Raw genomic sequence first — 45,663 nt, forward strand, 5'->3', positions numbered from 1 at the left:
TACTAGAATCCTATAAACTGATCACAAGAAGCATGAGCCGTAAAGGAAATTGTTGGGACAATGCAGTGGCTGAGAGCTTTTTTAAGACTTTGAAAACGGAACAGATTTATGGCAATAAGCTTATATCTAAAGAGCAAATGGGACTCGATTTATTTGAATTTATTGAAATCTGGTACAACAGAAAAAGAAGGCATTCCGCTTTAGAATATAAAACAATCGAAGAATTCTGGAAACAGCAAAATATTTTTAAAAATGTTGCTTAACTAATAGTGCGGTTTTTATTTGCATATCCACTATTTGCTTTTTCTTTCTTTTCTAACTTATTTTGAGCATAAGATATAGTAGAGATTAATGATAATATCAAAATTTTTACAATCGATTTCATGATTTTTAAAGTTTAAATTAATAATTTATTTTCACGATTCTAATTAATTGTCTAGGCCTATCAATTTCTTCCCCTAATAGTTAGTGTTGATGTTTTTGTTGACTATTTTTTCAAATAGAAACTTTAAAAGGTGTTCAGTTTTTTTTGGATTTAATGTAGGTGGCCAAAAAAGATACTTAAGAAATGAGGGGTAATTTACTTGCGATATTGTTTGTAAACAGTGGAATTAACAATAAGTTATTGACACAAAGGTGGTTGAAAAGGTTGTATTTGGAAAATAAATTGTATTAAGACGCACTATCAATGTAGTAAAATGAAGACACTCTGTATCTAAATGTTTGTATTAGTATGCTGAAATAATATAAGAACTAATTTTTGAGATAAGAACAAAAAATGGTTTAGTTGTTATGTTGAATCAAATGTTAAGATAATATATCTACTTTTTTAATGAAATTTTTATAATTATTACTTAAACATACTTTGTAGTTTCCCTTAAGGACAACAAGATTATCAGCTAGAACAACTTCTTCTATTTTATCTTTATTAACAATGTAATTTCTATGTGTTCTAATAAATTTTCTTGAGTCGAGTAATGCAAGTATTTTATTTAAAGAAATCAGGATTATAAATTTTTCTTTTTCAGTGATGATATTGCAATAACGATCCTCAAAGACTACGTATATTATATCTTCAAGAGAAACTTTTTTTAATGTTTTTTTCTTTTTTATAAATAGATAATCATTGCTAACTACGGTATCTTGATGTTCACTCAAGAAAACATTTGGTTGTTCGTAAAATTTTTCGACTGCCATTTCTAATGCATATAGAATTTCTAATTCATTATAAGGTTTGATCAAGAAACAAAAAGGTTTGGTTAGTTTTGCTCTTTCGAAAATATGACGTTCTTGAGAATTAGTCAAAAAAACAAATGGTTTTGAGGCTTTTGGAATAGAGTTAATTGTCTCGGCAAATGTAATTCCATCTGGTTTTTTATCCAGAAAAACATCTATAATAATGATGTCAACTGGATTGTTGAAAAATAAAGTTAGTGCGTCCTTATAGTTTCTTGCTACACCAACAATGTTGTATTTATGAACAAGTAAAACTTTGCTTAAAGCTTCGCTTTGCTCAGGGATATCTTCTATAATCAGTATATTTATTGTGTTCATTTTATACTACTTTTGGTATTGAAATGATTATTTTAGTTCCTGTGTTTAATTTACTTTTTATATCTAGCGTACCATTGTTTTTCTTAATCATTTGCTTGCATAATTGTATACCTAACCCAGTTCCTTTAATTTCAGAGTTCCTTGTTTTCGATACTAATTTGCTTTCTTTGAGTAACTCATCTATAGTGTTTTGATCTATTCCAATTCCAGTATCTTCTATAATGAGTTTGCAAAAATCAGAATTTGTTTCTTGTGTATAGATGCTAATTTTGCTATTCTTGTCTGAGAATTTTATTGCATTATCAAACAAATTACGCAGCACAATTTTTAATGAATCAATGTCTACTAGTACAAAACAATTTTTAGACACGGAGTTCTTATAAATTATTTGCTTTTCAGTTAATAATGGTATGTAGTTGTATTCAATTTGTTGAACGATAGAGTAGAGATGAACTGAATCTTTATGGAAATACAATTCCTTAGTTTGTAGTAACACCCAATGCAGTATATTATCAAGTAAGTTATAAGCACCATTTGCAATGATGCTATTTTGGTGTAGCAGTTGATCCAGCTTGTTGTAATTTTTGGTTTCTAATGAATCGATTAATTTGGTATTACTTGTTTTCAAAGCATTTACAGAAGCGCGTAAATCGTGACTTACAATAGTTAACAATTGATCTTTTGTAGTATTGATTTCATCGAGTTTGTTTTTTTGATGTAAAATGAGATTAGTACTTTTTAAATGTTTGTAATACGCAAAAGCACCTCCTATTAGGATAAAAAATAAAGCTGCTGTAATGTATGAATATTCATATTCTGATTTATTTATTAATTTATTTTCTGCTTTATGTAAGTTGATTTGGTTTTGTTTGAAATCAATTTTATTTTTATTTTCAAAATCAGCTATAGACCATGCTATTTTTTGTTTGTTTGACGAGTCTTTCCATTGCTCTGATTCTTTTATATAGGCTATAGCTTGTATGTAATTGCCTCTTTTTTCTTCTTCTTTAGCTATTGTTTGAGACGCCTCCATTTTGGTGTCAAAACCACTTATTTTTTTCGAAAAACCGTGTGCTTTTTCGAAATAAAGTAGGGTGTCAGCATATTTGAATTGTTGTTTATATAATGAAGTAAAATCTTTGTATAAGTTTAAAAGTGTTAAAGTGTCTTTTTCTTTTTCTAGTAATTTTAGACTTTTAAAATAATATACCTGGGTTTTGTTATAATGTTTTAAATTCAAATAACAATTTCCAATTTTATTATAAAGTATACTTGTTTTGAAGTATTTTTTGCCTGAAATAGAGAGAGATTCAGCTTTTTTGTATAATTGAATTGCTTTTTTAAATTGTTTTAATTCGAATGCAATGTCCCCTAGTTTTAAAATGACCACGGGATATAATTTAAAGTTTTTAGAAATTTTATTAAATTCAGTTTTGCTATTTTGAAACGATTTTTTTTCATTTAAACTGTATCCATTAAAAAAATGACAATAGTCTGTTATTTCTTTTTTATTGCTGGAACGTAATTGAATGTTGGAATACACTAATGCAGAATCCCATTTTTTATTAATTAAATGAGAATATGCTTTGTTGAAATTAATCTCAGTTTTGTATGCGATAGATTTAAGAGTCTTATCGGCTTTTAATTCGTCAAAAAAAGTGTTTTGAGGATAAATTAAAAACGGAAAGATTAATGCTATAAAAAGTAGAAAGATTTTATTCTTTACTATTTGCATGTTTTTTATATTAAGTATTAGGTAATATTTGAATTACCATCCACAGGAATAAAAAAACATTTATAGTATAAACAATTTAACTTTATGTTTTAATTATTGCTGTTTCCGTAACTCAATTGTTTTTGAATTTGATTTTAACATTTAATTTTTATTTTGGTTAAATGAACAATTGTCCTTAATTTAAAATCAGAGTTTTGATTTTATCTTGTTGGAAATGTGAAGATTGGGATTGTGTAAATTTAATGTAATTTTAATTAATAACGAAAAATCCCGTCTCAAAAAATTGAAACGGGATTTTCTATAAATTAACCTTTAGTAATCCAAGATTTGAATACTCTAATTAAGACTCACGTGGAGGTCTTTGCAAAAGTGCTTTTCTTGATACTTTTTCTTTTCTTGTTTTAGGATCCATTCCCAAGTATTTTACTTGAAATACATCACCCATATTTACAACATCAGAAACATTTTCTGTACGTTCCTTATATTAAAAGTAAAACGTTCAGAAAATAATATTTTTAATATATTATTGTATCGAAACTTTAAAATGATGAAGGGTTGATATTTCTTTCAATACATTTTTCCATTTATGTTTTATTTTTTTTCCATTCCCAAATTCATCGAAAATTCCTATAAAAATTTCTATTACGCCCAAAATGTTTAATATTGCGAAAGTCCTTTGAAAAGTATCAATTTTTTTTAATTCATCTTTTTTCGATAAATCATAAAGATGGAAATAATCTAAGTCAAATAGAAAAAGTATTTCTATAAAATCTTCATAAATAATCAATTTGAATTCGTCCAAATTTAATTGATATTTTAATTGAGGAATTAAGTTGAAGTTTTTCTGGATGAGTCGACCTGTATAATTAGGCTTTTTACTTTCAAACGTAATAATTAATCCTTCGTTACTCTCAATTTCAATCTTTGCATTTAATTTTATAGCCAAATCTTTTGCAAGTTGTTCTAAATTTGAAAGCTTCAATTTATGAGCGCCAACAATAAAAGGGTGTTTAAATTTATCCATTACGAAATAGGTTTCCAATCCAATTCTTTTTCAATGTAGCGCCTGTAATAGGTGTCAATTTGTGTTGGAGTTCTTCGAATATATTCCTCTGCTAAGGCTCTTTTGTGATTTTTTAGCTTTTTTAAATAGTCAACTCTTTCATTAGGAACAATTGTATCAATGACTTCGCCATCTTCATTTTTAATTTTCCAGTTTTCGCCAAGATTTGTCCAAATTACAGCATCAATATCGGTGTTGCTAATCCAATCTAAAATATTTTTTTCAAAGAATACTTTTTTTGAAAAGGTATTCTCGGGCTTATCATAACTTCCAATTTGCTCACTGCAAGAACCTTCTCTAACTGCTAAATTTAAAACGGCTTCTTCCAGAGTTTTATAATTTGAAATTGCAAAATAGGTTTTGACTTCTTTGACTTCTTTTGCATCTTTGGTAATCACAAGGGTTAATCTTCCGTCTTTTGAAATTCTTGCAAATTCAATGGGTAGTATAGGACCATTTTCTGACCAACCAATTTCTTTATCAAATTGTAAATCTTTGGGTTGCCATAATAGTGAACCCCAACCTAGTATTGCTATTTTCATTGTTATTAGTTGAATAAATAAATGGAGAAACCAATTAGTGAAATTACAAATCCAATAAATACTGAATATCTCTGTCGATTGTAATAAGACCATGTCTTTTCTCCTGCAGATTTGGTTGCTTCTTTAATTTCATCGTTACTTTTACCATCGTTGATAAGTTGTGCAGTATTTCTAAAATCTTTCAATCTATTATCTGTAAAAATTGTGTAGAAAAATAATGATATTAGAATGGCGATTAGAGAAAAAGATAAAATAATATTTTCGGGACAATTTAGTTTGCCTTTGTTTGTAATTAAGAAGTTTAATTCAAAGCCAAAAATTGCAGAACTAAACACGAAATATAAATTGGCACTAATTCCTAGTTGATTACGTTGGATGTCTCTCCAATATTTATAATTGTAAAACTCATCTTTCTTTTTACTTTTTTCGGGAATTTTTTTATCTGTTTCGATAATGATAAATTTACTTTTTACTTTTTTTGCCATAGAGATTCTAATTTATACGTTTAGAGGAATCTTACCATTTTTAATATCTTCCAGTAACTTAATCACAAGTTCATCATCAATATATTGTTTTAATTCATTCCATATTGGACTAGGAGTGTCATAATATGAACAAACTAATTTGTCCGAATGTTTGTGAAGTAATTTAACTGACCAGTTTATACCTTTATTATAAAATAAGTTTATCCAATTCCACCTTTCGGCATATTTGTCGATAAAACTTTCTGACCAAGGAAGATGTTCGTTTGATGATAAATCATAACAGTAATCATCATAGAACGATCTTTCAGTGTTTTCAATCCATGTCCATCGTTCCTCATAAGTACTAATTATTACTTCGGTAAATGGTAAATTATTATTTCCACTTAAATTATTCCAGTCCCATCTTTCAATGTGTTTTTCAAAAAAATCTACTGACCACGGTAAGTTTTTGTTTTCACTTAGTTTACTCCAATTCCATCGATTAATGTATTTTTCAATCAATTTCTCTGATAAACGGACATTTTTATTACTGCTTAATCCACAAATAGAATCCCCATAAAGTTCAGCTTTATATATTTCATCTTCATTAAGGATAGAGTCAAATAAAAGTTTATCATCAAATCGTTCAATGAGTTCTTCTGTCCATTCAATGCCTTCATTATTAGAAATATTATTCCAGTTCCATAGTTCTTCATATTTCTCTAATAGTTCTAAACTCCAAGGCAATTTTTTATTTTTACTCAAATATGACCAATTCCATTTATCTTCATATTGCTCAATTAATTCTAAAGTCCAAATTAGACTTTCATTTTCGCTTAAGTATTCCCATGAAAAGTAGTCTTTAAATAAAAACACTTCATTCCAAGTTATGAATTTATTACAACAACTTATCATACTCCAATGATGTTCGTTCCAAGTTTTTTGATATTTTTCTAATAAATTTATACTTAACGGAATATTTGAGCAAGTATAAGTACTTTCGAAATCTAATTTATCTTCATGTTTTTCAACCAATTCAAAACTCCAAGGAAAATTATAATTAGTATTAAATGAATACCAACGCCATCTATCTGTAAATTTATCAATAAGTTCCTCGTTAAAAGGAATGTTTTCATTATAACTTAATAAATTCCAATTCCATTTTTCAATATAAATATTTATTATTTGTGTTGACCATTCAATGTTTTTGTTGCCACTTAAATACTCCCAATTCAAACTTTCAATACTGTTAAAATCTACAATATTGGAATTTTTTAATAAATTTGTTATGTCATTATATATTGAGATTTTTTGCCAATTTAAATATTTTTCATAGGAGAGTATTTCTAAAGTTAGCGGATAAAAGTTTGAAATTAAACCAATAAAAAACTTTGGATTCCGCTCAAAAATTTCAACGACCAATTTTTTGTTGTTTTCGGCTATCAATTTGTTTGTAATTCCAATGCTAGAATTTACTTTTAATAGGAGGTTTTTTTGTGACAGAGCGACTACCTTATTTTCGTTTTCCATAATTACGATTGAATTTCTAAAGTTAAATTATTTAATTCTTCTTTTAGTTGTTCTTTGGTTATTGTAAAATAGTTGTCCCAATTGCTAATGTTATTGATGACTTCAAAAGTTTCATTGTTTTTCAATTCAATAATTTCTTGTTCAATACGTTTTAAGTTGGCTTTCAATTGCTCTAAAATTGTTTTAAGTTTTTCTTTTTCAGAAATAGTATCTGCATTAGATTGAAATAATTTGCCAGATTCCAAATCTTTTAAAATTTGATTTACGGTGTCAATATCATGTTCGTCGTATGCTTTTTTTAGATTAATAAAGATTCGTTCGGCTTCTTCTTTTTGCTCGTCATTTACTTTATCCGGATGACAAAAAGTAGTCGCTTTTCTGAATTTTTTCTTTAAATCTAGTTTTTCTTGATTCGTAAGTTCAAATTGTTTTTTCTGTTTTTCAATTTCAAATTGTTCTTGATAATTATTGAAATCTTCTTCCGATTCTTTTTCTTTTGGTTGATTTATAAACTTGATTTTTCGTAATTGGAGTATTTCTAAAATTAATTTCCCCAATTCTAGCGTATGTCTGTGTTGAAAATCGGACAGCACTTTCTCTAATTCAATCTTTTCGTTATCAAAAGCATTTATTTGACTTTCTAGTATTTTTATTTCCAATTTAATTCCTGCTACTTCGGGGTCATTCCATTTAGAAAGTTGCTGATAATTGGAGATGAAAAGTTGAATTGCGGTTACTGCTTTTCCATATTCTTTACCTTCAATACTAGTTATAATAGTATTGATGTCTATATTGAATTTGTAAATAAGTAGCTTCTTTGCGAATAGTTCTAAATCATCAATATCTTCCAAAATAATAAGGTTTTTTAAAACTTCTAAACGCTTAATTATCTTGTCTAACGGAAAGTCAAAATCTTCAATTGTTTGATTAGGAAATTGTTTTTCTACAATGCAATGAAACTCTTTAATAAATTGTTCTGCTAATGCAGTGTTATTTGAATTGATAACTATATTCTCGTGGTTGCTTTCAGCTTTATAACTCCAATTATAGGAACCAGTAATTACGGTTGTGTGGTCAATTACGCAAAATTTATTATGCATAAGATTGGTATCGCCATCTCCAATTTTATACACTTTTCCGCTAAATTTTTCTAAAAGTTCAAAATCTATTTGTGAATTTTCATTGATTTTGTCGTTTGAAATTATGATGTAAACTTTGCAACCATTCTTTACTTTGATTACTAATTTGTCAAAAATTAATTTATTTGTAAACCAAGCAACTGCAATATAAACGGATTGTTCTGCGGATTCTATTTCGTTTAGTATTCTATTTGCAATGTTGCTAAAAATGGCTTCGATATACATTGTTTATGTTTTAATCAAAAATAGTTAAAATATAATCTTGATTTTAAATTTCATAAAATATTTCTTATTATTCAATGTTAGGATTATACAAAACAAAAATCCCGTCTCAAAAAATTGAAACGGGATTTTATATAATTAAACCTTTAGTAAACTAAGATGTGATTACTCTAATTAAGACTCACGTGGAGGCCTTTGTAAAAGTGCTTTTCTTGATACTTTTTCTTTTCTTGTTTTAGGATCCATTCCTAAGTATTTTACTTGAAATACATCACCCATATTTACAACATCAGAAACATTTTCTGTACGTTCCCAAGCTAATTCAGATACGTGTAATAAAACTTCATTTCCTGGAGCTGCTGTGTATTCTACAACTGCACCAAAATCTAACATTTTGATTACTTTTACTTCATAAGACTCATTCATTTGAGGCTTGAAGGTAATTGATTTGATTTTAGCCAATACTGCTTCTATTCCAGCAGGATCTGTTCCTAAAATTTCAATTACTCCTTCTTCAGTAATTGGGTCTTCATTGATAACAATTGTAGTTCCTGTAGCTTTTTGTAATTCTTGAATCACTTTTCCACCAGGTCCGATCAATGCTCCAATAAAGGCATTAGGAATTCTTCTTGTAATGATTTTTGGAGCGTAAGCTTTAACATCCACTTTTGGAGACGCTAAAGTTTCGATTAATTTTCCAAGGATATGCAAACGACCTTCACGTGCTTGAGCAAGTGCTGCTTCCATAATTTCGTATTTCAATCCATCAATTTTGATGTCCATTTGACAAGCTGTAATTCCTTCAGAAGTCCCCGTTACTTTAAAGTCCATATCTCCTAAGTGATCTTCGTCACCTAAAATATCAGACAATACAGCAAAACGATCTCCGTCAGTAATCAATCCCATTGCAATTCCAGAAACGGGACGAATCATTTGGATACCTGCATCCATTAATGATAATGTACCAGCACAAACTGTTGCCATAGAAGAAGAACCATTCGATTCTAACACTTCAGATACCACACGAATTGTGTAAGGACAATCAGCAGGAATCATGTTTTTCAACGCTCTTTGAGCTAAGTTTCCGTGTCCTACTTCTCTTCTTGAAGTTCCTCTTAAAGGACGTGCTTCACCAGTTGAGAAAGGAGGGAAGTTATAATGCAAGTAGAATTTTTCTTCTCCTTGTTCAGATGGGGAATCAATTTGATTGGCTTCTCTAGAAGTTCCTAAAGTAGCTGTAGCCAAAGCTTGAGTTTCTCCACGTGTAAACAAAGCCGATCCGTGAACTGATGGTAAGTAGTCTACTTCACACCAGATTGGTCTGATTTCTGTGGTTTTTCTTCCGTCTAAACGTGTTCCTAAATCTAGGGTTACGTTACGAACTGCTTCTTTATTGGTTTTTTTGAAATATTTAGAAACTAAATCTCCATCAGCAGCCAATTCTTCTTCAGTAAACAACCCTTTTACTTCTTCTTTCACTTCGTCAAATGCAGCTGTACGTTCTTGTTTAGAAGAACCTTTGCTTGCAATAGCATATATTTTATCGTAAGATGCTGCTTTTACTTTAGCGTAAATAGCTTCGTCTTCTCTTTCTCCTTCGTAAGTACGAACTTCTTTTTTTCCAAAAGCGGCTTGTAAACGAAGTTGAGCAGAAATTTGATTTTTGATATGTTCGTGAGCAAATTTAATAGCCTCAAGCATTTCTGCTTCTGAAATTTCTTTCATCTCACCTTCTACCATTGCGATAGAATCCATAGAAGCACCAATCATCATATCAATATCTGATAAAGCTAATTGTGCACGACTTGGATTGATGATGAATTTACCATCAATACGACCAACTCTAGCTTCAGAAATTAATGTTTCAAAAGGAATGTCAGACAATGCTAAAGCTGCTGATGCTGCTAAACCTGCTAATGCATCTGGCATAACATCTTCGTCATAAGACATTAATTGAATCATTACCTGAACTTCTGCGTGATAATCGTCTGGGAAAAGTGGACGCAATACACGGTCTACTAAACGCATTGTTAACACTTCGTTGTCACTTGGACGAGCTTCTCTTTTGAAGAAACCTCCTGGGAAACGACCTGCTGCTGCAAATTTTTCACGATAATCTACCGTAAGGGGTAAAAAGTCGATACCTGGACTTGCCTTTCTTGAGGATACTACTGTTCCTAAAATAACAGTTTTTCCAATTCTTACTACTACAGCACCATCAGCTTGTTTTGCTAATCGTCCTGTCTCGATTGTGATGTTTCTTCCATCACCTAAATCGATGCTTTCTACAAATAATTGTGGAATCATAATTTTTTTTTGTTGTTTATTAAACAATGGATTTTAGTTGTGTTGTAGTGTTGTAGTTGTTGCGTAGTTAATGCCTAAATTCCAATGAAAAACCAAACTTTTTTTTAATGTACGTATAAATATCAAAAGTCACTATTTACACCTGATTTTTTAAAAATTTAAATTCTTACATCTAAACTCTTAAATAAAAAAAGAGGCACTTTCGCACCTCTTTTTAATATTGATTATTTTCTAATATTCAATTCTTTGATAATCTCACGATATCTGTTGATTTCTTTCTTTTTCAAGTAATCCAACAATGATCTTCTTTTACCTACTAATAGTACTAATGAACGCTCTGTGTTGTAATCGTGACGATTTTTTTTCAAGTGCTCTGTAAGGTGAGTGATTCTGAAAGTAAACAAAGCAATTTGTGCTTCTGATTTCCCTGTGTTCGTAACTTCTCCGTGTTTAGCGAAGATTTCTTCTTTAACTTCTTTAGTTAAGTACATGCTAATATTTATTTAAATGATTTTTATGTATATCTCACAGCTATTGCAAGACGGCTGCAAAAATATGAAATAATTATGACACGAACAAAATAAAGATTTCTTTATTTTGTGAACTGACGATGCAACAATTAATTATCTTATCTTGCTGATTGAATTGAAATAGGTAGTGAATAGGTGCATCTTACTTTTTGTCCTCTTTGTACTCCAGGAATAAAGTCGGTATAAGCTGTTACAACTCGAATTGCTTCTTCTCCTGTGCCATAACCAAGGTCCCTTAGAATTTTTGGTTCCACAATTTTACCTTCTTTATCAACAACAAATGTAATGTAAACTTTTCCTTTGAGTCCTTGTTTTTCAGGAGTTCTGTAATTTTTGCCTATAAATTTATAAAAATCCATAATGCCATTTTTGGGATTTGGAGCTATTTCTACTTCAGTATAAGTATAAGTTTCGCCGTTTTTATCCGTGCTGATTCCTGAAATTATTTTCCCGTCTTGATAGGTTTCTTGGTAACTGGAGTTAGATTTTTTGAATGTACCTTCCCATAACCCATCTTTAAATCCGTTTTTTATTGCTCCTTTTGTCGTTTCATTTTCTCCTTGGTCTGCAAAAATACCGTTACCGTCACTAACTTTCTGTACTCCATTTACATCCCAAAACTGATTGATTTTATGTTGTGCTGTCCGTTTGTTTTCGTCTTGAATGTATTCTCCTTCTAGTTTTTTAGCCCCATTGTCATACCATTCGATATCTTTTCCGCTTACGCGCCCTGTGATATAGTTAGTTATCGATTTTTTCTTGCCATTTTCATAATAATAGGTGAGTTCGCCTTCTTTACTAAATCCTTCTTTGTTTTTTGAAGTTCCCTCCATTTGCAAAACACCCGATTTATAGTATTCTAAAATTGTATAATTATCTTTATTTAAATTGTAATCTTTTATAATTCTATAAAACGTATACTCATTTGATGTTGTCACCATATGAGTGGAGTCCAGAAGAATCAATTTATCATTCTCTGAAATCTGTGAAATAGCGAATTTTGGTAGAAAAAGTAATAATAAAGAAAAGTAGATAGACTTCATAAGTAGATTTATTTTATTCGAATGTAATAATTTTAACACAAACTTGCAATCACCACTTTCACATATTCAAAAAAACTTTTGTTGGCTTTGATAAAAGGATTGAAAAATTTTGGAATTTTACTTTTCGACTAACGAGAAAGCTTTTTTGAGTAAAAACGGAGTGCAAAGTGTGGTAAAAACGCCCATGATCACTAACATAGAGAAGATTTCAATAGAGATGATTCCTGCTTTATAGGCAATATTTGCGATTACTAGTTCCATAATTCCTCTTGCATTAAGTCCTATTCCTATAGCTAATGCAGTTTTGTGATTTAGTTTTGCAATTCTACTTCCTAAGTAACCACCGATGATTTTTGACGAAAAGGAAACTAAAATAATAATTAGCAATAATCCAAAATTTTCAATAGCTGAAAATTGAAACTCCAATCCGATTCCAGCAAAAAAGATGGGGGCCAAAAATCCAATGGTCATTCCATTTGTTGTATTGTGAATTGTTTTTAAATGTTTTTCGCCTACTAATTCTTTAGAAATTAGCATCGAAGCAAAAAAAGCACCTATTATAAAATGCAATCCAATACTTTCTGTTATTGTGGCAAAGATTAAGATGAAAACAAAAAAGATAGCAAAAAGGGATTCTTTGCCTTTTAATAAACTTAAAATTACATTCAATTTATCTTGTATGTAATTTTCTTTTTGTGAAAAACGATTGATTAATTTATAAGTATATATGATCAATAAGACAAATAAACTTAATTTTAAAATAGTGAATACAATGGTTTTGCTAATATTGATAAATGTAGGTTCAGTGTTGCTTAAATCCAATATGATTCCTAAAATGGTTAAGGCTAAAATATCATCAAAAATGGCAATTGAGATAATTTTTTGTCCCAATGATGTGTTGAGTTTTCCAAAATCCATTAATATTCGAATGCTTACAGGTAATGCTGTAATGGCAATGCATAGCCCTATGAAAATAGTTGCCATTTCGTCTAAATGATAAAAATGTCCAACAAGAATACCGGATAGAAAAGGAATGAAGAAAGCTAATAAAGAGATTACTATATTTCTTCCTTTCATGGATTTAAGAATGCCTTCAATGTTTATTTCTAATCCTGCAATAATGATTAATAAAAACACACCTAATTCTGAAATCACTTTTAATTCTTCGGTTCTGTGAATAAAATTAAATACAGATGGACCAAGCATTATTCCAGCTAGTATTTCTCCAATCATCGCAGGTTGTTTCAATCTTTCCATTATTTCTCCAAAAAGGCGAGCTGCCGCAAGCAATAATAATAAGCTTGCAAAAAATGGAAGTTCGAAATGGGGCAAAGTAAAATTCATGATGCAGTAATTTAATTAAAGAAAAAACATACCAAAAGTAGAAAAAAGACTCCGATTTTGATACCAGTTAAAATAATTTAGCAATTTCTTGATTGACATACTCTAGAAAAAGTTCGTCAGCTGATGTAAATGGATTTATTTGATGACTGTCAATATCTATTTGTCCAATGTTTTTGCCGTTTACAAACAAGGGCACCACAATTTCAGATTTAACCGTGAAACTGCAGGCAATGTAATTGTCTTGGGCTGAAACGTCAGGAACAACAAAATTTTCATTAGAAACCGCCACTTGTCCACAAATGCCTTTTCCAAACGGGATAACAGTGTGGTCTGTTGGCGCTCCTATGTATGGGCCTAGATGTAAAGTTTGATTTTCGTGATTGGCAAAGTAAAAACCTACCCAATTGTAATATTCTATAGAGTGGTTTAAAAGTTCGCAAATTTTCAGGAGTTTTTCCTCTCTTAAAATAGTTGGAGTTGAAACTATTTCGGTCACTTTTGGTTTTAATTCGTCGAAAGTCATAGCGGTAATTTTCTGTAAAAGTATTTAAATATGGCTTTCTATTTTTATATAAATTTGTAAAAAAATCAATTTTGAAAAAATATTTTATTCTCTATAAGCCATTCTTGATTTTTTTGGGCAAATTTTTGTTGACTTATTTAGTTCTAACTTTTGTTTATCAGCTATATTTGGATCAGTTTGATGGTGAAATTAAAGAAGTTGACGGGGTTACTAAAATGGTTGCCGAACATTCAAAAGACCTTTCTTTTTTTTTTAATTACGACGCAAAAATACTACCCAATTTAAATGAACCAGCTATAGATTTTTATTACAACAATAAAAAAATGGCTAGAATTATTGAGGGTTGCAACGGATTAAGTGTCATTATACTTTTTATTTCTTTTATAGTTGCATTTTCAGGAAAAAAGCGCACCACCATATTGTTCCTAATTGGAGGCAGTTTGCTTATTTATATATTAAACGTTGTTAGAATTGCCCTTTTGTGTATTTTGATGTACTATCATCCGGAGCAAGAACATTTTTTGCATGGAGTGCTTTTTCCAGTATTTATTTATGGAGTGGTATTTATATTATGGATTATTTGGGTTAATAAATTTTCAAAATATGCTACAAAAAATATTGAATCATAAAATTCGAAGTGTCTTTGCGTTTTTCATTGTTTTATTATTAATAATGATAAGAGCTTATGAAGATGTTTTATTTTATGATCCCTTTTTGAATTTTTTTAAAATGGATTATCATAATTTAGAAATTCCAGAAATAAACAAGTTGAAACTGTTTTTTGGTATACTTTATAGGTATTTTTTAAATTCGTTTTTATCATTGGCCATTATTTATGTATTATTCAAAGATATTGAAGGTTTGAAATTTGCTGCTTTTTTATATTTTATTTTTTTTATAGTACTAATTGTTGTTTTCTTTCTAATACTTTTTTTATTGGATGAACCTAATAAAATGGTGTTATTTTATATTAGACGGTTTTTAATTCAACCCATTTTATTGCTGCTGTTTCTGCCAGCATTTTACTATCAAAAAGGATTCAATTAATATTTTTTTTAGTATCTTTAGTAGTCCTACGATAACTGTTAAATCACTGACTAATGAAGATTGTAAAATATTCAGGAGACATTGTCGAATTTAATCCAATTAAACTTAAAAAGTCACTCTTAAATTCAGGTGCAAGCCCTTTGGTAGTTGAATCTATTTTAGAAACAATTCAAAATGAATTATACCAAGGTATTTCTACTAAGCAAATCTACAAGATGGCTTTTAGCTTATTAAAAAAAGCTTCAAATTCAAATGCTGCCAGATATAATTTAAAAGAAGCCATTAGATTGTTAGGTCCTGCAGGTTTTTTTTTCGAAAAATATATAGCTCGTGTTTTTGAATCTGAAGAATATCAAACTAAAACAAATTTACATTTAAATGGAAAATGCGTCTCTCATGAAGTTGATATTTTGATAAAAAAAGACAATGAAATTGCTATGGTTGAGTGTAAATTTCATATGGGAAAAGACATCAATACTGATGTGAAAGTGCCAATGTATATTTTATCACGATTTAATGATTTGAATAAAAAGAGGCATACCATTTTCTCGGGTAACGAACTTATTTCAAAATGTTGGATTGTATCCAATAACCGTTTTACTACTGATGCGATTGATTTTGCTCAATGCTCAGGTTTAAATTTGTTGTGTTGGAGTTATCCTGAAACCATTAATTTAAAAACTATAATAGATAAAAATTGTCTGTATCCTGTAACTTGCTTAACTACTTTATCATTGATCGAAAAAGACAAGTTGTTGATTTTAAATGTGATTTTGGTAAAAGAAATTATAAACAATAGTGATTGTTTAGCTAAAATTGGGTTGAGTTCCAATCGCATTAAAAATGTGTTGAAAGAAGCAACAGAATTATGTAAGTACTCTTAATGTCTATCATACAACTGTTATAAAACATAGAAATCATGAAAATCAAATTCATCGGAGGAGCAGGGACAGTAACGGGTTCTAAAACTTTAATTGAAAGTAATGGAATAAGGATTTTAATCGATTGCGGACAATTTCAAGGTGTTAAAACGTTAAGGGAGCTCAATTGGGAACTATTGCCTGTTTTGCCTTCGACGATTGATTTTGTGCTTTTAACGCACGGTCACCTTGATCATTGTGGTTGGCTTCCACGACTAGTTAATCAAGGGTTTAAAGGGAAAATATACTGTACCAGTCCAACAAAAGATATTGCAAAACTAATACTTTTAGACAGTGCGAAAATCCAAGAAGAAGAAGCAAATAAGGCTAATAAAGAACATTATTCCAAACACGAAATCGCCGAGCCACTTTATACGGTGTTGCAAGCAGAAAAAGTTTTACCTCATTTTAGAGTGATTAAACCCAACGAACAAATTGTTTTGGATCCCGAAATTACGGCTGTTTTTTCAAATTCCGGTCACATCATTGGAGCTTGTAGTATTGAGTTATGTCTTGAAAATAAAATATTAGTTTTTTCTGGTGATATTGGACGAGACAACGATGTATTAATGTACCCGCCAACAAAACCCGTAAGAGGCGATTATATTTTTTTAGAAAGTACTTACGGTGATCGTCTGCATCCGCAAACGGATGTAAAAGAGGAACTTGAAAAGTATATAAACAATACTGTTAATAATGGAGGTACAATCATCATTCCGAGTTTTGCAGTCGAAAGGGCACAATCTGTAATGTATTTGCTTTGGCAATTGAAAGTAGAAGGTAGAATTCCTGAGATCCCTTATGTCATTGACACGCCAATGGGAATTAGTGCTTTGGAAATTTTTGCCAATAATCAAAAATGGCATAAATTGCCAGAACAAGAATATGTGGCCATGTGTGCCATGTTTACGTTGATTTCAGATTATAGTGAAACAATTGAAACTATTTATAATAAGCAACCCAAAGTTATTATCGCTGCAAGTGGAATGATAACTGGAGGAAGAGTTTTAAGTTATTTAGAACGTTATATTGGCATGCCAGAAACCACTGTTATCATCATAGGGTATCAGGCCGAAGGAACTCGAGGAAGGAAATTATTAGAAGGTGCTTCTGATATAAAAATATATGGAAAACAATATGAGGTTAAAGCAAATATCAATGAAATAGAAGGCTTATCAGCCCACGGAGATCAAAATGATTTGCTCAATTGGCTTTCGCAATTGCAAAACAAACCATCAAAAGTATTTTTAGTACATGGAGAAAATGAAGCTTTAAAAGTGCTTAGTGAAAAAATCAATGAAAAGTATCACTTTGAGTGCATCATTCCGTTAATGGGTCAAGAGTTTGACTTATAGAAATATCATGTAATTGCTCGTTTAATGTATTAAATTTTTATTAAAAAAGGCGAAATCCAATTTCTTAATAGTGGTGTTTTGCTAAATTATAATTACTTTCACAGCCTAAACATATTTTAATAAAATTCTATGAATAATTTCGACTGGTCTCAATTAATTAACCCTGAGTTTTATATTTTAATGGAATTAGGTGGAATTAAAATAGGATTGTTAGTTATCCTTTTTATAATTTTTGCTGAAACAGGTTTGTTTGCTGGTTTTTTCCTTCCTGGAGACAGCCTTTTGTTTTTAGCGGGTATTTATAGCGAATTATTGACGCAACAAATTTCAGTTGGGAGTGATTTTGTTAACGTAGTTTTTTTGGCGTCAATGGTTTCATTGGCCGGTATATTGGGTAATATGGTTGGCTATTGGTTCGGAGTAAAAGGTGGGTCATACCTGTATAATAAAAAAGACACCTTTTGGTTTAAAGAAAAATACCTTTTGCAATCCAGGGATTTTTTCGATAAATATGGAGGGAAAGCAATAATATTTGCGCGATTCTTGCCTATTTTTAGAACTTTTGCACCTATAGTTGCCGGAATAGCATCAATGGATAAAAAGAAGTTTATGTTCAATAATATAATAGGTTCAGTTCTTTGGTCTTTTAGTATGATTCTTTCTGGACATTATTTATCAGCACTTTTTATGGATAAATTCAATATCGATTTAAAATCACATATCGAATATATTGTCATAATAATTGTTCTAATTACTACAGTTCCTGTAATTTGGAAACTTTTAAAGAAAAGAGTACATATATAATCTATCCTGTATTATAAATTTAAAACCGTTGACTTACGTCAGCGGTTTTTTTGTGCTTTAGACTTTTTTGAAGCTTCGTGTCTTTCAGGCTATCCCTTATATTTCTGATAAAAAAAAAGTTGTCCAAAAATTACTTTTTGGACAACTTTATAAAATATATACAGTAAGAGGATTTTACATCATTCCTGGCATACCTCCACCCATTGGGTTTCCAGCTCCGCCTTCTTCTTTAATGTCAATTAATGCACATTCAGTAGTCAATATCATTCCAGCTACCGAAGAAGCGTTTTCTAATGCAATACGAGTTACTTTTTTAGGATCGATAATTCCAGCTTTTAGCATATCTACATATTCGTCAGTTTTTGCATTATAGCCATAATCGCCTTTTCCTTCGGCAACTTTTGCTACAACAACAGAACCTTCTAAACCTGCATTTTCAACAATCGTTCTCAATGGAGATTCAACTGCGCGTGATATTATTTGAATTCCAGTTGCTTCGTCTGCATTGTCCGCTTTTAAAGCTGCAAGAGCGTTTTTAGCTCTCAATAATGCTACTCCACCACCAGCTACAATTCCTTCTTCGACTGCAGCACGAGTTGCGTGAAGCGCATCGTCAACACGGTCTTTTTTCTCTTTCATTTCTACTTCAGAAGCAGCACCAACATAAAGTACAGCAACACCGCCAGCTAATTTAGCCAAACGCTCTTGTAATTTTTCTTTGTCATAATCAGAAGTGGTAGCTTCCATTTGACCTTTGATTTGGTTCACACGATTTTTAATCATATCCGCTTCACCAGCACCACTTACAATCGTAGTGTTGTCTTTATCGATAGTTACTCTCTTTGCAGTTCCTAACATTTCGATTGTAGTGTTTTCTAAAGTATACCCTCTTTCTTCAGAGATTACAATTCCTCCAGTCAAAATAGCGATGTCTTCTAACATTGCTTTTCTTCTGTCGCCAAAACCTGGTGCTTTTACAGCCGCGATTTTTAAAGCGCCACGTAATTTATTTACAACTAATGTTGATAAAGCTTCGCCATCTACATCTTCTGCAATAATCAATAATGGTTTTCCTGATTGTGCTACTGGTTCTAAAACCGGAAGTAATTCTTTTAATGAAGATACTTTTTTATCATATAAAAGGATGTAAGGACTTTCAAGTTCCACTTCCATTTTTTCTGGATTGGTAACAAAATACGGAGAAAGATATCCTCGGTCAAATTGCATTCCTTCAACAACGTCTACATAAGTGTCAGTTCCTTTTGCTTCTTCAACAGTGATAACACCTTCTTTTCCTACTTTTGCGAAAGCATTAGCAATCAATTCACCAATTATTTCGTCATTGTTTGCAGAAATAGAAGCAATTTGTTTTATTTTTTCAGAATCACTTCCTACTACTTTAGCTTGTTTGGCTAAGTCGGCAACAATAGCTTCAACCGCTTTGTCAATTCCTCTTTTCAAATCCATTGGATTTGCTCCTGCAGCAACGTTTTTCAAACCTTCTTTTACGATAGCTTGTGCTAAAACGGTAGCAGTTGTAGTCCCGTCTCCTGCTAAATCATTGGTTTTTGAAGCTACTTCTTTTACCATTTGAGCACCCATATTTTCTAATGGGTCCTTCAATTCGATTTCTTTTGCAACAGTAACTCCATCTTTAGTAACTGTTGGTCCACCAAAAGTTTTTCCAATTATTACATTACGACCTTTTGGTCCTAGTGTTACTTTTACTGCGTTTGCTAGTGCATCTACGCCACGCTTTAATCCGTCACGTGCTTCAATATCAAATTTTATATCTTTTGCCATTTTAATTTTATTAATTTAATTGTTTAAAGTTTAAAAGTTGTTCTAGAAGAACTGTAATTCTTTAATCTTAATACTTAATTCTTTGTTTTTTATTCTTTTTTAGATTATTGCAAGAATATCGTCTTCACGCATGATCAAATAATCTTTTCCTTCTAATTTCAATTCAGTTCCAGCGTATTTACCATAAAGAACAGTATCGCCAATTTTTACAGTCATTTCATGTTCTTTTGTTCCTTTTCCAACAGCAACAACAGTTCCTTTTTGTGGTTTTTCTTTAGCAGTATCAGGAATGAAAATTCCAGATGCGGTTTTAGTTTCAGCAGCAGCTGGTTCGATAAGTACACGATCGGAAAGAGGTTTAATATTTAAAGCCATAATAATATGTTTTTATGTAGTTAATTTGATTAAAATTTATGTCAGTAATTATGCCATTAAGCCAAAACTGACAATATTTGTTATGCAAAATGCCAGCATTGTCAGGCTGGCATTTGATAGTATAAGAATATAAATTATTTAGCTGGAGTTGTACCAGTAGGTGCAGTTTGCACAGGTGTTACAGGTGCTGGTGCAGCAGTTGAAGTTTTATCTATAATTTTAGAATCGGTATCGCTTAATGATCCACCAAAACTTAAGCTCGAAAGTAAAATAAGTGCTATCAATACTGCGGCTAGAGTCCAAGTACTTTTATCTAAAAAGTCAGTTGTTTTTTGTACTCCACCTATTTGTGTAGAACCACCTAAAGTAGAGGATAATCCACCACCTTTAGGGTTTTGAACCATAATTACTACAATCAATAGAAAGCAAACTATTGTTATTAAAACTAAAAAAATTGAAAATGTGCTCATTGTTATTATTTGTTATTTTGTTGTAAAATCTTAATATCCGAGATACGGTCTGCAAAGAAACTACTTTTTTCTGGATATTTCAAAATTAATATCTCATAAGCTTGTATCGCTTTTAGATATTTTTTTTGTTCTAAATATACTCTTGCCAAAGTTTCGGTCATTAAGTATGAGTGGTCTGTTTTGTTGATCTCGAATTGAGTAGATGTAGTTGCTCCTTGCTTTATAGGTGGAATTTTTGGACTAGTTTGGATAAATTTGTCGATTAAGTCTAACTTTTTCTTTTTTTCTTCATCAATAATTGGTGTTGTTGATTCGGAAATTGTTTCATTAGAGCGGTCAATAGGTTGGGTTCTGGATAGTTGAAGCCATTCTTGGAAGGAATGTTTTTCGTTAACAGAAAAATCCAGAGGTTTTCCAATTTCCAATTTTTCAACGGCTGATTTAGTAGTTTCATCAACTTCAATTTGCGAAGCACTTTTTATTGATGTAATGATAGACTCCTCTATTGTATTGACTTTTTGTGCTAGTTTAATTTCAGGTTGAAGTACTTCATAACCAAAAACACTAATGTCAAGAAGTTCTAGTATTTTTTTGTCATACAAGCCTTTTTGAATGGCTACAAAAGTATCTGAAGTGATGAAATCAAATAAAACGGTTCTGTCAGTAGTATGAGATGCAGTAACTTTTAAAGCGTAATTATATTTAAAGCTATTTTGATTGTAAAGTCCTTTCAGCCGTAAAGCTCGAGCGCTTTGAAAATAAGGGAAATCATACAGTACATTACTTAAGTCATCAGTTTGCTTCTCGTTGATAGCATCTGGTTTATTAATTAAATAGGTATAATCGGTTAGGTTCATTTAAGTTTAATTGTTTAACTGGTTAATCGGTTCGCAGTTTATTGGTTTAAACGTTTAACCGATTAAACAAATAATCATTTTTTTACCATTTAGCAAGTGAGTCATTAAAAATATTTTGTGTTATTCTTTCGAATATTTCTTTTATTGCTTTATCTAAAGTCGATCCAGTAAGTTGAGAAGCTGCAGGATAATCATAATAGAAACTAAATTGTCTCTCAAAATTGTCCGCTTCTTTGTTTTTGTTTGTAAATCGAACGTTTACTCTAATTGTCAATCTGTTTTGTGAAGCTTGTTGATCAGCAGTCGCCGTCATTGGGCTAATTCTGTAATCGGTAATTTCGCCATCATAAGTCAAATCACCACCATTTTTCACAAAATTTAAATTGGTTTGATTTCGAATGATGTCTTGTAAAGCAAGGGTAAATGTCCTGTCAATTCCAGGTTCAATTAAATCTGAATTGTTTGGAAAAAAGTTTACTTGAAAAGTTTTAGCGTCTATTTTCCCTGTTCCAGTAAAGTTGTAAACCGAGCAACTATTGACACTCAATAGGATTATTGCAAGAAGAATAAGTTTTATATATTTCATTTTCTATTTTAATAATAGCTTCGCCATAACGCTAATGCTTGGTTCAAAGATATTCTTTTTCAATTGAATTATTTGAGTCTTGGGGCTTTTCGGGTAAAAACTACAAATCAAATTGTTTTATTTTTCGGTATAAAGTTCTCTCGGAGATGCCTAATTCATCCGCTGCAGCTTTTCGTTTTCCTTTGTTTTTTTCTAAAGATTTTTTGATCATTTCAATTTCTCTTTGTTCTAATTTTAGAATTTCTTCTTCCTCAACAGTTTCTGCAAATTGGTAATTATCTTCAGGTTCCTGATAATTAATGTTATTATTTTGACTGCTTATTAAACTAGTAATTGGTGCTTCATTTGAAGTTTCTTCAAAATCTATTTCACTCTCATCTTCGTTTGAACCATATATTTTTTGAATGAGATTTGGATTAATGTCTTGTGTTTTTGCAGAACCATTTTTCATTAATTCTAAAGTCAGTTTTTTCAAGTCGTTCAAGTCACTTTTCATATCAAATAGCACTTTGTACAAAATGTCTCTTTCAGTACTAAAGTCGTTTTTGCTTTTTTCGCCCTTAATTACAGATGGTAAATTAGACCCTTCAGTAGGTAAATAGGATTGTAAAGTGGCAACAGTTATATCTCTTGTAGTTTCTAAAACTGAGATTTGTTCGGCTACATTTCGCAACTGACGAATGTTTCCACTCCAACGGAATTTTTGTAACAATTGCACGGCATTATCATCCAGTTTAATAGGAGGCATTTTATATTTGTGTGCAAAATCAGCTGCAAATTTTCGAAATAACAAATGAATATCCTCTTTTCTGTCTCGCAATGGAGGCAGAGTTATATCTACAGTACTCAAACGATAATACAAATCTTCACGGAATTTTCCTTTTTCGATGGCTTCGAATAAATTAACATTTGTAGCGGCTACAATTCGAACATCGGTTTTTTGTACTTGTGATGAACCTACTTTTATAAACTCGCCATTTTCTAATATACGTAGCAAACGAACTTGGGTAGTCAACGGTAATTCGCCCACTTCGTCAAGAAAAATAGTTCCGCCACTGGCTACTTCAAAATAACCTTCACGCGTAGATGTTGCCCCTGTAAAAGCACCTTTTTCATGCCCAAATAATTCGCTGTCGATAGTTCCTTCTGGAATAGCACCACAGTTTACAGCAATGTATTTTCCGTGTTTTCTATGCGAAAGCGAATGTATGATTTTAGGAATGCTTTCCTTACCAACACCACTTTCACCAACAACCAAAACAGAAATGTCCGTTGGCGCTACCTGAATGGCTTTTTCTATCGCACGATTGAGTTTCGGATCATTTCCGATAATTTCAAATCGTTGTTTTATTGATTGAACTGTTTCCATGTTCTCTATTTTGTTTAAGGTTTTATTTATTTAAGGTTTATAATGTATTAAGAACATATGACCTTAAACTTTAGATCCTTTTATTTTTTTGTATTTGTCAATGTATCTTTTGCAACAGTGATTTGCTCTACTTTGTGTTTTGGAAAATACGTTCTAATGATATAGAATGTTCCTCCAAACCCTATGATGAAAGTTGCGATAACGATAAGTAATTGTTTTTTGGTCATTTTTATTTTTTTTACCACAAATTACACGAATTTTCACAAATTATTTTATATGATTAATCGTTTATGAGTGAGTGATTTATTTTGAAAATTAGCAATAATTCCAATCTGAGAACTTGCAAGTTTTATATAATTTAACGTTTGTGCAAGGTGTTCATTGTTGATTTCTTTGACGGTTTTTACTTCTAAAATTATCTCGTCATATATTATGAAATCTGCATAAAATTTATGGGGAAGTATATTTCCTTTATATTCAATTGAAAATTCTTTTTCTCTTTCAAAAGGAATGTTTTTATTTTTAAATTCAATTTCTAAAGCATCTTTATAAACGATTTCCAATAATCCAGGTCCTAAAATTCGATGAACTTCCATACAAATACCAATGATGATATAATTTTCTTCTTGTTTGTAATATTCCATAAATTATACTTAGTTTAATTTGGGAAAACAAAATGTAAAATTTTAATTTGTGAAAATTCGTGTAATTTGTGGTAGAAAAACTTAATTCATCTCACTCAATCCAACTGCTTCTCCCTTCAGAGTTCCACTAGTACAACTATTGATTCGAACATTCACAAAATCCCCAATTTTATAATTTTCCTTTGGAAAAACAACTGTAATACTTTGTGAATTTCTTCCTGAAAATTCTTCTGCTGATTTTTTAGATAGTTTTTCAACCAAAACCTCTACTGTTTGTCCAATGAATTCTTCACTTCGTAACCAAGAATTTCGTTGTTGCAAATCGACAATTTCTTGTAATCTTCGCAACTTGGTTGCTTCAGGAACATCATCCTCCATTTTACGTTCCGCAAGTGTACCAGGGCGTTCTGAATACGAATACATATAACCAAAGTTATACTTCACATAGTCTAATAAACTCAAAGTATCTTGGTGGTCTTCTTCTGTTTCAGTAGGAAATCCAGAAATCATGTCTTGTGAAATAGCACAATTTGGAATAATAGTTCTGATTTTATCTATCAAAGTCATGTATTCTTCGCGAGTATGCAAGCGATTCATCTCTTTTAAAATTCTGTTGCTTCCAGATTGAACTGGCAAGTGGATGTGTTTGCAAATGTTATCGTATTTTGCAATTACATGCAAAACACTTTCGTGCATGTCTTGAGGGTTGGAAGTTGAAAATCGGATTCGCATTTTAGGGAAGCCGACAGCCACCATTTCTAACAATTGATCAAAATCGACTGCGGTTGCTTTTTGCATTTCAGTAGCATTAACAAAATCCTTTTTTAGTCCACCGCCATACCATAAAAAGCTATCTACGTTTTGGCCTAAAAGGGTGATTTCCTTAAATCCTTTGTCCCATAAATCTTGAATTTCTGTAATAATACTTTGTGGTTCTCTGCTGCGTTCGCGACCTCGAGTGAAAGGCACCACACAAAAAGTACACATGTTATCACAGCCACGAGTGATAGAAACCAAGGCTGTAATACCATTACTCATCAATCTCACAGGTGAAATATCGCCATAAGTTTCGTCTTTTGATAAAATAACATTTATCGCGTCACGACCTTCTTCGACTTCAGCTAATAAATTGGGTAAATCCTTGTAAGCATCTGGCCCCACGACAAGGTCGACAATTTTTTCTTGTTCCAGAAACTGACTTTTCAATCGTTCTGCCATACAGCCCAATACGCCCACTTTCATTTTTGGGTTGATGCGTTTCACCGCATTGTATTTCTCTAAACGCTTGCGAATGGTTTGTTCCGCCTTGTCGCGAATAGAACAGGTGTTGACCAAAACCAAATCGGCATCTTCTAATGTTTGAGTGGTATTGTATCCGTTCGAAGATAGAATGGAAGCCACGATTTCGCTGTCCGAAAAATTCATCGCGCAACCATAACTTTCTATAAATAGTTTTTTTGTATTCTCAGGTTTATTCTCTAAAACGAGACTTTCGCCTTGTTTACTTTCTTCAATAATCTTTTCCATAGTCACTTTCAAAAGTGTGTTTTTTATAAGTGCGCAAAGTTACAATTATTTGAATGAATATGACAAGATGTCAGATGAAGAATTAACACTATTTTAAGTCAACTTTTTTTTAAAGCTTTCTTTCCCTTTTTTTTGCTCTAGTTTTTTTTTAAAAAAATAGGGGTTGGTGTATTTGAAGGGAAGATTTGAATTTATAAAGACTGAAGTGATAAATTTTGAAATCTTATTCAACTCGAAACTCCTTCAATAAATAACCATTAGCTAGTTTTTTGAAGGTAATAATTTCATTTTGTTTCCAGATTTCATCATAGCCCAATTCTTTAGCTAATAGATCGCATACTTTTTGGGAGGATGCAATTGCTGCCCGGGCATCCAAAAATAAAAGTCGGACTCTTCTGGCTAATACATCGTCGATAGTAGTAGCCATTTCATTTCGAATTGCCCAAACTACTTCAGCTAAGGTATATTCGTAATTGGGGTGTAATTTTTCCTTTAATTCGGGTTCGTCGATTTGTAATTGTATAATTTTTGAAATAGCAGTACCATAAATATAGAGGTGATTTTCACGTTCCTTTTCATTGGTGATTTTATTACTATATATAGGAAGGTCTTTAGTTTTACAAGCAGATTTTGGTAAATTGTGAACAGCAATGGCTTTGTTGATAATATCTTCACCGATTTTTCTATAAGTGGTCCATTTTCCGCCTGTAATAGTGATTAATCCCGTTTCGGAAACTATAATCTTATGACTTCTAGATACTTCTTTGGTGCTTTTACCTTCTTCTTCAGGTGCTGCCAATGGTCTTAATCCTGCAAAAACAGCTAAAACATCCGCTCTTGTTGGTTTTTTTGAGAAAAAACGTTGTGCGTTTTCTAAAACAAATGCGATTTCTTCTTCGGTGGCAATAGGTTCTAAACTATGGCTTTTCATTAAAGTATCTGTAGTTCCTACCACAATTTTATCGTGCCACGGAATGGCAAAAAGGACTCTGCCATCACTAGTTTTTGGAATCATTAAAGCGTTTTTACTTGGCAAAAATGATTTGTCAAAAACCAAATGAATACCTTGACTAGGTACCACGTATTTTTTATACACTTTTTCATTCATTTTCATTATTGAATTCGTGAAAACTCCTGTGGCATTAATTACTGCTTTTCCTCTTATTTCGTGCTTCGTACCCGTTTTTGTATCTTCGGCAACCACTCCAATGACTTGATGATTTGAATTTTTAAGCAGACTTATTACTTTCATATAATTCAGTACGCAAGCTCCATTTTCTACTGCAGTTTGCGCTAAATTAATTGCCAAACGAGCATCGTCAAATTGGCCATCGTGATAGATAACACCATTTCGCAATCCTTTTTGTTCTACTGTGGGAAGTAATTCAATGGTTTTTTTCTTCGAAAGATATTTTGATTTTCCTAGGCTTAATCTTCCAGCAAGTATATCATATATTGTAAGCCCAATAGTATAAAAAAACCCACCCCAGTAATTGTAACTTGGAATTACAAAAGACAAATTACTAACTAAATGACTAGCGTTTTTTGCCATCAAACCACGTTCTTTCAAAGCTTCAATAACGAGCGAGATATTGCCTTGTTCCAAATAGCGTACGCCGCCATGAACTAATTTTGTGCTTCGACTTGAGGTGCCTTTAGCAAAATCTACCGCTTCAACTAATATCGTTTTAAATCCTCTACTTGACGCATCAACAGCAGTTCCTAAACCACAGGCTCCGCCGCCAATTATTATCACATCCCAATTTTGGGTTTGCTGGAGTTGTACCAACTGTTCTATTCGTTTCATTTTGTTGGTTTATCCTAATTTTACTTAATTATTAAGTAAACCTAATGAAATTTTTGGAATAATAAGGATTGTGTAAATTCAGTAATAAATTTTAAAAATGAATTCAAAAACTTGATATTTAAAAAATTCTTATACTTTTGTCCTAGAAAAATAGACCTATGGCAAAGAATTTAGTTATCGTTGAGTCCCCTGCAAAAGCAAAAACTATCGAAAAATTTCTAGGAAGCGACTATCAAGTCGAGTCGAGTTACGGGCATATTGCCGACTTGCCTTCCAAAGAAATTGGAGTAGATGTCGAAAATGGTTTTAAACCAAAATACGAAGTTTCGGCAGATAAAAAAGCTTTGGTTACTAAGCTTAAAGGACTTGCGAAAAAAGCGGATATGGTTTGGTTGGCTTCGGATGAGGATCGCGAGGGAGAAGCTATTTCTTGGCATTTATCGGAAGAGTTAAAACTAGACGCTTCAAAAACAAAACGAATCGTTTTTCACGAAATTACTAAAAATGCGATTTTAAAAGCAATTGATAATCCACGTGAAATTGATTATAATTTAGTGAATGCACAACAAGCCAGACGCGTTTTAGATAGATTAGTGGGTTATGAATTGTCGCCAGTTCTTTGGAGAAAAATAAAAGGAGGCCTTTCTGCAGGGCGTGTTCAATCGGTTTCAGTTCGTTTGATTGTAGAAAGAGAGCGTGAAATTCAGAATTTCAACCCAATCGCTTCTTATTCTGTTGTAGCGGAGTTTACTAATGAAGACGGAAAATCATTCAAAGCAAAACTGCCTAAAAATTTCAATACTAAAAAAGAAGCCGAAGATTTCTTGAAAAAGAATGTGGGTTCTACTTATAAAGTTTCAGATTTAGAAACAAAACCTACCAAAAAATCACCTACAGGACCGTTTACAACTTCTACATTACAACAAGAAGCAGCTCGTAAATTATATTTGCCTGTTGGTATCACGATGCAATTAGCACAGCGTTTGTACGAAGCGGGACTGATTACTTATATGAGAACAGATAGTGTAAACTTATCTAAAGATGCGATGGAAGCCGCTCAAGCTGAAATTATCAAATCGTATGGAAAGGAATTCTCTAAGCCTAGAACTTTTGTCAATAAAAGCAAAGGAGCTCAAGAAGCGCACGAAGCGATTCGGCCAACGGATATGTCACGACATACCGTAAATATCGACAGAGATCAAGCCCGTTTGTATGATTTGATATGGAAAAGAACATTGGCTTCACAAATGAGTGATGCAGAACTAGAACGTACCAACGTTAAAATTCAAGCCAATAATCATAGCGAATTATTTACAGCTTCTGGTGAAGTGTTGCTTTTTGAAGGATTTTTGAAAGTTTATCTTGAGGGAAATGATGACGATGATGATGAACAAGAAGGAATGTTGCCAGCTATGAAAGTCAATGAAAAGTTGCTGAATAATTATATTACTGCAACTGAAAGATATTCTAGACCACCAGCTCGATATACTGAAGCTTCGTTGGTGAAGAAATTAGAAGAATTAGGCATTGGTCGTCCTTCGACTTATGCGCCAACTATTTCGACTATTATCAACAGAAATTATGTGGAGAAAGGAACGCTTGAAGGTCAGGAAAGAAATTATACCCAACTGATATTAGAATCAGGGAAAGTCGGCGAAAAATTATTGAAAGAAAATACGGGTTCCGATAAAGGAAAATTAGTTCCAACAGATATTGGAACGATTGTTACTGATTTCTTGGTTAAAAATTTCGAAAACATCTTGGATTATAATTTCACTGCCAAGGTCGAACAAGATTTTGATGAAATTGCAGAAGGAAACGTCAATTGGACACAGATGATGCAAGAATTCTACGATAAATTTCATCCAATAGTGAAAGATGTTGAAGCGAATGCCGAAAGAGAAAGTGGAGAAAGAATTTTAGGAACTGATCCCAGTACTGGAAAACAAGTTTCGGTTCGTTTAGGGAAATTTGGGCCAATGGCTCAAATTGGAGAAGCTGATGACGAAGAAAAAAAATTCGCTAGTTTGATGAACGACCAAAACATTGGAAATATCACATTAGAAGAAGTTTTGGATTTGTTTTTGTTACCAAAAAATTTGGGCACCTATAAAGACGAAGAAGTTGAGGTAAGTAACGGACGTTTCGGGCCTTATGTTCGTCACGGAAGTGTTTTTGTTTCTTTGCCAAAGGGCGAAAATCCATTGGATGTTACATTGGTAAGGGCACAAGAATTAATTGATGAAAAAGCAGAAGCCGACGCGCCAATTGCAACTTATAAAGGCGAAGATGTTCAAAAAGGAACAGGGCGTTTTGGACCTTTTCTCAAGTGGAATGGAATTTTTATCAATGTAAGTAAGAAGTATAATTTTGATAATCTTTCACAATCAGATATAGTTGAATTGATTGAAGATAAAATTCAAAAAAATATAGATAAGGTTTTACATAACTGGAAAGAAGAAGGTATTTTGGTCGAAAAAGCCCGTTGGGGAAGATCGGTTATAACAAAAGGTAAAATCAAAATTGAATTGAGTAAAGATGTTGATGCTACAAAATTAACATTGGAAGAAGTTCAAGAAATGATTGCGAAAAAAACACCAGCCAAGAAAGTAGCCGCTAAAAAAGCAACAACTGCAAAAAAACCTGCTGCAAAAAAACCTGCTACAAAAAAGAAATAAGATATGGAGTTTGATTTTCTAACGCCTTTAGATAATGAAATCCTTCAATTTATTAAGGGAATTTCATCGCAACAATTAGGAAGTAAAGTGATTTTTCATAGTGCCGAGGATTTTCCTGATTTGAATAAAATTAAAATTGCCATTATTGGTGTAATGGATAATCGTGGTAATAAGAATCAAACAAATAGTGTCGATTTAACTCCTATTAGAAAAGAATTATATTCTTTGTTTCCGGGTAATTGGGATGCGTCAATAGCAGATTTAGGTGATATTCTTGCTGGAAATTCATGTGATGACACTTATTTTGCGGTTAAAAAAGTAGTAGCTAGTTTAATTAAGAAAAAAATTATACCAATAATTATTGGTGGTTCGCAAGATTTAACTTACGCTCTATACAGGGCTTATGATGATTTAGAACAAATGGTTAATTTGGTTTCTATTGATAATAAATTTGATTTTGGAAAAGAAAGTGATGTTGTTTCGGCATCTTCTTTTTTAACAAAAATTATTATTGAGGAGCCTAATAATCTTTTTAATTATAGTAATATAGGGTATCAAACCTATTATAATTCTCAAGAAGAGATTGATCTAATTGATAAATTGTTTTTTGAGGCCTATCGATTGGGAGAGATTTCCAATAATATATCCATTTCAGAACCTGTTTTCAGAGATGCAGATATAGTTAGTATCGATTTAACATCAGTTAAATCAGCAGATTCAGGTAATTTATATCCCTTTACTCCAAATGGATTTACTGGAAAAGAAATATGTGCACTTTCAAGATATTCTGGTATAAGTGACAAAGTTTCGCTTTTGGGTATTTTTAATCATAATGGATCTCAACAAGAATCAATATTAATAGCTCAAATTATTTGGTATTTTATAGAAGGGACGCATTATCGTTCTAATGAATATCCATTTGGAAGCAAAGAAAATTATATAAAATATATAATTCCTTTAGAAGATGAGGAATTAATTTTTTATAAAAGTAATAAAACGGATAGATGGTGGATAGAAATACCATTTATTTCGTTTAAGAATAATAAGTTGAAGAAAAGTGCGTTATTACCTTGCTCGTATGATGAATATTTGGGAGCTTGTAATCAGGAAATTCCTGAAAGATGGTGGAAAGCACAACGTAAAAATGTGCTATAGTTTGTAATTCAAAAAATGGGATTAAATAGCATTTTCAAGATAATAATAAATAAATATAAATGTAAGATATTACATATTTAAAACGCATATATCAGCACTTTATCGATAATTAGTAGCATTTTACCGATAAATAATTTTTTTCTTAAAAGAATTATATTTAGATTTGTATAATGAAATAAATTGTGTTGGAAATAATTGCTTTATTAAATAATAATATATACGTTTACGGATTAATAAATAATTAAATAATAAATATATAACCCTAATTTATATGAAGAAGTTCATTGCATTTATAGCAATAATAACCTTACTAATTGGCTGTGGTAAAACTAGCGACAAGGGAGAGTTAGTTGGTGTTAAAGGGGCTAAATGGCATCCTGAAAAACCTTATGGAATGGCATTAGTTCCTGGTGGTTCATTTATAATGGGAAAATCTGATGAAGATGTAGCTCATGTTCAAGATGCGACTACAAAAACAGTTACTGTACGATCTTTTTATATGGACGAAACAGAAATTACAAATGCAGAATACCGTCAATTTGTAGAATGGGTGAAAGACTCAACAATGCGCGTTAGGTTGGCCGTTTTAGCAGAAGAAACTGGGTCGAAACCAGGTGATGGAAAGGGTAAGGGTAAAAAAGCAGGAAGTATAGGTGATTTTGCATTTAACGATCAGGATCCTGAAAAAATGACTGCTTATGATAAGTATATGTATGACAATTATTATAGTATTGGTACAGATGACGATCCTTATGCAGGGAGAAAATTAAATCATAAAGTAAAATTAATAAAAGATACTAAATTATACCCTGATGCATATTATGCAGAAGTGATGGATTCAATGTACTTGCCAATAGAAGAATCGTATAACGGTTTAAGAACAATGGATGTCAATAAATTAAAATTTAGATATTCTTGGATGGACATTCAAGCTGCGGCTAAAGCCAAAGTAGGAAAAAGAAAAGATTTCATAAGAACAGAACAAGTAAAAATATATCCTGACACCACTACCTGGATTAAAGATTTTTCTTATTCTTATAATGAGCCAATGCATAATGATTATTTTTGGCATCAAGCGTATGGAGATTATCCTGTTGTAGGGGTAAACTGGCAGCAAGCAAAAGCCTTTTGTGCTTGGAGAACTCTTAATAAAAATAGTTATATAAAATCAAGAAAGAAAAGTCGTGACCAGATTAATAGCTTCAGATTACCATCGGAAGCAGAATGGGAATATGCGGCAAGAGGAGGTTTACAGTCTGCTACATATCCATGGGGAGGGCCTTATACTAAAAACGACAGAGGTTGTTTCTTGGCAAATTTCAAACCAATGAGAGGGGATTATGCTGCAGATCAAGCTTTATATACTGTAGAAGCAAAATCATATGAGCCAAACGGATACAATTTGTATAACATGGCTGGAAACGTTGCAGAATGGACGGATTCTGCTTATGATCCAAATGCTTATGAATACGTTTCTTCAATGAATCCAAGCAATACAGATACTTCAAACAAAAGAAAAGTAGTTCGTGGCGGTTCTTGGAAAGATGTTGCTTATTTCTTGCAGGTAAGTACAAGGGATTATGAATATGCGGATTCTGCAAGAAGTTTTATCGGATTTAGAACCGTTCAAGACTATATGGGAACACAAACAACAGATAGAATAAATAATAAAAGATAATTAAAACAGCCTAAATCAAACCATTATAAAAATAAATTAACTAAAAAAATAAATTATGTCCTTACTTAGTAAAAAACAAATGAATTTCGCATACGGAATGGGAGCAGCAGTAGTGATTATTGGAGCTTTGTTCAAAATTACACATCTTGAATTCGGATTTATTACTGGAAATTTAATGTTAACAATAGGGTTAGTTGTTGAGGCTCTTATTTTTGCACTTTCAGCTTTTGAACCAGTAGATGATGATTTAGATTGGACCTTGGTTTATCCAGAATTGGGTAATGGTGAAGCTAGAAAGAAAACTGTAAAAGTTGAAGAGGCTACTGACACTCAAGGATTATTGTCTCAAAAACTTGACGCGATGCTTAAAGATGCGAAAATTGATGGAGAGTTAATGGCAAGTTTAGGAAATAGTATCAAAAATTTTGAAGGAGCAGCAAAAGCAATTTCGCCAACAGTTGATGCAATAGCTTCAACTAAAAAATACAGTGAAGAATTAACATTAGCTGCTGCGCAAATGGAATCTTTAAATAGTTTGTATAAAGTACAATTGCAAAGTGCTTCAAGAAATGCTCAAATTAACGAAGAAGTTGTAGAGAATAATATTAAACTAAAAGAACAAATGCAGTCTCTTACTTCTAACTTGTCTTCATTGAACAATGTTTATGGTGGAATGCTTACTGCAATGAATAACAAAGGATAATTAGTTTTTGAACTATAAAAAAGTATAACAATAACTAATTATTATTAGAAAATATGGCAGGAGGAAAATTAAGCCCAAGGCAGAAAATGATAAACCTAATGTACTTGGTTTTTATCGCAATGTTAGCATTAAATATGTCCAAAGAAGTATTATCAGCATTTGGAATATTAAATCTTAAAATAATTGAATCAAATTCCATCACTGATGAGAGAAATGAAAATTCTTTTGGACAATTAGCTCAAAAAGCCCAGGAGCAACCAGGCCAATATGGAGAGAAAAAAATTATTGTTGATAAAATAAGAAAAATATCAAAAGAATATTGTGATTATATTGAAGGTGTTAAAACAATAATTACTAGAAAAACTGAAAAAGATGCTCAAGGAAATTTTTTGTATGAGCAAATGGACAAAGGTGATTTAGTAGATAGATTATTCTTTAAAGGAGAAAAGCCATCTAAAGAAGGTCAAGATTTTCTAAATAGAATTGCACAATACCCATCTCAAATCAAAGAAATAGCAGGAAGTAAATTACCCGAAGTTGAAATCAATAAAATCGAAAAAAGATTTGCAATGGCTCCAATTAAATCAAAAACGGCAGGTGCAACTTTATCTTGGATAGATTATAATTATAAAGGGTTTCCATTGATTGCAACGGTTACTAAGTTGACTCAAATGCAAGCTGATATAAAAGCAACAGAAAGTGATGTAATGGCTTCCATGTTTCAATCTGATTTGATTGCTGCAGCTTCATTAACTGCTTATCAACCTATTGTGGTTCTTGAAAAATCAGTTTTCTTTCAAGGAGAAGCTGTAAAAGGGAAAATTATACTTGGTAAATTTGATCCAAAATTATTGGCTAAATCTGTAATCGTAAATGGTGCAAATGTTCCTGCACAAGCAGGTCAAGCTAATTTTTCATTTGGATCAGGAAATATAGGGGAACACCCAATCACAGGTTCATTTAATTTTGATGAAAATGGAAAAGTTATAAGTTTACCAATTTTAGATAAATATGTTGTTGTTGCAAGACCTAAGTCGGCTACAATTTCAGCCGATAAAATGAATGTGGTATATCGTGGAGTTGTAAATCCAATGACCATTTCATTTGCTGGAATTTCTCCTGATAAAGTTAATGCTTCCGCTCCGGGATTATCTAGAAGTGGGAGTACGGGTTCCTATTCGATGCAGCCAAAATCAGGTACTGAAGTTGTTATTAATGTAGTGGGTACGCTTCCTGATAATTCAAAAGTATCCGATAAAAAGACCTTTAGAATTAAAGGAATACCAGGTCCAGCAGGAACAATTAGAGGTGAAACGGGTGTCGTAAAAGGACCTAAATCAAACTTGGAAATTGCTACTATTGGAGCTAAATTAGAAGATTTTGATTTTGAAGTTGGCTTACATGTTGAAGGATTTAATTTAAAAGTTACTGGTCAAGCTACTGTAGTGGTTCAGGGTGATAGATTAAACGCACAATGTAAATCTGTACTTTCTAGAGCAGGAAGAGGAGATCAGGTTACTATTTCTGAAATTAAAACAAAACTTGTAGGTGCTGGCAGTTATTTATTGCCTAGAACTTCACCAGTAATTTTTGAAATACAATAATACAAGAATTAGAAACGTTGTTGTTTTAATAACATATAATGATAATATGATGAATGTGAGAAATTTTTTAATAGTTGTTGTTTCCTTTTTTGGGACTGCATTTTTATATGCACAGCCAAATTTGCTTAATGCAAAGATTCCTGAAGAAATTGGAATTAAGTCTGCAGCGCAGCTCATTTCAGATAATGATAAACCTTTGGAATATGGTTATGTTGATGACAGAGATGTATTGATGGGAAAAACGGTTTGGGAAATTATTGATTTAAGTGAAAGAATTAATTTTCCTTTGTATTTTCCAGTTGACACTGCAAACATTGGTCCTGACAGACGTTCATTGTATGATGTTTTGACAAAAGCCATTCGAAGTGGCGAAATATCTGAGGTATATTCAGATAGTTATTTCAATACAAAAAAATCATATAAAGATATTCAAGCTTCATTGTCTCGTATTGATACTACTGACGCAGGTAGAGAGCAAATTAATGCGGGTATCGCACTCTCTCCTGAATATGTTTTAAAACAAGATATTACATCTCAGGATGTTACGCAATATAAAATTAAAGGGTACTGGTATTTTGACAAACGTCAAAGTGAGTTGAAATATAGATTACTAGGTTTGTGTCCAGTAACGCCGGATGTTTACACAATGAATAGTGAACAAAAAGATTATATTGAATTGTTCTGGGTGTTTTTTCCAGCCTCAAGAGATGTATTGCATCATGCAAAAGCATTTAATAATAATAATTCAGCAATGCCTGTTTCTTTTGATCAAATATTAAATTCTAGGCGATTTAATTCTGTAATTTACCAAGAAGAAAATGTTTATGGTGATAGGACTATTGAAAGTTATATGAAGGATAATGCACAGAATCAATTACTCGAAGCAGAGAGGGTAAAAGAAAAAATACGTAATTTTGAATCGGATATGTGGAATTATTAATTTCATATAAATACTTATTAAAAGAACTCTTGCCCTTAGCAAGAGTTTTTTAGTTTTGTTAAATAAAAGGCAAAAGGCAAAAGGCAAAAGGCAAAAGGCAAAAGGCAAAAGGCAAAAAAATAGCTAAGTTGCCATCTCTAATTTTTAATAAAAATGATTGATTATTTAATAGTAGGATCAGGATTAGCAGGTATTTCATTTTCTGAAGTTGCCTTGCTAAACAATAAATCAATAGTAGTTTTCGACAATGATTCACAAAATTCATCGAAAATAGCGGGTGGATTGTATAATCCTGTTATTCTAAAGCGTTTTAGCGAAGTAAGCCAAGCTAGCGAGCATTTGCTACTTATGAATGATTTTTTTTTAATTTTGGAAAAAAAATTACAATGCCGACTAAATTTTAAAACTCCTATTTTAAGAAAATTTTTTTCAATAGAAGAACAAAATAATTGGTTTGCCGCTTCAGACAAAGTGAATTTAGCCCCTTTTTTATCTACTAGTTTAATTTTTAAAAAGTATTCAGCTATAGATTCTCCTTTTGGATATGGAGAAGTATTGCAAACAGGTTATATTGATACAGCTTCGCTACTTATTAAGTATAAAGAATTTCTTGTGCGAAATCAACTATTTGAACAGGAATCTTTCGATTATTCTCTTCTACAAGAAGTTGAAAATGGTATACGTTATAAAAGTTTTCATGCTAGACATATAATCTTTGCAGAAGGTTTTGGGATGCATTGTAATCATTATTTTAAAGAAATGCCTCTAGATGGTACAAAAGGAGAACTTTTTATTATAAAAGCACCGCAACTCAATTTAGATGTAATAGTAAATACGAGTTTGTTTATTTTACCTCTTGGCGGTGATTTGTATAAAGTAGGCGCAACCTATAATTGGATAGACAAGACGGATAATCCTACAAAAGGAGGGAAGGCTGAATTATTAACAAAAATAAAAGATGTTATTAATTGTGAATTCGAAATCACAGCGCATTTAGCGGGTGTTAGGCCAACAGTAAAAGACAGAAGGCCATTGGTTGGGACTCATCCAAATCATGATTCTATTCATATCTTAAATGGATTAGGGACACGTGGTGTAATGCTTGGGCCTGCTATGGCAAAAGCTTTGTTTGATAAAATTGAATATCAAATACCTCTAGATAGCACCATTGATATTAAAAGATTTCATAAAAAAAAATAGCAGATTATTTGAATTTCTTGTCATAAGAAACAAACATATTGATGTATATATTCCTTGACCATCTTAAAACAAAAGGAAATAAGACAATATTGGATACCATAATTGCAATAAATGATGTTTTTATACTTGATTTTAAAATAACATAAGACACAATAAATGCGGCAATTCCGAGTGCTACATTTAATCCATAACTAACATACATTGCACCATAAAAAAAAGAAGGTTCAATTTGATATTTTAATCCACAATGGCTGCATTTTTCATTCATTTTCAACAATTTCGAAAAATGCAAGGGATTTTTATCCAAATACATACTCTCATTCTGACATCTAGGACAAGTTCCTGTTAAAATGCTATTTAATTTGGATCCTTTTTTTAACATTTGCAAAAATTTTATGCGAAGGTACAATTTTGTATTTTTCGTTTAGTAACAATTGTAAAATAAATATGCTTAATATACACAATTTGTCTGTTTCTTTTGGAGGAACTTATTTGTTTGAAGAAGTAACCTTTCGGTTAGGTGCTGGAGACCGTGTTGGTCTTGTTGGAAAAAACGGTGCTGGAAAATCGACTATGCTAAAAATCTTGGCTAAAGATTTTGCTCCAGATTCTGGTGTGATTTCTCAAGAGAAAGAAGTTCGAATGGGTTTCTTGCGACAGGACATCGATTTTGAACAAGGAAGGACGGTACTTGAAGAAGCCTATGAAGCCTTTGTCGATATTAAAATTGTTGAAAAAAAACTCGAGGAAATCAATCACCTTTTGGTTACTAGGACAGATTATGAAAGTGACGCCTACAGTAAAATAATTGAAGATTTATCAGATTACACCCATCGTTTCGAATTATTAGGGGGTTACAATTATATTGGTGATACAGAGAAGATTCTTCTTGGATTAGGTTTTAAAAGAGAAGTTTTCAATGATCAAACGGAAACTTTTTCAGGAGGTTGGAGAATGAGAATTGAATTAGCCAAATTATTATTGCAAGCCAATGATGTTTTACTTTTAGATGAGCCTACGAATCACTTGGATATTGAGAGTATCATTTGGTTGGAGAGTTTTTTAAGAAATTACCCTGGAGTTGTAGTAATTGTTTCGCACGACAAAATGTTTTTGGATAATGTAACTAATAGAACAATTGAAATTTCTTTGGGAAAAGCCTATGATTTCAATAAGCCTTATTCAGAATATTTGGAATTGAGGCATGAAATTCGTGAAAAACAATTGGCTACTCAAAAAAATCAAGCCAAAAAAATTGAGGAAACCGAAAAATTAATTGAGAAATTTAGAGCTAAAGCTTCAAAAGCTTCCATGGCACAATCACTCATTAAAAAATTAGATAAAGTGGAGCGTATTGAAGTGGATGAAGATGATAATTCAGTGATGAATATCTCTTTTCCAGTTTCTAAAGTACCTGGAAGAGTTGTAATTGAAGCTGAGGAGGTAACCAAAAAATACGGAGATAAGACCATTCTAAAGGACATTTCACTTTTAGTGGAACGTGGAAGCAAGATTGCATTCGTTGGGCAAAATGGACAAGGAAAATCTACGTTTATAAAAGCTATTGTAAATGAATTTGAATTTGAAGGGAATATAAAATTAGGACATAATGTTCAGGTTGGTTATTTTGCTCAAAATCAAGCAGAATATTTAGATGGTGAAATCACTTTGTTGCAAACTATGCAAGATGCTGCAACCGATACGAATCGTTCTAAAGTTCGTGATATGTTGGGTTCATTCCTATTTCGTGGAGACGAAGTAGAGAAAAAGGTAAAAGTACTTTCAGGAGGCGAGAGAAACCGTTTGGCACTGTGTAAATTGCTTTTGCAGCCTATCAATGTTTTGGTAATGGATGAGCCAACGAATCACTTGGATATTAAATCTAAAAATGTTTTGAAATCAGCTTTGCAGAAATATGAAGGAACATTGCTTTTGGTTTCACACGATAGAGATTTCCTTCAGGGAATGTCGAATATCGTTTACGAATTCAAAGATCAAAAAATCAAAGAATATTTAGGTGATGTTAATTATTTTCTAGAACAACGCAACTTAGAGAATATGCGTGAAGTAGAAATGAAAGATGCTTTGAAAACAACTAGTCCAAAAGAAAGTAATAAAGCTTCATACGAAGATCAGAAGAAAGGGAAAGCACTTCAAAATAAATTGAGTAAGGTGGAAAGCCAAATCAAACAATTAGAAAGAGACATTCAGAATGACGATAAAATGCTCGCTTCTAATTATGATAAGCACATTGAAGATGCTAAGTTTTTTATGGCTTATAATAAGAAAAAGGCGGAATTAGATCAATTGTTGTTAGATTGGGAACTAGTTCAAGAAGAGATAAATAAAGCATAAATAGTTTGTTGCTTCGTTTTGAATGTATCAGAACGAAGCAATTATTCAATCAGTCCAATTTCTTTAGAGTGTGCAATGGCTTGACTACTATGAGAAAAATAACAAACAGCAACATCTAGACTTTCTATATTTTTCAATGTAAGGGAAACTTTTTCTTTTTCTTGTTTTCTAGTTTTGCGGATATAAACTGCTTCTACTGATACTGGAAATATTTTACAAATAGCTTCATATAGGTAAGGGTCGTCTTGAGAATCATCGCCTATTAAAACGTATTTTAAATGGGGATAAAATTCTAAAATATGTTTTATTTTATCAAATTTGTGATTATGCCCCTCTCTTTTTTCCCATAAAAAATCTGTTAGGCTGGATTTAATATCTTTAAGCAACAAAACAGCTTTTGGCAACATATGAATTTCATTAAATTTTACTATAAAATTATACAAATTCCATTCACTGCTAGAAACATAAAAAAAAGCATTTAATTCTTCACTGTTAGCTCTGCCTGATCTACTCAATGCTTGATAATGAGGTACAACATCTTCAAATATTTTTCGGGTATTTACATTTCGAAACAATAAATAATATAGTTTTTTTAATGGATTAAGGGTATATGAAACTAATAAAGTGTCATCTATATCCGATATAATTCCTATGTCTCCTTTTTGTGGTCGAATATAGCTTTCTTTTGCTATAATTTTTTTGTTTGCATGAAATAGACTGACTTCATAATCAATCCAGCCAAATCCAACGTCATGTTTTAGTGGTACACAAAATTTAAAATATCCGTCTTTAAGCGTTTTTGTATGAATAATGGTATCGTTGTATTCTAAATAAACATCAGCATTTGATTGTGTTTTAAATTGGTACAAACTTATGATTGATGAGGCATTTTTGAGTTTTTTTTTCTGAAAGGTATAATCGTTTTTCTTCGTAGGTTTAAAAACATGGCCCATAACGATTAGTTCTTGCTCATTTGCATATCCACGGTATAATTTTAAAATTGGCTTCATTATTAGGGATTTTGAAGTGAGAAATGAGCTTTACGGAAATAAGTAGCAAAACCTCTAAAGATGTATTCAAAAGGCTGAAGCTATTCTATTTTGCTTTAATAAAAACAAATAGTTTCAACTTATGAATAAATTTAATTAAATTTAATCAATAAATGAATTATTACTTGAAAAAGAAATTTTTAATAGTGGTTAATCCTGTTTCTGGAGGTATTGATAAAACTAGTTTTATTGATGTGGTCTCAGATTTCGCATCCAATGAAAATATAAATATTATTGTTTATGAGACCACAATGATAAAAGATATTTCAAAAATAAGAATGCTTTACTTAAAGCATTTGCCGGAACGGATTATTGTTTTAGGAGGGGATGGAACTATAAAAATGGTAGCCGAAGCCATTGAAAAATATGATGTAATTCTAGGTATAGTACCAGTTGGTTCTTCAAATGGATTGGCCGTTGACTTAGATTTGATGAAATCACTCGAAGAAAATTTATATATTGCTTTTTACAATGATTTTATAGCACTAGATACTATAGTGTTGAATGACCAAAAATGTTTTCATTTAAGTGATTTGGGTATAAATGCAGAACTTGTAAAAAATTACGAAAAGAGTAATTTACGTGGTAAATGGGGTTATTTTATACAAGCAATTAATACCCTTTTAGATTTAGGAGATCCGTTTACAGCAAAAATAACTGTAAATGGAAAAACAATTGAAAGTGAGGCTAGGATGATTGTAATAGCCAATTCTCAAAAATACGGAACGGGAGTTGTTATTAATCCTAATGGGATTATGAATGATGGTTTATTTGAGTTAGTAATTTTGAAGAGGCTTGATTTGATGATTTTTGGGGAAATTATTATGGGTAACATGACTTTAATGCCAGATAAAATAGAAATAATATCTACTAATAAGGCTGTAATTACAACAAATTATCCCGTAAGTTTTCAGATAGATGGTGAATATTGTGACCTTGTAACGAAACTTGAAATTTCCATTTCTCCCTATAAAATCAAAGTGGCGATTCCTTAATTTTAATTAGTTTATTTAAATGGATTTCGTTCTTTCCATTCTACTTTTGGTTCAAGATAACTAAATATTTTTTCAAATGCTAGGTCTATCAATTGATTGCTGTGTTGAGCAAATCCATACATTTCTATTGGGACGGCTCCAATTGAGCTTTTAATTTCCAAAGCTGTCCTTGCAAAAATTATTTCTTTGAAACCTTTGTTGATTGAATAGGCAACCATATCGTAGAGCATGTTTAAATACAACATTTTTTCACGCTGAATACTATCGTCGTAGCCTAAAAAATAAGTATCCATAACTTCACCGTTTTTGATGATAGTACTAAAACCAATTAATTTATCTTCTATAAAATATCCGTATAAGAGAAAATTATCTTGAAGTAATTCTTTAAAAGTCCGAAAATGATTTTTGGCTAGAAAAAAAGTATTAAAATGAGCATTTTTAGCTACATGATGATACAAGTCATAAATTGTATCTTCGTGTTTTATAATGTCATCTAAATTCATTTTTCTTTTTTCGACAGCTTCAGCTTTTTTTCGTGCACGTTTGTATTGGTCTCTATATTTTTTAGTTAAAGCTTGGATGTAATCTTGTTCTGATTTCCAGTGATTTGGAATATCAAAAATCATATTTGGTTGGGTGGAAAAATTAAAATATTTTTGGAATCCAGCTTTAGTAAAATCGGAGGTATCCTCAATAGCAAAATCTTTAAAAGTGGTGATATGTACTTTTAGACCTTTGTTCTTGAAAATTTCTTTCAATTTTTCAGATGCGAATTTTAATGTTCGTAATGCTTCGACAGGATCTATTTTTTCAGAAAATACAAAGGCATTCTGACCTGTAAGCATGTTGTTTCCAATAATTAGAATATGAGAGCCAAAGTTTTTAAAAACAGTATTTCTTACAGCAGTTTTTACACATTTATCTCTTTCACCAAAGGATTCCAACATATTTAAATTTAAAAATTGCGAAAGAGCAATTCCAACTAGTTTGTCTTCTTTAAAGAGGCCGATAAAATGAGAGGTCATATTTGTTGGTCCAGATTTCTCTAAAATTTCTAAATATTCTTTGGTAAGAAAAATGTTTTCAATAGCAAAATCGTTCCAGATTATTGGAAGTTCGATTGCAGAATTGTAAATTTTTATGGATAAAGGTGTTTTCAAATAAAATAAATCGCTTTACAAATGTAAATCGATTTATTAATAATTAAATGTTAAATTTATTTCCAGCCACAAATGATAGCGCCCATAATAGTTAAGATTACAATCCAATATCCCGCTTGAATTGCCATATATTTCCACGATTTTTGTTCGAATAAACCATTTATAGAAATAATAGGTAAAGCAAGAAATAGACCAGTCAGCAATCCATGCAAAGCGCCATGTTTGTATGTTCTAAATGCATCCCCATAATCTGACATGAAGGCTGCAAAAGAAGGTTTAGCCGTTTCTATAAAAGTTAAACCTCCAATCATGCTCATAGCTCCCATTTGATGTATTACTATGGAAGGCATCATAAAGGCAATCATAAATGAATAAATAAAGGTAAGTCCGAAAATTTTTAGCATATTACCTTTTTTACCTTGTTCTTCAGTCATTCCAGATTCTTTCATCCAAATAGTACCAAAAACTTTTGGATTGTACCAAATAAATCCTACTACAAACGAGGATAAGGCTGCTACTACAATAGCAAAAAAGTTAAATTCCATAGGTGTATTTTTTAAGGTAAATAAATCAAATGTAAAAAATTTATTGTTATTGTGTTGGTATAGTAATTTTTTTGTGTGTTTTTATTTTAACGATTGTGTAATGTAAGAATTTAGTCAGTAAATAGTCGCTTAACGTGTATTTCATCGTGTTTATTTGCAGTAATTGAAATAATGTATTTACTTTAGTTGCATAATAATTCCAATTAACAAGCCATGAGAAAAATATCTACATTACTTCTATTTATGATGGTCTCATTTGTTATGAAAGCAGATGTGTCAATTTTAGAAAAAAATGCACTTGTAAAATTATACAATGCTACAAATGGTCAAAATTGGACATCAAAATGGGATTTAAATTCTCCAGTTTCAGCATGGTATGGAGTTGAGTTGAAGGAGGATAAAGTTGTTTGTATTGAATTGCCAAATAATAATCTAGTAGGAGTATTGCCTTCTGAAATTTCAAATTTAGTAAATTTAAAAACATTGAATTTATTTAAAAACACCATTTCTGGAAAAATACCATCTTCATTAGGTGAAATGAAGTCATTAGAAACACTTAATTTATCCTTTAATAAGTTATCAGGAAACATTCCATCTTCATTAACAGACGCTACATCTTTGGTTATTTTAGAATTGTTTATGAATAGCATTACGGGTAAAATACCTGCAGAAATTGGAAAATTAAAAAAATTAGAAACATTATCATTATATAATAATAAAATCGAAGGTCAAATACCATCATCTGTTTATGAATTGAACAATTTAAAAGTTTTACTTTTAAACAGTAATTATATTTCAGGTTATTTGAGTCGTTCTGTTACAAATTTATCACAACTTCAGATTTTAAGTTTGTTTGATAATAAAATGGTTGGTCAAGTTCCTTTTGATTTAGAAAAAATGAGCAATTTGAAAGAACTTAATCTTTCTTATAATTTGTTTAATGGATTAGTATCTAAAGAAATTTCGAAACTAGATGTGTTAAATATGACAATGATAAATGATAAAGGTTTAGCAGTTGCATTGAAATACGTAGGTATGAATAAAAATTCTGCATTAGCTTCTGAAGAGTAATAATAATTGGTTTATAGTTTTGGAAAGAAGCTGCCTAAGGGCAGTTTTTTTTTTATAAGACGATTTATTAATATATAATATCAAATTAGAGCTGATTTTTTTATTAGTCTTTATTTAACGACCTTTAATACACTGTTACAACTCACTTTTTAAAAAATAATTAAATTTAAATGCTTTTCAATCAGTTCGATACATTTTAATTTGAATTTTTATTTAAAATTGCTTGTAATTGTTATAATTCGTTGTATCTTTGCACCCGAAACAACGCGGGATAGAGCAGTAGGCAGCTCGTCGGGCTCATAACCCGAAGGTCACAGGTTCGAGTCCTGTTCCCGCTACTACGAAAAATGTGAGTAAAACAACGGTTTAGATTGGTCTAAACCGTTTTTTTTATGTCTAATCTAAATAAGTTTCTTACCTTTGAGTGTCAAAATGAACACGTTTTTGAACACGATTTGCTATTGAAAGAGAATTATTCCATTCCAAAAATTTACAACGCTAAAGGAGATTTAAACAAACGTTGGTATGTTTATTTTTCCTATCTAAATCCAGAGACGGGGAAACGTCAGCGGGTGAAAAATATCTATGGTATTGCTAATACCTATAAAACCAAAGAAGATCGGCTCTCAGTTTTGACTTTGTACCGCAAAAAATTGGATCAATCCCAAAAGCTGTGGAGCGACAAAAATTAAGCATAAATATTTGTTAGTCTAAAAAGGAAAAACTCAATATTTCTAACCCCTCTGAATTGAGATCTAAATGCTTTTATTTTGGCATTGAAAGACTCAGCCGAAGCATTTGTACTTCTGTTATCAAAATAATTCAATATGGTTTGGTAATGATTGATTATTGTTCGGGATATTGTATTGAAAGACTTGAACCCTGATTGATTTACTTTTTCGTGCCATTTGGCAAGTCTAGCAAAACCAATAATTTTATCGGTAGTTTTTTCAAAGAYGTTACGTAAGTC

At 31.4% G+C, this 45,663-nt stretch carries 44 protein-coding genes and 1 tRNA gene; 18 read left to right on the plus strand and 27 right to left on the minus strand.

The genetic code is table 11. The features are described from left to right. A partial coding sequence (locus tag E0F76_RS18415; protein ID WP_220398932.1) for an integrase core domain-containing protein occupies window positions 1–263 on the plus strand: 263 nt, incomplete at its 5' end. 544 nt (window positions 264–807) lie between these two features. Here E0F76_RS18415 and E0F76_RS18420 read toward each other — a convergent pair. From E0F76_RS18420 to E0F76_RS18475, 12 genes are all read right to left on the minus strand, one after another. Beyond that, a complete protein-coding gene (locus E0F76_RS18420) occupies window positions 808–1,554 on the minus strand; it encodes a LytR/AlgR family response regulator transcription factor (RefSeq protein WP_132009738.1) in 747 nt (248 codons plus the stop codon). Between the two features lies 1 nt (window position 1,555). Further along, complete coding sequence (locus E0F76_RS18425) at window positions 1,556–3,289, minus strand: tetratricopeptide repeat-containing sensor histidine kinase (RefSeq protein ID WP_132009741.1); 1,734 nt, start codon at window positions 3,287–3,289, stop codon at window positions 1,556–1,558. A gap of 523 nt (window positions 3,290–3,812) precedes the next feature. Continuing rightward, on the minus strand, window positions 3,813–4,313 hold the full coding sequence (locus E0F76_RS18430; protein ID WP_132009744.1) for a hypothetical protein: 501 nt from the start codon (window positions 4,311–4,313) through the stop codon (window positions 3,813–3,815). Beyond that, complete coding sequence (locus E0F76_RS18435) at window positions 4,313–4,894, minus strand: hypothetical protein (RefSeq protein ID WP_132009747.1); 582 nt, start codon at window positions 4,892–4,894, stop codon at window positions 4,313–4,315. Before E0F76_RS18435 ends, E0F76_RS18430 begins: the two co-directional genes overlap by 1 nt. Before the next feature lie 5 nt (window positions 4,895–4,899). Then, window positions 4,900–5,379, minus strand: coding sequence for a hypothetical protein (locus E0F76_RS18440; RefSeq protein ID WP_132009750.1), 480 nt, complete (start codon window positions 5,377–5,379; stop codon window positions 4,900–4,902). A 12-nt stretch (window positions 5,380–5,391) separates the two neighbouring features. Then, window positions 5,392–6,888, minus strand: a complete 1,497-nt coding sequence (locus E0F76_RS18445) for a hypothetical protein (RefSeq protein ID WP_132009753.1) — start codon at window positions 6,886–6,888, stop codon at window positions 5,392–5,394. A gap of 2 nt (window positions 6,889–6,890) precedes the next feature. After that, window positions 6,891–8,252 (minus strand): phospholipase D-like domain-containing protein, encoded by a 1,362-nt coding sequence (locus E0F76_RS18450; protein ID WP_132009756.1) that lies wholly within the window; start codon window positions 8,250–8,252, stop codon window positions 6,891–6,893. Window positions 8,253–8,423: 171 nt separating this feature from the next. After that, window positions 8,424–10,556: a polyribonucleotide nucleotidyltransferase gene (locus E0F76_RS18455; RefSeq protein WP_132009759.1), complete on the minus strand. Its 2,133-nt coding sequence runs from the start codon at window positions 10,554–10,556 to the stop codon at window positions 8,424–8,426. 224 nt (window positions 10,557–10,780) lie between these two features. Further along, on the minus strand, window positions 10,781–11,047 hold the full coding sequence (rpsO, locus tag E0F76_RS18460) for a 30S ribosomal protein S15 (protein WP_132009762.1): 267 nt from the start codon (window positions 11,045–11,047) through the stop codon (window positions 10,781–10,783). A 137-nt stretch (window positions 11,048–11,184) separates the two neighbouring features. Then, on the minus strand, window positions 11,185–12,129 hold the full coding sequence (locus tag E0F76_RS18465; RefSeq protein ID WP_246022110.1) for an energy transducer TonB: 945 nt from the start codon (window positions 12,127–12,129) through the stop codon (window positions 11,185–11,187). Between the two features lie 117 nt (window positions 12,130–12,246). Continuing rightward, window positions 12,247–13,473, minus strand: coding sequence for a cation:proton antiporter (locus tag E0F76_RS18470; protein ID WP_132009765.1), 1,227 nt, complete (start codon window positions 13,471–13,473; stop codon window positions 12,247–12,249). 67 nt (window positions 13,474–13,540) lie between these two features. Further along, window positions 13,541–13,996: a GAF domain-containing protein gene (locus tag E0F76_RS18475; protein ID WP_132009768.1), complete on the minus strand. Its 456-nt coding sequence runs from the start codon at window positions 13,994–13,996 to the stop codon at window positions 13,541–13,543. A gap of 71 nt (window positions 13,997–14,067) precedes the next feature. Here E0F76_RS18475 and xrtF point away from each other — a divergent pair, with 71 nt between their 5' ends. The 5 genes from xrtF to E0F76_RS18500 all read left to right on the plus strand — a co-directional run bounded on the left by xrtF (window position 14,068) and on the right by E0F76_RS18500 (window position 18,122). Beyond that, complete coding sequence (gene xrtF, locus E0F76_RS18480; protein ID WP_132009771.1) at window positions 14,068–14,625, plus strand: exosortase family protein XrtF; 558 nt, start codon at window positions 14,068–14,070, stop codon at window positions 14,623–14,625. Further along, window positions 14,600–15,043 carry an exosortase F system-associated membrane protein gene (locus tag E0F76_RS18485; RefSeq protein ID WP_132009774.1) on the plus strand — a complete coding sequence of 148 codons (444 nt, stop codon included), beginning with the start codon at window positions 14,600–14,602 and terminating at the stop codon, window positions 15,041–15,043. The genes xrtF and E0F76_RS18485 overlap by 26 nt, the downstream gene beginning before the upstream one ends. Window positions 15,044–15,096: 53 nt before the next feature. Further along, the gene (locus E0F76_RS18490) at window positions 15,097–15,927 is read left to right on the plus strand and encodes a restriction endonuclease (protein ID WP_132009776.1); all 831 of its coding nucleotides are present in this window, start codon (window positions 15,097–15,099) and stop codon (window positions 15,925–15,927) included. 35 nt (window positions 15,928–15,962) lie between these two features. Further along, complete coding sequence (locus E0F76_RS18495) at window positions 15,963–17,318, plus strand: MBL fold metallo-hydrolase RNA specificity domain-containing protein (RefSeq protein ID WP_132009779.1); 1,356 nt, start codon at window positions 15,963–15,965, stop codon at window positions 17,316–17,318. Between the two features lie 129 nt (window positions 17,319–17,447). Next, entirely contained in the window at window positions 17,448–18,122 is a 675-nt protein-coding gene (locus E0F76_RS18500; RefSeq protein ID WP_132009782.1) for a DedA family protein, read from the plus strand. Window positions 18,123–18,296: 174 nt separating this feature from the next. Here E0F76_RS18500 and groL read toward each other — a convergent pair whose 3' ends face one another. The 10 genes from groL to E0F76_RS18545 all read right to left on the minus strand — a co-directional run bounded on the left by groL (window position 18,297) and on the right by E0F76_RS18545 (window position 27,560). Beyond that, on the minus strand, window positions 18,297–19,925 hold the full coding sequence (groL, locus tag E0F76_RS18505) for a chaperonin GroEL (RefSeq protein WP_132009785.1): 1,629 nt from the start codon (window positions 19,923–19,925) through the stop codon (window positions 18,297–18,299). Window positions 19,926–20,024: 99 nt separating this feature from the next. Then, a complete protein-coding gene (locus E0F76_RS18510) occupies window positions 20,025–20,300 on the minus strand; it encodes a co-chaperone GroES (protein ID WP_132009788.1) in 276 nt (91 codons plus the stop codon). Window positions 20,301–20,434: 134 nt separating this feature from the next. Beyond that, on the minus strand, window positions 20,435–20,770 hold the full coding sequence (gene secG / locus E0F76_RS18515; protein ID WP_132009791.1) for a preprotein translocase subunit SecG: 336 nt from the start codon (window positions 20,768–20,770) through the stop codon (window positions 20,435–20,437). 5 nt (window positions 20,771–20,775) lie between these two features. Beyond that, complete coding sequence (locus E0F76_RS18520) at window positions 20,776–21,627, minus strand: tetratricopeptide repeat protein (RefSeq protein WP_132009794.1); 852 nt, start codon at window positions 21,625–21,627, stop codon at window positions 20,776–20,778. 82 nt (window positions 21,628–21,709) lie between these two features. Next, window positions 21,710–22,213, minus strand: coding sequence for an LptE family protein (locus E0F76_RS18525; protein WP_132009797.1), 504 nt, complete (start codon window positions 22,211–22,213; stop codon window positions 21,710–21,712). A 100-nt stretch (window positions 22,214–22,313) separates the two neighbouring features. Next, entirely contained in the window at window positions 22,314–23,582 is a 1,269-nt protein-coding gene (locus tag E0F76_RS18530) for a sigma-54 interaction domain-containing protein (RefSeq protein WP_132009799.1), read from the minus strand. A gap of 80 nt (window positions 23,583–23,662) precedes the next feature. Next, window positions 23,663–23,809, minus strand: a complete 147-nt coding sequence (locus E0F76_RS19415) for a hypothetical protein (RefSeq protein ID WP_165932744.1) — start codon at window positions 23,807–23,809, stop codon at window positions 23,663–23,665. 45 nt (window positions 23,810–23,854) lie between these two features. After that, complete coding sequence (locus E0F76_RS18535; protein ID WP_132009802.1) at window positions 23,855–24,226, minus strand: GxxExxY protein; 372 nt, start codon at window positions 24,224–24,226, stop codon at window positions 23,855–23,857. 81 nt (window positions 24,227–24,307) lie between these two features. After that, complete coding sequence (miaB, locus tag E0F76_RS18540; RefSeq protein ID WP_132009805.1) at window positions 24,308–25,753, minus strand: tRNA (N6-isopentenyl adenosine(37)-C2)-methylthiotransferase MiaB; 1,446 nt, start codon at window positions 25,751–25,753, stop codon at window positions 24,308–24,310. A 223-nt stretch (window positions 25,754–25,976) separates the two neighbouring features. Beyond that, window positions 25,977–27,560, minus strand: a complete 1,584-nt coding sequence (locus E0F76_RS18545; RefSeq protein WP_132009808.1) for a glycerol-3-phosphate dehydrogenase/oxidase — start codon at window positions 27,558–27,560, stop codon at window positions 25,977–25,979. Between the two features lie 158 nt (window positions 27,561–27,718). Here E0F76_RS18545 and topA point away from each other — a divergent pair, with 158 nt between their 5' ends. The 7 genes from topA to E0F76_RS18580 all read left to right on the plus strand — a co-directional run bounded on the left by topA (window position 27,719) and on the right by E0F76_RS18580 (window position 37,518). Continuing rightward, window positions 27,719–30,238, plus strand: a complete 2,520-nt coding sequence (gene topA / locus E0F76_RS18550; protein WP_132009811.1) for a type I DNA topoisomerase — start codon at window positions 27,719–27,721, stop codon at window positions 30,236–30,238. Between the two features lie 3 nt (window positions 30,239–30,241). Next, window positions 30,242–31,393 carry a formimidoylglutamase gene (locus E0F76_RS18555; RefSeq protein ID WP_132009814.1) on the plus strand — a complete coding sequence of 384 codons (1,152 nt, stop codon included), beginning with the start codon at window positions 30,242–30,244 and terminating at the stop codon, window positions 31,391–31,393. A gap of 271 nt (window positions 31,394–31,664) precedes the next feature. Beyond that, a complete protein-coding gene (gene porK / locus E0F76_RS18560; protein ID WP_132009817.1) occupies window positions 31,665–33,071 on the plus strand; it encodes a T9SS ring complex lipoprotein PorK/GldK in 1,407 nt (468 codons plus the stop codon). Between the two features lie 55 nt (window positions 33,072–33,126). Continuing rightward, complete coding sequence (gene porL / locus E0F76_RS18565; RefSeq protein ID WP_132009820.1) at window positions 33,127–33,774, plus strand: type IX secretion system motor protein PorL/GldL; 648 nt, start codon at window positions 33,127–33,129, stop codon at window positions 33,772–33,774. Window positions 33,775–33,872: 98 nt separating this feature from the next. Continuing rightward, window positions 33,873–35,378 (plus strand): type IX secretion system motor protein PorM/GldM, encoded by a 1,506-nt coding sequence (porM, locus tag E0F76_RS18570; protein ID WP_342773108.1) that lies wholly within the window; start codon window positions 33,873–33,875, stop codon window positions 35,376–35,378. A 49-nt stretch (window positions 35,379–35,427) separates the two neighbouring features. Next, the gene (gene porN / locus E0F76_RS18575; protein ID WP_132009856.1) at window positions 35,428–36,318 is read left to right on the plus strand and encodes a type IX secretion system ring subunit PorN/GldN; all 891 of its coding nucleotides are present in this window, start codon (window positions 35,428–35,430) and stop codon (window positions 36,316–36,318) included. Between the two features lie 153 nt (window positions 36,319–36,471). Next, complete coding sequence (locus tag E0F76_RS18580) at window positions 36,472–37,518, plus strand: NAD(P)/FAD-dependent oxidoreductase (protein ID WP_132009826.1); 1,047 nt, start codon at window positions 36,472–36,474, stop codon at window positions 37,516–37,518. 4 nt (window positions 37,519–37,522) lie between these two features. Here E0F76_RS18580 and E0F76_RS18585 read toward each other — a convergent pair whose 3' ends face one another. Then, a complete protein-coding gene (locus E0F76_RS18585) occupies window positions 37,523–37,900 on the minus strand; it encodes a DUF983 domain-containing protein (RefSeq protein ID WP_132009829.1) in 378 nt (125 codons plus the stop codon). A gap of 65 nt (window positions 37,901–37,965) precedes the next feature. Between E0F76_RS18585 and E0F76_RS18590 the strand changes: the two genes are divergently transcribed. Next, window positions 37,966–39,873, plus strand: coding sequence for an ABC-F family ATP-binding cassette domain-containing protein (locus E0F76_RS18590; RefSeq protein ID WP_132009832.1), 1,908 nt, complete (start codon window positions 37,966–37,968; stop codon window positions 39,871–39,873). A 41-nt stretch (window positions 39,874–39,914) separates the two neighbouring features. Here E0F76_RS18590 and E0F76_RS18595 read toward each other — a convergent pair whose 3' ends face one another. After that, window positions 39,915–40,883 carry an App1 family protein gene (locus tag E0F76_RS18595; RefSeq protein ID WP_132009835.1) on the minus strand — a complete coding sequence of 323 codons (969 nt, stop codon included), beginning with the start codon at window positions 40,881–40,883 and terminating at the stop codon, window positions 39,915–39,917. Between the two features lie 164 nt (window positions 40,884–41,047). Here E0F76_RS18595 and E0F76_RS18600 point away from each other — a divergent pair, with 164 nt between their 5' ends. Continuing rightward, complete coding sequence (locus E0F76_RS18600; RefSeq protein ID WP_132009838.1) at window positions 41,048–41,917, plus strand: diacylglycerol/lipid kinase family protein; 870 nt, start codon at window positions 41,048–41,050, stop codon at window positions 41,915–41,917. An 11-nt stretch (window positions 41,918–41,928) separates the two neighbouring features. Here E0F76_RS18600 and E0F76_RS18605 read toward each other — a convergent pair whose 3' ends face one another. Both E0F76_RS18605 and E0F76_RS18610 read right to left on the minus strand, forming a co-directional pair. After that, entirely contained in the window at window positions 41,929–43,077 is a 1,149-nt protein-coding gene (locus E0F76_RS18605) for a GNAT family N-acetyltransferase (protein WP_132009841.1), read from the minus strand. Window positions 43,078–43,133: 56 nt separating this feature from the next. Beyond that, window positions 43,134–43,622, minus strand: a complete 489-nt coding sequence (locus E0F76_RS18610; RefSeq protein WP_132009844.1) for a DUF1761 domain-containing protein — start codon at window positions 43,620–43,622, stop codon at window positions 43,134–43,136. 213 nt (window positions 43,623–43,835) lie between these two features. Between E0F76_RS18610 and E0F76_RS18615 the strand changes: the two genes are divergently transcribed. From E0F76_RS18615 to E0F76_RS18625, 3 genes are all read left to right on the plus strand, one after another. Continuing rightward, complete coding sequence (locus tag E0F76_RS18615; protein ID WP_132009847.1) at window positions 43,836–44,693, plus strand: leucine-rich repeat domain-containing protein; 858 nt, start codon at window positions 43,836–43,838, stop codon at window positions 44,691–44,693. 265 nt (window positions 44,694–44,958) lie between these two features. Next, window positions 44,959–45,031, plus strand: a tRNA-Met gene (locus E0F76_RS18620). 54 nt (window positions 45,032–45,085) lie between these two features. Further along, a complete protein-coding gene (locus E0F76_RS18625) occupies window positions 45,086–45,385 on the plus strand; it encodes a hypothetical protein (protein ID WP_132009850.1) in 300 nt (99 codons plus the stop codon). Here E0F76_RS18625 and E0F76_RS18630 read toward each other — a convergent pair. After that, on the minus strand, window positions 45,382–45,663 hold a 282-nt coding region (locus E0F76_RS18630; RefSeq protein ID WP_165932745.1), incomplete at its 5' end, for a transposase. The two genes, E0F76_RS18625 and E0F76_RS18630, sit on opposite strands and share 4 nt — an antisense overlap.

Source organism: Flavobacterium cellulosilyticum, from assembly GCF_004349355.1.
GTDB lineage: Bacteria > Bacteroidota > Bacteroidia > Flavobacteriales > Flavobacteriaceae > Flavobacterium > Flavobacterium cellulosilyticum.

Excerpts from the sequence above, each read along its gene's own strand:
- E0F76_RS18420 (WP_132009738.1), bottom strand. The coding sequence starts at position 1,554 with ATGAACACAATAAATATACTGATTATAGAAGATATCCCTGAGCAAAGC.
- E0F76_RS18425 (WP_132009741.1), bottom strand. The coding sequence starts at position 3,289 with ATGCAAATAGTAAAGAATAAAATCTTTCTACTTTTTATAGCATTAATC.
- E0F76_RS18430 (WP_132009744.1), bottom strand. The coding sequence starts at position 4,313 with ATGGATAAATTTAAACACCCTTTTATTGTTGGCGCTCATAAATTGAAG.
- E0F76_RS18435 (WP_132009747.1), bottom strand. The coding sequence starts at position 4,894 with ATGAAAATAGCAATACTAGGTTGGGGTTCACTATTATGGCAACCCAAA.
- E0F76_RS18440 (WP_132009750.1), bottom strand. The coding sequence starts at position 5,379 with ATGGCAAAAAAAGTAAAAAGTAAATTTATCATTATCGAAACAGATAAA.
- E0F76_RS18445 (WP_132009753.1), bottom strand. The coding sequence starts at position 6,888 with ATGGAAAACGAAAATAAGGTAGTCGCTCTGTCACAAAAAAACCTCCTA.
- E0F76_RS18450 (WP_132009756.1), bottom strand. The coding sequence starts at position 8,252 with ATGTATATCGAAGCCATTTTTAGCAACATTGCAAATAGAATACTAAAC.
- E0F76_RS18455 (WP_132009759.1), bottom strand. The coding sequence starts at position 10,556 with ATGATTCCACAATTATTTGTAGAAAGCATCGATTTAGGTGATGGAAGA.
- rpsO (WP_132009762.1), bottom strand. The coding sequence starts at position 11,047 with ATGTACTTAACTAAAGAAGTTAAAGAAGAAATCTTCGCTAAACACGGA.
- E0F76_RS18465 (WP_246022110.1), bottom strand. The coding sequence starts at position 12,129 with ATGAAGTCTATCTACTTTTCTTTATTATTACTTTTTCTACCAAAATTC.
- E0F76_RS18470 (WP_132009765.1), bottom strand. The coding sequence starts at position 13,473 with ATGAATTTTACTTTGCCCCATTTCGAACTTCCATTTTTTGCAAGCTTA.
- E0F76_RS18475 (WP_132009768.1), bottom strand. The coding sequence starts at position 13,996 with ATGACTTTCGACGAATTAAAACCAAAAGTGACCGAAATAGTTTCAACT.
- E0F76_RS18485 (WP_132009774.1), top strand. The coding sequence starts at position 14,600 with ATGCTACAAAAAATATTGAATCATAAAATTCGAAGTGTCTTTGCGTTT.
- E0F76_RS18490 (WP_132009776.1), top strand. The coding sequence starts at position 15,097 with ATGAAGATTGTAAAATATTCAGGAGACATTGTCGAATTTAATCCAATT.
- E0F76_RS18495 (WP_132009779.1), top strand. The coding sequence starts at position 15,963 with ATGAAAATCAAATTCATCGGAGGAGCAGGGACAGTAACGGGTTCTAAA.
- E0F76_RS18500 (WP_132009782.1), top strand. The coding sequence starts at position 17,448 with ATGAATAATTTCGACTGGTCTCAATTAATTAACCCTGAGTTTTATATT.
- groL (WP_132009785.1), bottom strand. The coding sequence starts at position 19,925 with ATGGCAAAAGATATAAAATTTGATATTGAAGCACGTGACGGATTAAAG.
- E0F76_RS18510 (WP_132009788.1), bottom strand. The coding sequence starts at position 20,300 with ATGGCTTTAAATATTAAACCTCTTTCCGATCGTGTACTTATCGAACCA.
- secG (WP_132009791.1), bottom strand. The coding sequence starts at position 20,770 with ATGAGCACATTTTCAATTTTTTTAGTTTTAATAACAATAGTTTGCTTT.
- E0F76_RS18520 (WP_132009794.1), bottom strand. The coding sequence starts at position 21,627 with ATGAACCTAACCGATTATACCTATTTAATTAATAAACCAGATGCTATC.
- E0F76_RS18525 (WP_132009797.1), bottom strand. The coding sequence starts at position 22,213 with ATGAAATATATAAAACTTATTCTTCTTGCAATAATCCTATTGAGTGTC.
- E0F76_RS18530 (WP_132009799.1), bottom strand. The coding sequence starts at position 23,582 with ATGGAAACAGTTCAATCAATAAAACAACGATTTGAAATTATCGGAAAT.
- E0F76_RS19415 (WP_165932744.1), bottom strand. The coding sequence starts at position 23,809 with ATGACCAAAAAACAATTACTTATCGTTATCGCAACTTTCATCATAGGG.
- E0F76_RS18535 (WP_132009802.1), bottom strand. The coding sequence starts at position 24,226 with ATGGAATATTACAAACAAGAAGAAAATTATATCATCATTGGTATTTGT.
- miaB (WP_132009805.1), bottom strand. The coding sequence starts at position 25,753 with ATGGAAAAGATTATTGAAGAAAGTAAACAAGGCGAAAGTCTCGTTTTA.
- E0F76_RS18545 (WP_132009808.1), bottom strand. The coding sequence starts at position 27,560 with ATGAAACGAATAGAACAGTTGGTACAACTCCAGCAAACCCAAAATTGG.
- topA (WP_132009811.1), top strand. The coding sequence starts at position 27,719 with ATGGCAAAGAATTTAGTTATCGTTGAGTCCCCTGCAAAAGCAAAAACT.
- E0F76_RS18555 (WP_132009814.1), top strand. The coding sequence starts at position 30,242 with ATGGAGTTTGATTTTCTAACGCCTTTAGATAATGAAATCCTTCAATTT.
- porK (WP_132009817.1), top strand. The coding sequence starts at position 31,665 with ATGAAGAAGTTCATTGCATTTATAGCAATAATAACCTTACTAATTGGC.
- porL (WP_132009820.1), top strand. The coding sequence starts at position 33,127 with ATGTCCTTACTTAGTAAAAAACAAATGAATTTCGCATACGGAATGGGA.
- porM (WP_342773108.1), top strand. The coding sequence starts at position 33,873 with ATGTACTTGGTTTTTATCGCAATGTTAGCATTAAATATGTCCAAAGAA.
- porN (WP_132009856.1), top strand. The coding sequence starts at position 35,428 with ATGAATGTGAGAAATTTTTTAATAGTTGTTGTTTCCTTTTTTGGGACT.
- E0F76_RS18580 (WP_132009826.1), top strand. The coding sequence starts at position 36,472 with ATGATTGATTATTTAATAGTAGGATCAGGATTAGCAGGTATTTCATTT.
- E0F76_RS18585 (WP_132009829.1), bottom strand. The coding sequence starts at position 37,900 with ATGTTAAAAAAAGGATCCAAATTAAATAGCATTTTAACAGGAACTTGT.
- E0F76_RS18590 (WP_132009832.1), top strand. The coding sequence starts at position 37,966 with ATGCTTAATATACACAATTTGTCTGTTTCTTTTGGAGGAACTTATTTG.
- E0F76_RS18595 (WP_132009835.1), bottom strand. The coding sequence starts at position 40,883 with ATGAAGCCAATTTTAAAATTATACCGTGGATATGCAAATGAGCAAGAA.
- E0F76_RS18610 (WP_132009844.1), bottom strand. The coding sequence starts at position 43,622 with ATGGAATTTAACTTTTTTGCTATTGTAGTAGCAGCCTTATCCTCGTTT.
- E0F76_RS18615 (WP_132009847.1), top strand. The coding sequence starts at position 43,836 with ATGAGAAAAATATCTACATTACTTCTATTTATGATGGTCTCATTTGTT.
- E0F76_RS18625 (WP_132009850.1), top strand. The coding sequence starts at position 45,086 with ATGTCTAATCTAAATAAGTTTCTTACCTTTGAGTGTCAAAATGAACAC.